This window comes from Haemophilus sp. HN_Hi08 (assembly GCF_049824455.1).
In the GTDB taxonomy this organism is placed as follows: Bacteria; Pseudomonadota; Gammaproteobacteria; order Enterobacterales; family Pasteurellaceae; genus Haemophilus; species Haemophilus influenzae_D.
Map to the genome: position 1 here is coordinate 1,326,445 of NZ_CP187493.1, position 57,671 is coordinate 1,384,115.

Sequence of the window (57,671 nt, forward strand, 5' to 3'; positions counted from 1 at the left end):
GTTTTACTACATTTTCTGATAACATATTATTTTCTCCTATCTATTCCAAAGTTGCGAGTTCACGATCAATAAAGAATAATCCTTTGCCATCTTCGCCAACAAGATTAAATCTATCAATAATTCCACTAAATAATTTTTCTTCTTCATGCTGTTCTGCTACATACCACTGCAAAAAGTTAAAAGCAGAGTAGTCTTTGCTTTCAAAAGTAACTTCAACTAATTCATTGATTTTTGAAGTGACTAATTTTTCATGTTCTAAAGTTATTTCAAAAACTTCTCTTAATGAAGAATAATCATGTTTAGGTGCATCAATTTTTCCTAAAAGAGGCATACCGCTAGTTTCACTTACGTAATTAAACAGTTTTTGCATATGTTCTAATTCTTCATCAGCATGACGAAGTAAGAAGGCAGCAGCACCTTCATAACCGTGTTTTGAACACCATGCACTCATTTGTAAGTAAACATTAGAAGAGTAGAACTCTAAATTAATTTGGTCGTTCAGCTTGTTTATGATTATTTGATTAAGCATAACTAATTCCTTTCCATTTTGATTGATAAAATGCAATAAAGCGTAATTTGCGACAATCATTTTAAATTCACAAATGATAATTGCAAGTTTTTTATCAAAAAAATTTTATATAACTCATTAATTTTAAAAAGAAAAATAAAAAACAATTATTATCATTTACATAATTCTATATAAATTAAATATGACGTTGTCACAATGAAACTAACAAATTTTAAATTAGTATTAGATATGCCTTTATTTTCCTCCTTAGATTTGGATGAAAATTTAGATTATCGAGTAAACATGAAAGAGTTCATACCCATTTTCAGCCTAAGCCCAATAACTATTTGCATATCTGTCACGCAAAGTCCTATTTAGCTTTGGTTTGCAAAATTTATTTCTTATTGCACATACGATCCTGAAACTTTAGGCAAAAATCCAGCAGATTGACACAAAGTAAAAGGCATCATTCATTAAGTTTCGGCTGCGTATAATCATTCTGCTGAGTTTTCACTGTGTCAAATCTGAGTGTAGAAAATGACATTGAAAGGTGATAAAATCAAATTCTTTAACGATAAATAATGGCTGCGGTAAACGCCAAAAACTCTATTACATCCGAATTGCTTGTAACTTTTCAGATGTGGAAACAGGAAAGTAAGGTAATTATTCAGGGCATTTTAAAATTGAAACCGACTGAACAAAACTTACCAACTTTTATTAAACCTAAAGATCCTTATCAATTAATTGACAAATGTAATATCATTCTGCTAGAAAAACACAGTCAAACTTACCTGTACTTTTCTTATAACTACTTTCTTTTGATTATCCATTTAAAATTTTTCATATTGTCATCAAACTGTCACAATTATTTTCTACACTTCGCTACGCAATCTAAATAACACTCAAGGAGAATTTGTTATGTTTATGCATAAAATGAAAAAAAATCTTATTATCGTTTTAACCTTAGGTACGTTACCTTTTGCTCAAGCTAATAGCATCACTGGTGCTGGAGCGTCTTTCCCTTATCCAATTTATGCGAAGTGGGCATCTTTATATGAGAAAGAAACTGGGAATAAAGTTAATTATCAATCCATCGGTTCGGGCGGCGGACAACAGCAAATTATTGCAAAAACGGTTGATTTTGGTGCCTCTGACGATCCAATGAAATCCGAATTATTACAACAACACCAACTAGTCCAATTCCCTGCGGTTATCGGTGGTATAGTGCCTGTTGTTAATTTGCCTGAAATTAAATCTGGTAAATTAAAGTTATCAGGTAAGCTGTTAGCAGAAATCTTCCTTGGTAAGATTAAAAAATGGAACGATCCTGCCTTAGTTGCATTAAATCCAACGCTTCCTTTACCAAATAAAAACATTATTGTGATTCATCGTTCAGACGGCTCAGGAACAACATTTGGCTTCACTAATTATCTATCTAAAATTTCGAACGATTGGAAAAATCAAGTTGGTGAAGGTAAATCAGTGAAGTGGTTAACAGGTCAAGGTGGAAAGGGGAATGAGGGAATTGCTTCTTATGTTCGCCAAATGAAATACTCCATTGGTTATGTAGAGTATGCCTATGCCAAACAAAATCAGCTTGCTTGGATTTCATTACAAAATCAAGCAGGGCAATTTGTACAGCCTTCTAATGAAAGTTTCATGGCAGCTGCAAGTCACGCAAAATGGCACGAAAAGGCGGGAATGGGTGTTATATTAACCAATGAAACGGGGGAAAAATCTTGGCCAATTACGGCAGCGAGTTTTATTTTATTAAATAAATATTCTGACAATCCTGAAACAACTAAAAATGTATTAGCCTTTTTTGATTGGGCATTCTCAAGAGGGCAAGATGCGGCAACTGAATTAGATTATGTGCCAATTCCTGCTGATGTGGTAGCTACCATTAAAAGTCAATGGAAAACAGAGCTAAAACAATAAAATCTCTTTATTTTATACCGCACTTTATACAAAACCTGGCACTTGACATTAATAAAGTGCGGTTATCTTAAATAATTTTGGAAAATACTTATGCTCACAAAAAGTCGGAAATATTTTAATCAAACATGGATTGAATCATTATTCAAACACACTACGGAATTTTTTGCTTTGCTTGTGTTTATTTTGCTTGCTGCTATTTTAATTTCTTTAGTCATAGGAAGTTGGGAGAGTATTAAACGTTTTGGTGGCAGTTTTCTATTAGAAACATATTGGGACCCTGTACAAGAACAATATGGGGCAATTATTCCTATTTTAGGTACGCTTATTACGGCGGGTATCGCATTATTTATCGCAGTACCCATTTCATTTGGTATTGCGATCTTTTTAACGGAGCTAGCTCCCAATTGGCTAAAACGTCCTATAAGCATTGCAATTGAAATGCTAGCTGCAATTCCTTCTATTATTTACGGAATGTGGGGGTTGTTTGTTTTCGTTCCATTATTTCAAGAACATATTCAGCCTGTACTAATTGACAATTTGGGTAATTTACCTGGATTAGAATTATTTTTTTCTGGCGTACCTTTTGGTGTTGGTTTATTTACGGCAGGATTAGTGCTTGCCATAATGATCATTCCTTTTATTGCATCCGTAATGCGGGATGTCTTTAATGTAGTACCACCAATGTTAAAAGAAGGTGCTTATGGATTAGGTGCAACCACTTGGGAAGTGGTTCGACAAGTGATTGTACCACACACTAGAATAGGGCTTGTTGGGAGTGTGATGCTAGGATTGGGAAGAGCATTGGGCGAAACAATGGCTATCACTTTTATTATAGGTAATACGTTTCAATTGCCTAATTCCTTATTTTCACCTTCTACCTCAATCGCATCTGCTATTGCTAACGAATTTAATGAAGCAGGTGGATTACAAAAATCTGCATTGATGGAATTAGGACTACTCCTCTTTGTTATCACAACTATGGTATTGATTTTATCAAGATTAATGATTACAAAAATGCAACAAACAAAAGGGAAATAAGATGAAAACTAATCAAAACTTGCGTTTTTATTGGCGTAAAACACACAATAAATTAATGTTAGGGCTTTCCTATATTTCAGTAATTATCGGCTTATTTTGGTTGTGTTGGATATTATTCACTCTAATTACCAAAGGCATTCCAGCTTTATCAATTGATTTATTCACACAATCTACCCCTGCCCCTAATGAAAAAGGGGGATTGTTAAATGCACTGATTGGTTCGTTTTTTATTGTCGGTGCGGGTACATTGATAGGCACTCCTATGGGGGTATTGGCAGGGACGTATTTAGCAGAATATGGTCGTTATAGCCGTTTCGCACAAATTACCCGTTTTCTTAATGATATTCTTCTTTCTGCCCCTTCTATTATTATTGGTTTGTTTGTTTACAGCTTATATGTATCAAAAATCGAGCATTTTTCAGGGTGGGCTGGAGCATTCGCATTAGCTTTATTGCTTATTCCTATCGTGGTACGCACTACGGACAATATGTTATTACTTGTACCAAATAATTTACGTGAAGCAGCGGCAGCTCTTGGTTGCTCTCAATGGCAAGTTATTATGATGATTTGTTATCGAGCAGCTAAATCAGGGATTTTAACTGGCGTGCTATTGGCAGTTGCCCGAATTTCAGGAGAAACTGCACCGCTATTATTTACCGCACTGTCTAATCAATTTCTATCTTGGAATATGAATGAACCTATCGCAAATTTACCTGTAGTTATTTATCAATATGCAGCAAGTCCTTTTACAGATTGGAATAATCTAGCTTGGGCAGGTGCAGCTCTAGTAACATTATTTGTGCTTTGCTTAAACATTTTCACTCGACTCTTCTTTCAACATAAAAAATAATGAGGCAATATGATTAGTCTACAAGAAACCAAAATAGCTGTGCAAAATCTAAATTTCTACTATGAGGATTTTCATGCATTAAAAAACATTAATTTACGTATCGCTAAGAATAAAGTGACCGCCTTTATTGGTCCTTCAGGTTGCGGTAAATCTACTTTATTGCGGAGTTTTAATCGGATGTTTGAGCTATATCCAAATCAAAAAGCTACTGGTGAAATTAATTTAGACGGTGAAAATTTACTCACAACAAAGATGGATATTTCTCTGATTCGTGCTAAGGTTGGTATGGTTTTCCAAAAACCAACGCCATTTCCAATGTCGATTTATGATAATATTGCATTCGGTGTTCGTTTGTTTGAAAAATTATCAAAAGAAAAGATGAATGAACGAGTAGAATGGGCATTGACTAAGGCCGCTCTTTGGAATGAAGTGAAAGATAAATTACATAAAAGCGGAGATAGTTTATCTGGCGGACAACAGCAACGCTTGTGCATTGCTCGAGGAATTGCTATTAAACCTAGTGTGTTGTTGCTCGATGAACCTTGTTCGGCATTAGATCCTATTTCGACTATGAAAATTGAAGAACTCATTACGGAGTTAAAACAAGATTATACTGTGGTTATGGTAACTCATAATATGCAACAAGCTACACGTTGCTCCGACTATACGGCATTTATGTATTTGGGTGAATTAGTTGAATTTGGTCAAACACAACAAATTTTTGATAGACCTAAGATACAACGTACAGAAGATTATATTCGCGGTAAAATGGGGTAGTTAAAAAGTAAAAGTTTGGTGAGAATGTATTATTTCTCACTTCACTTTTATGCCATAAATCAAATGAAGGAGTATTATGACAAGAAAAATTCTGATAGTTGAAGATGAATGTGCAATCCGTGAAATGATCGCACTGTTTTTATCTCAAAAATACTATGATGTGATTGAAGCGAGCGATTTCAAAACAGCGATAAACAAGATAAAAGAAAATCCTAAACTAATATTATTGGATTGGATGCTACCTGGTCGTTCAGGTATACAATTTATACAGTATATTAAAAAGCAAGAAAGCTATGCTGCGATTCCCATTATTATGCTCACAGCTAAAAGTACAGAAGAAGATTGTATTGCCTGTTTAAATGCAGGGGCTGATGACTACATCACTAAACCCTTTTCACCTCAAATTTTATTAGCTCGCATTGAGGCAGTATGGAGGAGAATTTATGAACAACAAAGTCAATTTATACAAATCGATGAACTTTCCATTGATGAAAATGCTCAGAGAGTGTTTTTCCAACAGCAGGAAATTAATTTAAGTAGTACAGAATTTAAATTGTTACATTTTTTTATGAAGCACCCTGAAAAAGTTTATTCTAGAGAACAATTGTTAAATCGTATTTGGCATAATGATCTAGAAGTTGAATATCGCACTGTTGATAGCTATATTCGCCGTTTACGCCGCAATTTAGCCCCTTTTCAATGTGAACATTACATCCAAACAGTTCGAGGATCTGGTTATCGATTTTCTAGTTATTTACGAGATAAACAATGAAAAAAATATTGAATTTTATTGTTGAAATAAATTTGGCAATCATTATTTCCTTATTTACTTCTGATTTTATTCTTTGGTTTGCAATAATACTTTTATTAATTTTAGCTTGGCATCATATTAATGAATATCGTTTACTCAAATATCTCAATTTAAAGCAAGATAATAAATTCTCTTTATTACAATTAGGAACATTCTCTCAAACTGAAGCCTACCATCGTCATCGAATTTACAAAGAAAAATGTGCAAGTTTACGTTTGTTATCTCAAATAAATAAAAATATTAAGTATTTACCAGATGCAATTATTATCTGTCAGCATAATGGTAATATTTCTTGGTGTAATTCAATTGCGCAACAGATGTTTGATTTTTGTTGGAATAAAAAAGTCCAGAAAAATATTTTTGATGTTATTTTTTATGAACAATTTAAACATTATTTTTTTCAGTCAAAAAAAAGACGACCGTTAGTACTATTAACTTATAATCAACGTTATATTGAGGTGCAGTCGCACGCTTATAATTCTCATATGATTTTAGTTGTCGCTCGAGATATTACAGATATGATTCATTTACTTAATTCACGCCAAAAATTCTTGAGTAACATTAATCACGAGCTACGTACTCCATTAACCGTATTACAAGGTTACTTAGAAATTCTTGCAGATAATAATACTCAGAACCCTCTACAAAAAAAGGCTATTTTTGCAATGCAAGAGCAAAGCCAACGAATGGAACATCTATTACAACAATTTAATTTTTTAGCAAAAATAGAAACAACTTCAGATAAGGATTTTCGTACATTTGATATGTCAGCCATGATAAATTCTTTAAGAAAAGATACAGATATATTAAATACTTATAATCATCACATTGAATTTATTATTCAGCCTAATATCATTATTTTTGGAAATGAATTTCAACTAAGAAGTGCCGTTTCAAATTTAATTTATAATGCTATTAAGCATTCTGGTAAACAGTGTCATATTCAAATTCAATGGGAAACTTGTGAACAGGGTATTAAATTTAACGTGATAGATAATGGTGTTGGCATATCACCACAGCATATTCCACATTTAACAGAACGTTTTTATAGAGTTGATGAATCTCGTAGCCATTTAACTGGTGGAAGTGGTTTAGGACTAGCTATTGTGAAGCATACTTTATTACAATATCATTCTCATTTAAATATTGAAAGTACTGAAACGAAAGGTAGTAGTTTTTCGTTTATCATACCTAAACGCTTTGTCATATCAAAAAATAATAAAGAAATTCAATGATAATACACGTTGCAAGTATTAGCTGACACGGTGGTAAATAACACATCAGAAAATCGAAAATGGTGGGCTAGTGGAGAACTTAGATACATAAAAAACACAGCTTGGTAGTTTTTCACTCATCTAAACTTTTACTATGGAGTTTGATTGCTTGATGGAAAACGTATTTTATTTAATAAGTTAAAAGTTCTAAACAGGAAACTTATATTATTTAGATTATGTAGCAGTGGCTAAATCACCTAAATCTTTATCAATCAAGCATAAATCTTTATCAATCAAACATAAATCTTTATCAATCAAGCATAAATCTTTATCAATCAAACATAAATCTTTATCAATCAAACATAAATCTTTATCAATCAAACATAAATCTTTAAATGCTACAGCACTTTCACACCCATGAATGTAAATAAACGTCATAGTATGGCCCTAAATTAATTTACTCGTTCATCTTATCTGTGATGATTTGATTAAGTATAACTAATTAAGAGAGGAGAAATAATCTCTTCATAACCTATAATTAAAGTTACTTTGCATTTTCATAATTTAACATAATATACATTATGCGAAATTAGTTATAAGGTTAGCGGAAACTACGAACTAAATAAATCACATAGTTATGCACAAGTCACGGATACTAGCAAAACAAGACAAAATAAGGCTAGATAACACGTTGTAACGCGTCATTTTATAGAGTTATTGAATGGATGGATAAAAATGTAAAGGTAATGTAAAGATGAAATAAGTTAAAGATGCTTGATTGCGCTACGTAAAATCTGGAGAATTTCTTGGATAATTATTCCCAGAAAAAACAACAAAAAAAGCACGTTTTTCTTAAAACGTGCTTTTTGACAAAATGTGACAACGTATCGACTAACCTAGTAGTTTTGTACCATATTCATATACTTGTTGTAACAAAGATAGTTTTTCAGGATTATCTGAATGTTCCTCTGCTAAACGTTGTAAACTTGATTCAAAATCTACCGCACTTTTTTCAAGTTTATTCTGTCTATATTTCTGCCATTTAATTTGTTCAGCGCGTGTAAGGGTTTTATAAAAATGGCGAGCTCGATAATGGAACAATAATTCAGGGATACGTTTATCTTCAAAAGCTAAACCATGTTCAGATAATTTTTCTGCAGGTAAACTACGTAAAATAGACATATTATTTTTATCAGCATTGCTGAAAAAGCCATTATATAGCTCAGTTTCTACATTATCATTCGATGCAAATTGACGTTCTTCATTAAAAATATCCGTCACTTTTTCACGAATATCAAAAGATGCTCGTAATTTTGCAAGATTATCCAAGCATAATTGACGATCAATACCCAAGCGATTTGCTGTTTCTGGCAACAAGGTTTTGGCTGGCGCTAAAATAGGGCATTTATTAATATGTACGAGTTTTAATGGAACAGGTGGAACGCTCCTTTCTTCTAATTCTGATTTTTTTGTATATAAATTCGCCCGTAATTCATCCGCACTTTTGGCTAATAAATTATCGATATCGCCAGTTAAATCACAAACAATAAGTGCATTTTGATTTGTCGGATGCCAAGCTAAAGGGGCAACCCAAGTGCAATTTCCACGATAATTCCCTAACATCCCAGAAACATGTACTAAAGGTGCCATTGCTCCTGTATCAACCAATTTTTCGATTTCTTTTTTACCGCGATTTTCAAAGAAATATTGGAATAATTTAGGCTGTTTTTCTTTAATTAATTTCGCCATAGCAATAGTTGCATATACATCCGCCATTGCATCATGAGCATTTTCATGCTCAATACCATTTGCTTTAGTGAGTTTTTCTAAGCGGAAACTTGGCATTCCATCATCGTCATAAGCCCAATTAATCCCTTCTGGACGCAAGGCATAACAAGCTCGCACTAAATCTAACAAATCCCAGCGTGAATTCCCGTTTTTCCAGCTGTATTCGTAAGGATCAATAAAATTACGATAAAACGTATAACGCGTCATTTCATCATCGTAGCGAATATTGTTATAGCCCATGACACAAGTATTGGGTTGGGAAAACTCAGCTAGAATTTTTGCGGCAAATTCAGGCTCTGAAAGCCCCTTTTCATTACATTCTTGTGGCGTAATTCCTGTTACCATTACGGCTTCAGGAGCCGGTAAATAATCGTTGGTTTGTTTACAATAAAACATTATTGGTTTACCAATGATATTAAAATCAGCATCCGTACGAATACCCGCAAATTGCGCAGGACGATCTATTGCAGGATTTACACCAAAACTTTCATAATCGTAAATAAAAAAGCTGAAATCTTTTGCCATGACTACTCTCTTTTACGCGATAATTTTATCTAAATAATATAGGCAGAAAATAGCTGATAAACTAAAAATAATACCTATCCAATTTAGCTTACTGATTTTTTCTTTAAAAACTAATGCGCCAGTTATCGTACCTAAGCAAATTACGCCAATGTTCATTCCCGCGAAAACAAGCGTCGGATTTCCAGCAAAACTTTGATGTGCTTTTATATAGAATAAAATATTAAAGAAATTCAATACACCTAAAACGATGCCGCCAATTACACTTGATGATGTCCATTGGGCTCGTCTTAAGAATAAATAGATAAACATAACGCAAGCTGCAAGCGAAAAAGAAATAAACAATGTTGCAGGAAATGCACCGCCGCTTTTCGCAACTTGCTTGAATAAAATATCAATAATGCCATACCCAAACCACACGCCAATTAATCCTAAAACACCTTTAAAATTCACCGCACTTTTCCCTTGATTTGGCTTAGTTAATAAACAAAATAAACCAATAAAGGCTAATACAACGCCAGTGATTTTAGATTGGCTTAGTGTTTCATGAAAAATTAAAAATGCCGATAAAATAGGGAGAAACAACGAAAGACGTTGTGCAGCATCAGAACGTACAATTCCAGCAAACTCCACCGCTTTTGACATAATAATAAACACGCTAGGTAGCAATAAACCTAGTGCTAAAAAAATGGGTGAGTTTTCGCTTTGTACAATGTAATCAGTAAATTCTAAGCCTTTAAAATCAGGTTTGAGTAAGAAATAACTAAAAGTAATGGCTGTGATGTAGTTGAATGCGATAGCTTGTTCAATAATAATATTTTTTTTACGGGCAATTTTTAGTAAAACTGAAACCGCTACGCTACAAAGAATGGCAAGAATAAGATTGTGCATTTATTAATCCTTAATAGCTTGTTTAATTAAACTCATAATGTATTCAAGATATTGGGTACTTTCAATGGTAATTTCATAATCCCCATTCCCCCAGTGACCTGTATTAGATACATTTTTTGCTAAATTTTTAGGATCATCTAACTCTCCATAAGGAAGATTAATCCAAATTTTTAAATTCTTTTGTTGGATACGAATATCTGCAATATTTCGATCTTTTTTGAATGCAATGTAAAGTTTTCTAGTATTAATTTCGATATCAGGATCTAAATTTAAAATGCCTTGTTTAAAATCTTCGTATAGTTCTTGAATAAAATCTGATTTATCACTTAAGTGATCAGATTCTTGATAAACTTTTATTTCTTTTAATGTAGAAAATTCTTCATTTTTTTCAATAGAAACAGCTTTAATATTCGGTGCTGATTTTGATTTATTAATAATATTGAGCGTAATAATATCATTATCAAAGCGATTAACTTCCCATAATTCAATAGGTAAATCTTTAAAATTTGTGGCTTGAATTTGGAAATCATTAAAAGTAGGTGAAACAAAAATCACCTTAGATTGTGACCAATCCACATCATTTCTTTTAAGTGGGGCTTTTTGCTTTTCATTATATTCCACAATAAAATCAGCTTTATATTCAAGCATCAAATTAAGATAAGAAATCCCTTGATCAACCACACTAGAATTTTGTTGTCTTTTATATTCAATAATGACAAAGGCTTGAGTTTCAGGATCAAAAGCTAAGGTATCAATACGTGAATTTTTAATAGAAAATTCCGAGCGAATAAAAATATAGCCACTTAACAAGGTAAGGTTTTCTTCAAATAAACGCTGAATATCCTTTTCCAGCTTAAATTTTTGCTGCTTCAGCTGTGATAATTGTCCTTTTTTTGACGTAAAGATTTTCATTATTCCTTCCTTAAAGGCTTAAGTGCGGTCAAAAATCTTAAAATTTTAACCGCACTTCCCTTCTATTTTTTATTCTGTCGCACCGAATCCGCGTAAACCAACAACGTGTACATGCTCTTGGTTGCCTGCGATTTTACGCACGAGTTTATAGGTTGTACCTTTTTCTGGGTTAATGTTTTCTGGCGCCGCAATAAGCAACTGCATATCTAAACGTTCGCAAAGTTCGAATAAAGTGGAAATAGATTTACCATCTAAACGAGCAGCTTCATCTAAGAACAACAAGCGACAAGGCACGATATCTTTACCACGAATTCGACGGCTTTCTTCTTCCCAGCTTTGAACAACCATTAAGAGAATTGACATACCTGTACCGATAGCTTCACCAGTCGAAAGTGCGCCACTTTCAGCGCGTAACCAACCATCAGCGCCACGGAATACTTCCACTTCAAGCTCAAGATAATTACGGTAATCTAACAATTCTTCACCAATTGTTTGCGCTGTGCGTTGTCCCATATCAATATGTGGATTGATGCGTTGATAAAGCTTCGCCATAGCTTCAGAGAAAGTAATGCGGTTGTCGTTGAATAAATCTTGATATTCATCTTGCTGACCAGAAAGTGCGTCCAACAACATGGCATGGGTATCACGAATATTCACTACCAAACGAACAGATTTTACTTGACCAAACGAGATGTTTTGCAAACCTTGATTGAGCATACGAATACGATTTTGTTCACGCTGAATCGTTTTACGCATAATATTTGCAACACTTTCAGAACTGATAGCCAATTTTTTCTCACGGCCAGTTAATTCAGCCGTTAAACGAGAAAGCTCAATTTCCATTTGTTCAATGGCATCAATTGGATCATCCGTTTTAATGATGTCTTGACGAATACGTTCACGTAGATGCTGATACACCGCAATAAAGAACCGAACTTTATTTTCAGGTTTACGACTATCTTCAGACATTCTTAGACTATCACGTAGATATTCATTATCTGCCACCGCTGTACGCAACGCACCTAATGCTTTATCCGACATTGAACGTAATTCATCTGCAGATAAATAAGCAAGCTCTCGGCGATTGAGGCGTTTTTCCATATCAGAATTACGTGATAGACGTAAAACTACACACCAACTCACTTTCGCTGCCACCACTAATTCACGTTGAGTCTTATAATCGCGTTCAGTTTTGCGGATTAGACGATTTAAGTTGTCCGCTTCGCTTTCAATTAATGTGAGTTGTTTTTCTACATAAGACCGACGCTGACGGCTCGTTGAAAGTTGTTGATGTAATTCATCACGACGGATACGCGCGCGTTCTTCAGCACCATCATCAGCTCTCACGCCAAGATCGCTAATCTCACCAATCAATTCATTTAAAAGCTGATATTTACTATCGTAAGAACTTTGTAACTGAATTAATATGCGGTTATATTCAGCAAATTGGCTTTGTTTTTGGCGAACTTGCTCACGTTGCATATCTCGCTGTGCCTGCATTTGTTCTAAACGTTGGCGAAGTTTTTCGTTTAGTTCAGAAGTTTCAGCCTGCCCTGCATCTTCATAACCAAAATGCGGTTTACGTTGTACAACATCAGCTAACGCAAATACACGTTGTTGAACTTGTTTTTGACGCTCAATCGCTTGAGTTAATTCATTTTTTAAGCCGTCGTAATTTTCTGGATCACTTTGTAAACTACTTGCAATCGGCTCTAATTGTGACAACGTTACTCCATGCTGACGAATAAAATATTCATCTTGCTCTGCAATATCTAATTGGTCGCGACATTCTTCAATACGATCAATTAAATCTTCATCCGCTAATATATTTAATTGTGGAATCAATTTATTGAGCAACTGCATTTTTTCTTTTGCATGATCTAATTGAATGCGTAATTGTTGTTCGCCGCTATTAAATTGGTTTAATTCACGATCAATTTCATTACGTTCGCGATTAATCTCAGACATTAATGCTTCTGGATTTGGCTGAAACGCCAGTGCCAAATGCAACCCAACAAATTGGCTGAAATGTTCGTGTAAACGTTGGCATTTTTGTACATCAAACGCAATTTGGGCATGTTGTTCTGCTACTTCATCACGTTCAATTTGTAATTCTTCTAAACGTTTTTCACGTGCTGCTCGCCCAAATAATGGAATTTCAGGGAATCTTGAATAGCGTAATTCACGATCTGAAACTTGCACGACAACACCTAGCTCAAGTTCTTGTGCGGATAATACGCTGTCGTCAAATGCGGTAGAATCGCCTTCAATTAAATACAAATCATCAGGACAATCTTCTAATTGCGCAAGTTGTTCACGCACAGCATTGAGATCACGCACAACAATAGCATGACGTGCAGGCCCGTAAAGTGCGGAGAAATAAGGCGCATCTTCAATGGTTACATCATCGTAAAGCTCTGAAAGCAACACCCCACCAAAACGTTCTGTCAGCATATTTAAACGTGGATCTTCTGAACCATCTGGCTGACTTAAACGAGAAATTTGTTCATCTAAATACAAACGTTTTTGTTCAAGTTGATCACGTTGCATCGTGAGTTCACGCTCTTTCAGAAGTTGTGATTGCATAAAATTCATCATATCTTGGCTATGTTCAAACGTCTCGCCACTTTGTTGCTCTAAACGTTCTAATGCAGCTTGAGCTGTCAGCCATGCTGGGGCTTTACGTGCATTTTCATCATAAAGTGCGGTTAAATTTTCACGTTTTTGACGAAGCGTAGAACGGTTTTCCACTTGTTCTGAAAGTCTTGCTGAAATATCTTCAATTAACGCTTCTTGCTCGGCGTGATAATCCTCTAATTCTTCTGCCGTTTGTAAACTTAAATTAGCACGTTGATTAAAATCATTAAGTAATTTGACCGCACTTTGTTGTTGTGCATAACGTTGCTCAAGTTCATGTAATTTTGTGCGAAGTTGTGGCGTTTGTTGTGCCTGCAATTTTTGGCTTGGATATTCACGTAATAATTCTTTGGCACTTTCCCACGCCGCAGAACGAGGCATTTCCCCTGCAATTTTGCATACCAATTGATACGCTTTATCGAACTGAGATTTTGCTGCTTCAGAAATAGACATTTTGTGCTCAAGCTCAAGCACGGTTTCCGTTAAACTTTCAGCGTGAGCTTCAAATTCTGCGTGATAATCTTCTACATTTTTAACACTTAAATCCGCTAAACCACATAATGTTTTCGCTTTTTCAAGAGCAGCAATGGCTTGTTGATATTGAAGTGCACGAGTTTGTTGGGCATCTAATGCTTGTTGATAATCTGCTAATTGCGCTCGTACAGCGTCAATTTCAATTTCAGTTTGCTCAAATTGGGCTTGGCTTTCTTCTAACGCATCATTCGCATCTTCAACCACTATTTTTTGTTCTTCTAAACGCTCGGTGAGTTCTGCAGTATCTTCTTGATAGCGCATGATTTTTTCTTGGTGACGCAAAGCGTTTAACACTAAGTTAAGATGATCAACCGCACTTTGGTGATCAACTTCTAAAGTACGTTCATTTTCTGCCAATTCAGCCGCTTCTCGACTTAAATCAACTAAACGATGTTGAGATAAATTCTGCTTTGCTTTTGCTTTATACCACTCGCGACGAGATTCTAATGCAGCCTCAATATTGCCACGGCGTTCATTCGCATTACGCATATAATCCGAAGCAACATAATTAGTGGTTTCAGTAATTAAATGTTTAAATAAATTGCGATCTGATTGCGTGACCTTAATCGCTTCTAAAGTCATACGGTTCTCACGCAATGCACTTTCCATATCTTGGAAAGCTTTGCGCACACCTAAATTTTCTGGCAATAAATAGTCACGTAAAGAGCGTGTGATTGCACTGGAAATACCACCGTATAAAGATGCTTCGATAAGTTTATAGAATTTGCTTCGATCTGATGCTGAACGTAAACGTTTCGGAATAATACCTAAATCGAACATCATACCGTGATAATCGGTGATGGAATGATATTGTTTAAATTGTGCACCGATATTTTCAATTTTATCTTTAAGTTCATTTAAATTAAGTACGCGTGCTTGACGTTCGCCCACGGTTTCTGTGAAAAGTGCGGTTGGATTTTGAGATAATTCGACGCCTTGAATTGAAAACGTTTTTAAATCAACCTTTTTATCACGACCCGCAATTTGCTGCAGACGCACACCAACAAGAATACGTTGATGACGTGAGTTAATGGTGTCTAATACCGCGTAACAAACACCTGGACGCAATTTACCATGTAAACCTTTATCGCGAGAACCGCCTGTGGAGCCAGCTTCTGTTGTATTACGGAAATGTAAAAGGGTTAAATCTGGAATTAATGCGGTCACAAATCCAGCCATTGTGGTTGATTTACCTGCACCGTTACCACCAGAAAGCGTGGTAACTAATTCATCTAAATCGAAAGTACGCGCAAAAAAACCATTCCAGTTAATTAAGGTTAAAGAACGAAATTTACCACGCTCTACACCATCGTTTGCCGTCATGCTAAAAGGCATTAGGGTTTCAACGATTTCTTCGACGTTTTCATTTTCCATAATGACTTCATCGCTCTCTAATTCGATTTCATTTTCTAATTCAAAAACATCAGACATTATTCTTGTTCTCCGTCAAATTCTTCGTCAATTTCATCCGCACTTTCCGTATAGTTTTCCACTAATTGCGCTTGTTTTTCCAATGCTAAGGATTCTGGTGTTGCAGCTTCCCCATCACGAATAAGTCGAGATTGCGCTTCTAATGGATCATCTCCGCTACGCACTTCCGCACCAAAACGAAATACAGATTCAGAAATCGTAAATTTCCCACTATTTTGTTCGCCAACAGTTTGAATCATACCTAAACGACGTAAACGACCAATTGCCGCCCGAACTTTTTCTGCCAATTTTTGTTTATCTAGGTCAGAACCACTTGAACGCTGATTAACTGATTTTAATAATTTTCCTTCATCGGCAAGATTTAATAATTCATCATACACTTCTTGCGTACTAAAAATGCCCTGTTGAGCTAAACGTTCTGGGCTTAAATAAAGATAACAAAGCACTTTACCAACAAGCATTTCCAACTCAGAAAGCACAGAACGCGCAATTAATGTCGTTGCTTTCGGACGAAGATAGAAGAATCCTTCTGGCGCACGAATAAGTTCCACGTTATAGCGGCGATAAAATCCATCTAATTCATTTTGGAAATCCATTAAAAATGCGTGATTATCTAAATGCTCCGTGCTGATATGGCGACCGGAACGTAACAGGCTATCCACCGCTGGAAATATTGGATTTGCAATCGCCACAGCGAGTTTTGGGGAAATTACATCTTGAAGGTTGTCTGTCATAGGTTATTTCTCTATTAAAACTTTATTCAGTTACTTTCTTTGTTAATCATTATTGCCAAATCTCCCCTAGTCCCTCTTTGCTAAAAAGGGTTTGGGCATATTTAACAGAAGTAATTCCATCGAAATTAGCTTTTAAATTATCTTAAAATTAATACTTATCAATCACATGCGCTTGCACTTCTGCGCCACGTTTATTAATTGCTTGCCAATCTGGGTAAATACCCGATAAATCATCATTTGCCATACCAAGACGTACGGCTTGATCAACAATGATTCGAGCCACATCAAAATGACGAGAAAGTGGATAATTTTCCAGTTGTTCTTTTAACACTAAACTCAAATCAATCGGACGGTTATTTTCACGATAATCAATCAGTAAGCCTTGCATATGCTCTACAATTTGATCGTGTAAATCAGAAAGGGATTCGTATTGCAATTCTTCTGGCAATTCACCTAAAGCATCATCTTCACGCAACACCATTTCTTCATCACGCAGATCGACTAAACGCTCAGCTTGCGCTGTCCATAAGAACCAAGGATGATCAAAATAATGATGAATAGAATTACGTAAACGTTGTGAGAACACGCGATTTTTATCCATATCAATGGCAGTACGAATAAATTTATGTACATGGCGGTCGTAACCAATCCATAAATCAATGGCTTGTTGTCCCCAACTAATAATTCGGTCAAGTTTTGATTGTAAATCGGTAATTAATTGAACAATAAAATACAAATCATCACGCCCGATCACACAATCTTGAATACGCAATAATTGTGCTTGAAGTTTATCCCCCGCGGCATTTAGCGTATCTTGCAATTCACGCAAATTCCCAGATGTTTCATCTAATAAACGTTCACAGCTAGAAATTGCCGCTTGCCAATCTTTAGTAAGAAGCTCTGCAATTTCATCTTTAATACTTTGCTGGTTTTCATCCATAATGCGTTGTGAAAGATCGATGCTATCAAAAATCTCTGCAACGGAATATTTTAATGGCGCAAACACATTACGACGCCAATAATGTTCGTTTTCATTATTCTCCACGCCTTCTTCTGCCGAATCAGAAGCGCATTGAATTTCATCTGCCACAATGGAAAGTTGCACTGAAAGACGCAATGCGGAAAATTCACGCTGACGAATGTAATAATCAGACACGCCAACACCTAATGGCGTTAAACGATAAATCGCCAAACCCTCAGTAAATTCGCTACTAAAACGATTTAACAAACGTTGTTTCACTAATTCATTAATTGCATTATTCGCTCGTGTTGCAATGGCATCGGTGGATTGCTCAAAAGCATTCATCGTGTGGCGGAAAATATCCACAAGATCGGCTTCTAACATTTCGCCGTCTAAACGTTCGTTGTTATAAATTGCAATCGCCAGCAGGAAAACCAAGCGCTCGGTAGGTAAATTCAAAGAAAACTCACGATCTTTTGCCCAAGATACGAGTTCAGGAATAGTTTGGGATGTTTCAATCATTGAATTGCAAAGCGTTAAAATTGAACAAAAAATTGGAAAAATTATACAGGATTTTTTGCGGATCTTAAAAATCTTCTTTTGAATTGACCGCACTTTTCCTCTTTTTCACGTATAATGTGCACCTTTCATGAATAACTAAAGATAACAGAATGAGCGAATTAACCCAGTTAGCCCAACAAGAAAAAAAACAAACCTATAATTTCAATAAATTACAAAAACGTCTTCGCCGCAACGTAGGCAACGCTATTGCAGATTTTGGAATGATCGAAGATGGCGATAAAGTCATGGTGTGTTTATCCGGAGGCAAAGACAGTTATACGCTTCTCGACATTTTGTTGAATTTACAGCAAAGTGCGCCGATTAAATTTGATATTGTTGCGGTAAACCTTGATCAAAAACAACCGGGGTTCCCAGAGCACGTATTGCCTGAATATTTAAAAAGCATTGGCGTAGATTACAAAATCGTACAAGAAAATACTTACGGAATTGTGAAAGAAAAAATTCCAGAAGGAAAAACCACTTGTTCACTCTGCTCTCGCCTACGCCGTGGAATTTTATATCGTACCGCCACAGAACTTGGTGCAACCAAAATCGCTTTAGGACACCACCGAGACGATATGTTAGCGACACTATTTTTAAATATGTTTTATGGCGGCAAAATGAAATCCATGCCACCTAAATTGATTTCTGACGATGGTAAACAAATTGTGATTCGTCCGCTTGCTTATTGCAAAGAAAAAGATATTGAGAAATATGCCATCGCGAAGGAATTTCCGATTATTCCTTGTAACCTATGTGGCTCACAACCAAATCTTCAACGCCAAGTCGTAAAAGAAATGCTTAATACTTGGGATCGTCAATATCCTGGACGCTTAGAAACTATGTTTAGCGCAATGCAAAACATTACATTGTCACATATGTGTGATCCGAAATTATTTGATTTCAAAGGCATCAAACATGGGCAACTAATTGATGGCATTGAAGGCGATACCGCATTTGATGAAGAACGAATCACGCCAATGCAATTTGAGGACGAAGATCAAACCGATTTTTCAAACAAGGAAATGATTAACTTTAAAGAAGTGAATTAATATGTTGAATATCAATGGAATTGAAGTTGAAACTGACAAAGACGGTTATTTGCTCCATAGCCAACAATGGAACGAAGATGTCGCTCAAGCTATTGCGCAGTTAGAAAGTATTGAATTAACTGATGCCCATTGGGAAGTGATTTACTTTGTGCGAGACTTTTATCAAGAATATAACACCTCCCCAGCCATCCGTATGTTGGTAAAAGCCATAGCTGAAAAGCTTGGTGCGGATAAAGGTAATAGCCGTTATCTGCAACGCTTATTTCCTGAAGGCCCAGCAAAACAAGCCACAAAATTAGCAGGCTTGCCGAAACCTGCAAAATGCCTATAAAAGTGCGGTCAATTTTCTGAAAGTTTTAAACTCTGAGTTTATTTACGACTTGTTTTTTGTAAGATAAAATACAGGCTCTTTTAAACCCTAACTAACAAGGAAATGTTATGAAAATTAGTGCTAGAAACCAATTAAAGGGTAAAGTTGTTTCAATCGAAAACGGTTCAGTAAATGCAATCGTTCACATCGATATCGGTGGTGGTAACGTACTTTCTTCTACTGTGTCTTTAGCAGCAGTTAAAGAATTAAACTTAGAAGTTGGTAAAGAAGCATACGCAATCATCAAAGCAACTTCTGTAATGGTTGGCGTAGAATAATTTCTTCCATACAAACAGAATTGAATATAACCGCACTTTTAAAGTGCGGTTTTTTATTTATTTGATACCTATTTTAAGTCGAATTCCCCTTGCATTCATAAATTTTAAAAATAAAATAATAATCATTCTTATTTGCATCTTTATTTTAGGGAACTATACTATGTATCAAAAAAAGCCATTAATGTTATTATTCTGCCCAACATTTGTCAGTCCATTTGTTATGGGGAAAACTATTGAAACAACCAATAAAAATATATTGCCCGAAATCGTTGTTTATGGCGACAATAATAAATCGCTTTCTTCCGTTAAAACTCTTTCTTCTGATGAGATAAGTAAAACACCAACATCAAACGGTAACATCACTGATTATCTTCGTTCCAATCCCCATATTCGTTATGAAAATAGCGACCAAAATGGTTTTCAACGTGGTGAAATCAAGCCTGAAAATATTTCAATTAACGGCGCCGATCCAAATCAAACCGCCTACTTTGTTGATAATGTCAATATAAATAATGATCTTGCTATTGATAGCAGTATTTTTGACGGTGCTATGCAAGTTGTGCCAGGAATTAGTCACACTCAAGCTTATTTTTTTGATGCGACTATGCTTTCTAAAGTGGAAGTACAAGATAGTAATATTTCTGCTAGCTTAGGTGGCTTTATGGGTGGTGCCGTTATCGCTAAAACAAAACAATATAGCGGAACTGATAGCATAAAACTTAAATATCGCACTACGCGTTCATCTTGGGCAAAAATGGAAGCTGGAGACTCAGTACAAAAAATACTGAAGTTGGTACGTCCAGATGATGTCGGAGTGGCAGAGTTACAACCTAAATACAATAAACAAACATTCAATATTTTGGCTGAAAAAAGGCTAAATGATAATTTAGGAATGGTTTTTGGCTATAGCCGTAGAACATCATCTATTGAACAAAATCGTTTAATTGGCTTTGATAAAAATGCCAATAATAAAGCACAGTTAGACAAACAAAATCATCAACGACTTTCCGATAATCTTTTATTAAATTTCAATTGGACACCGCAAGAAAAAGAACGTATTGAATTTGGTTTACGTTATTCAAATTATAAGGAATTGAAATATTTCAAGGAAAATATAAATAACAACGTAAGCGATTATCATCAAGCACTAGGAGCAACGCTTGCTTGGGTACATTCATTCAACTCTGGCGTTTGGACAAATACCTTAGCATACGATCGTTTTCAGGATAAGCGTAAATCATCCTCGAATAGTGTTGAAACAACATCGGTGTCAGATGAAGATTATAATTCACTTTATAATTTCGAAAAAGGTGGATATGGTAATAGCCATTTAACCCAAGATAATTTACATTTTTCTACTGAATATGTAATGGATCCTTTTTATTTAGCTTCTACGGAGCATTCTATTTCTGTTGGTGGAATTTATCAGGCAACTAAATATCAATTCTATCGTCCACAAGATGTTCATTCAAAAATAATATTATCTACTTTAAAAAGTGATGGAAGTATGGAAGAACCTCCAATTTCTACAGAAAGTACAACATCAAAAGGTCGTGTTAAAACCAGTTATCAAAATATCGCTATTTATGCTGAAGATTTAATTAAATGGCGTAAATTTGAATTGCGTCCTGGTATTCGTATTGAACGTGATGATTATTTAAAAAACAATAATATTGCCCCGCGCTTTGTTGCACGTTATCACCCTTGGGACGAGACGGGATTTACACTGGGTTTAAATCGTTATTACGGTCGTTCTTTTGCTTCGTTAAAATTAGCGAATGGTATTTTAAAGCTCAATAATAATTCAACACGTCAGCATCAAAATTTTTCATCCTTAAAAAGCCCTTATGCAGATGAATTAAGTTTAAGTTTTGATCAAAATATGGGTAATTTAGCACTTAAACTCGGTTATATTCATCGTGATAATAAGAATCGTATCATATTGAAACGAGAGTCTATAACGGGTAAAAGAAAAACTAGTTATATCAATGGACGTCCGTTTGGTGTTGATATTTATACTTTCCAACTTAATAATATTGAACCTTGGAAATTAGGTAAAACTTATTGGACTACGTCACTTGGTTTTGATTGGTTAAATACAAAACGAGCCGATGGCGAAGAATTTGATCTAAATAAACTTGTTTCTTTAGATGGTAAATTAATGACTTATCGTGAAATGTTACGACAAGTTAATAGCAGTACAGAAGATTGGATTGCTCGTTTAGGTATTGATATGACGATGCCAGATTACAATATCACTTGGTCTAATAAAGTGTATATGAAAGCACCAATTCGTAGCTATGAGGAACTTGATAGCGATAATAATAATGGCATTTCACGCTTCCGTAGCTATCACTACGGCAGACATACACAATGGGACAGTAGTATCCGTTGGCAACCCACCATTCGCGGTAAACATAGTGTCTATTTGCAAGTTGATATTTTAAATGTGCTCAATAAAACACGTAAAAATAAAGTCACTACTATTTCCACTAGCGATGAATATGGTGTTTATACGCCTGGGCGTGAATTTTGGCTAGAAGTTGGCTATCAATTCTAATTATCTTCAATGTATAGGGCTTGTGGGCTTTTGAAACATCCTCCAACCCTACTCTACGCTTATTTTTACTTAGCGTAGAGTTTTCTTTTTTCTAGGTAAAATAATGAAAAAAACAACCGCACTTTTTTTACTTATCTTTTCACTAATTGCTTGTCAATCATTGGAACTATCGCCCAATAATAATTTACCTTTTGATCCAAATATTCAGCACGGTAAACTATCAAATGGTCTGCAATATTTTGTATTAAAAAATACTGAACCTAAAGAACGCGTTTATATTCGATTAGTGATCAATGCAGGGTCAATGCATGAAGATGACGATCAGAAAGGCATTGCTCATTTAGTTGAACATATGGCATTTAATGGCTCAAAGAAATATCCAGAAAATCAAATTATTAATGCGTTAGAAAAACTTGGAATGAAGTTTGCACGAGATATTAATGCTTTCACCGATTTTGAAAATACAGTCTATACTTTAAATTTAGATAGCAACAATCAGCAAAAATTAGAATTGGCGTTTGATGTCATCAATGAATGGATGAATAATATTACTTTTTTGCCTAAAGATGTGGATGGCGAACGTGGTGTAGTACAAGAAGAATGGCGGAGACGTTTAAGCCCAATGTTACGTATTGGCAATAAGAAAAGTGCTATTGAAATGGCTGGTTCTCGTTATGTGTTGCGTGATCCTATTGGAGATATGGATATTATTAAAACAATTTCAGCTAAACGCGTCGCTGATTTTTACCACAAATGGTATCGACCAGATAATATGTCAGTAATTATTGTAGGCGATATTGATACAAAACAAGTAGTAAAACTATTAAAACAAAACCTATCTCAAGAAAACCCAATTACTAAAACAACATTGGAAAAAATTGATTTTAATATTCCTCTTATCAACAAATGGCGATTAGATTCTATTTCTGAACAAGGCACAACAATTCCGAGTATTGAATTAAGTTTTTTTGAAAATACAATTGAAACCAATACATTAGCGAGTTATAAACAGGAATTAATTCAGCAAATTACCACTCGATTGCTTAACTTACGTTTACAGCAATGGGAAAAGGAAACAGAAAATGGCGTAGATTCTGCAAATTTTTATCGCACTCATTTAGGTAAAGAAACACTACAAAGCATTTTTTCTCTCCAGCTTATAGATACACAATATTCAAAAACGATAGATAAATTATTTGCCTTTATTGCCAGTATAAAACAACAAGATTTTACTCAAAATGAATTAAGCGGCGAGATTAAACGCTTAACTCAACTCAATGAAAAACAATTAAATATTCGTTCTGGTAGCTTAAAAATTGCCGATGATCTCATTACTTCTGTGGCAAATAAGCAAGTGGTATTGAGCGTAAATGATCGTTATGAACTCAATAAACATTTTTTATCTCAAATTACATTAGCTGATTTACAACGCACGTTAAACCAAACCTTAGCATTAAAAGCAAAATTATTATTAATCACTCAACCTTTGCCACAAAAAGCCTTGCCTTTTGATGTAGCAGAAATAGAAACTCGTTGGAACAATGCAATGGAAATGCAACAACACCAATGGGATGAAAAAAAACAAATCGAAAAATTACCGCACTTAACATTTAACACGGGCTCACTTTCTCAAGAAAAATACTGGGATCGCGGCGATATTTATGAATTTCGTTTAAGTAATGGAAGTAAATTGATCTACCACTATAGTGACAAAACTCCAAATCAAGTACATTTTCGTGCTGTTACTCAAGGTGGTTTACGTTCTATCCCAAATAAGGACTATCACTTATTACGTGCTGCCGTCAGTGTAGTTGATGAAACAGGTGTTGGAGAACTTTCTCTTTCTGCGGTTAATCAAATTTTTTCGCGCGATCCATTGGTAATTGCAACTGTGATTGATGATGATAAACAAGGCTTTACTGGTGTATCTAAACCTAAGGATTTGGAAAATTTACTGACATTGTTCCGCTTAAAATTACGTTCTTCTCCTATATCCGATCTTGCCTTAGAAAAATATCGACGTGAAACCCGTGATTATTTCAAACAGATTGATTTAGAAACACAATTTATGCAAGCCGTTTCAAAACTACGTTTTCCAAATATTGAAACCGTCTATACTCAAAAACAAGCACAGCAATTAGCATTTGATAAAAACCAATTAAGTAACGCTTATCAACGTTATATTTTAGATAAAACAGATTTTACCTATTTTATTATTGGCGATATTGAACTTAATCAAGTAAAGAAATTGGCAGAACGTTATTTAGCTTCTGTTGAATCGAAAACTCAGATCCGCCATTTTGTCCCGACTATTATTCATACACCAACTCAATCATTTATTATGAATGGTTTGAAAGAACCGAGAGCTGATGTAGAAATATACCTTACCGCAGATAATACTTGGCGAACAGAACAAAAATATTTATTCAATATTCTTGCGGATATTGTGCAAGAAAAATTACGCTTAATTCTACGTGAAAAAGTTTCTGGTATTTATTCTGTAAATAGTTGGTTTATACAAGATGTTCATGCACCACAAATTGAGGGAAAAATTGAATTTAGTTGCGACCCTAAGCGCGTGGAGGAACTTACGCATCTTACAAATCAGGTACTAGATGACATTATAAAAAATGGCATTGATGAAAACTTATTACGTAAAAAACTAGCGGAACAACATACTCAGATTCGACGTGAATTTGATTCTTTAGTTTCAATTGCTTCAATTATTGAAGAAAGTTACTGGCAACAAGATAATCCAGATGCCATTTATACCTATCAACATTTAGATCAGTTAGCGACAAAAGCCACAATAGATGCGTTGGCGCAAAAAGCCCTAAAAAAATCAGGCAGATTTATCAGCGTATTAAAAGCAGCTGCTTATTAGAAAATAAATGAAATCTCAACAGATCTGAAACAGATAAAAATAACGGTGATCGCTTAAACGATCACCGTTAAATTAAAATCACTGTTGAAACAATAAATTATATTGGTTATTTTCGAAAAGTATTACTCTTCATTCAATAACGTTAATTCACGACTTCTTACTTGATTTTTCAAGATTTCCGCAAATTCTTCCACGGTAAATGTGCCTAAATCAGCACCTTTACGGGTACGTACTGCCACTTTGCCTTCTGCGATTTCTTTATCACCGCAAACAAGCATATAAGGCACACGGCGTAAAGTATGCTCACGAATTTTAAAGCCCACTTTTTCGTTACGTAAATCGGTTTTCACGCGTAAACCTACATCAGAAAGTTGTTTCGCGACTTTTTGTACATAGTCAGCTTGGCTATCAGTGATATTCATTACAACTGCTTGGGTTGGGGCTAACCATGCAGGGAAGAAACCTGCATATTCTTCAGTAATGATACCAATGAAACGCTCAATAGAACCTAAAATCGCACGGTGAATCATGACAGGGGTTTTACGGCTATTATCTTCTGCCACATAAGTTGCATCTAAACGACCTGGTAATGCGAAGTCTAATTGCACTGTACCACATTGCCATTCACGACCTAAACAATCTCGTAGTGCAAACTCAATTTTTGGACCATAGAATGCGCCTTCACCTTCTTGAATTTCATATTCAAGACCGTTGTGCGCTAATGCTGCTGCAAGACCTGCTTCCGCACGATCCCACATTTCATCTGAACCGATACGATTTTCAGGGCGAGTAGAAAGTTTTACTGCGATATTAGTGAAGCCAAAGGTGCTATAAATGTCGTATACCATTTTGATACAGCTAGTTACTTCACTCTCAATTTGATCTTCAGTACAGAAAATGTGAGCATCATCTTGAGTAAAACCACGAACACGCATTAAACCGTGCAAAGAACCTGATGGTTCATTACGATGGCAAGAACCAAATTCCGCCATACGGATTGGTAAATCACGGTAAGATTTTAAACCTTGATTAAAAATTTGAACGTGGCCTGGGCAGTTCATCGGTTTAATTGCGTATTCACGGTTTTCAGATTGAGTTGTGAACATTAAATCTGCGTAATTTTGCCAGTGACCTGTTTTTTCCCATAATACGCGATCCATCATAAAAGGACCTTTCACTTCTTGATAATCGTATTGTTTTAATTTAGTACGCACGAACGTTTCAAGCTCACGGAAAATTGTCCAGCCATCATTGTGCCAGAACACCATACCTGGTGCTTCTTCTTGCATATGATATAAATCTAATGCTTTACCAATTTTACGGTGGTCACGTTTTGCCGCTTCTTCTAAGCGTGTTAAGTATTCAGCAAGTTGTTTTTTATCCGCCCAAGCTGTACCATAGATACGTTGTAACATTTTGTTTTTGCTGTCGCCACGCCAGTACGCACCAGCGACTTTTTGTAATTTGAAATGCTGACAGAAACGCATATTTGGCACGTGTGGTCCACGGCACATATCAATATATTCTAAGTGATGATATAACGCAGGCGTTGCAGTACGTTCAATGTTTTCATCTAAAATTGCCATTTTGTATGGCTCGCCGCGTTTTTCAAAGGTATCACGCGCTTCTTGCCAAGTAACACGTTTTTTCACGACGTCATAATTTGTTTTTGCCAATTCCAACATACGTTTTTCGATTGCATCAATATCTTCTTGGGTTAAAGAGCGATCTAAATCTACATCATAATAGAAGCCGTTTTCAATAGTTGGACCAATTGCCATTTTTACATCTGGGAATAATTGTTTAATAGCGTGTCCGAGCAAGTGAGCACAAGAATGGCGGATAATCTCTAAACCATCTTCATCTTTTGCAGTAATGATTTCAAGTGTTGCATCTTGCTCGATAACATCGCACGCATCGCGACGTTCTCCGTTTACACGGCCTGCGATAGTGGCTTTAGCAAGACCCGCACCAATATCTTGTGCGACTTCAAGAACAGAAACAGGACGATCGAATTGACGTTGGGAACCGTCAGGTAAAGTAATAATTGGCATTGTTTTTTCCTTATACAGTGGTCACCCATACGAAAGGTGACGTGTTCGTTTAAAATTCTATCAAAATTAACCGCACTTTTGCCCTACTTGGCTTCATTCCTACCATTGAACGAGCGAAATTAGGCAAAAAATGCGTGGCGAATTCTATCACTTTCTTGAAGTATTGTTAAATAAATGCCCATATTTTACAAAAAGGAAATAATGTTTTTCTGACTAAAGGCTTTATATCCTAAAAATAAAGGCTAGAATAACCGCACTTTTAAATACCCAGTTAAGGAATAAAAATGAGCAACGTATTAGTATTAAAATCTAGCATTTCAGGAAATAACTCTCAGACTAATCAATTAGTTGATTATGCTGTCGAAAAATTACAAGGTAATAACATTATCATACGCGATTTATCTCAACAACCGCTTCCATATTTTGATACCGCAGCTGCAATTGCTGTGCGTGGTGAACCTAAAAATGATGAAGAAACACAACTTTTGGCGTTGTCTGATGAATTAATCGAAGAATTAAAAAACGCACAGACATTAATAATTGGTGCGCCAATGTATAATTTAAACATTCCAACACAATTAAAAAGCTATTTTGATTTTATCGCACGTCCGAGCGTTACTTTCCAATATACAGCAAACGGCTCTGAGGGTTTATTAAAAGGCAAAAAAGCCATTGTGTTATGTGCATTTGGTGGATTGTATGATGAAGAAAATCTAGTGACACAATATATGAAATCAATTTTAGGTTTTATCGGTATCACAGATGTGCAATTTGTTTATGCACAAGGCATTGGATTCGGGCCAGAGGCGATTGAAAAAGCCCAAGCGTCCGCAAAAAATAAAATTAATGCAATTGTAGCAGCCCTTTAATCCTCAGATAATCTACAAAACATAATAAAATTTATTACAAACAAAAAGTGCGGTAATTTACCGCACTTTTTTTCTTATTTCTTTCGTTCAACCCATTTTCCATTGGTGAAATCAACAATCCATTTCGTCGCTTTTCCCTCTTTTTCAGAAGTCACATATTGTTTCTTCTCTTTACGACTAAAACGAACAATCGCTTCATTCTCTTCTGGGTCTTTTTGTGGAGCATCGGCTAAATAAGCTAATTTTTCAGGTAAACGCTCGCGATATTGCACTAGTTCAGCGATTTTAACTGGGCGTGTTTCGCGTGATTTAGGGAAGTTATGGGCTGACATAAATACACCACTCGCACCATCACGCAATACAAAATATGCATCAGATTTTTCGCATTTTAACTCAGGGAAATGTACTGGCTCTTCTTTCGGTGGTGCGACTTCGCCATTTTTCAAAATTTTGCGCGTGTTATCACAATTTGTACATCCCATATACTTGCCAAAACGACCAAGTTTTAAATGCATATCCGCGCCGCATTTATCACACTCAACAACAGGGCCATCATAACCTTTAATTTTGAATGAGCCTTCTTCAATTAAATATCCATCACAATTTGGATTATTACCGCAAATATGGATCTTACGATGGGAATCGATTACATAGCTGTCCATTGCCGTACCACATTTTGTACAACGTTTACGATCCATTAATGCTTTGGTTTCTGAAGATTCATCTAAAACATTCAATAACTCCGCTTCAGGAATTAAATTAATCGTCGTTTTACACCGATCTTTTGGCGGCAATGCATAACCTGTACATCCTAAAAACACCCCCGTACTTGCCGTGCGAATAGCCATATTTCTGCCACAAGTTGGGCATTTAATATCGGTTTCCACGAGATTATTCGGGCGCATACCACCTTCAAGTTCATCTAATTCAGCTTTAGAAAGCTGGCTAGAAAAATCCTTAAAGAATTGATTCAATTCAGTTTTCCAATTTACTGAACCAGAGGCAATTTTATCTAAAGTATCTTCCATATTCGCGGTGAAATCGTAATTCATTAATTCACCAAAAGACTCATTGAGGCGATCAGTCACAATTTCGCCCATCTTTTCTGCATAGAAACGACGATTTTCAGTACGAACATAACCTCGTTCTTGAATGGTGGAAATAATTGCCGCATAAGTGGAAGGTCTGCCAATACCACGTTTTTCCAATTCTTTTACTAAAGCCGCTTCAGTAAAACGAGCAGGTGGTTTGGTAAAGTGTTGTGTTGGTTGCACTTCTTTTAAAGCAAGTTTTTCTGACACAGTAACTGAAGGCAATTCTTGATCTTCAGGATTTTTACCTATCTGTGGCAATACTTTTGTCCAACCATCAAAACGTAAAATTCTTCCCTTTGCTTTCAAGGTATAATCGCCAGCGGTAACGGTCAGCGTGCTACTATCATATTGTGCAGGTGGCATTTGACATGCTAAGAATTGACGCCAAATTAAATCATAAAGGCGTACCGCATCTTTTTCCATTCCCTCTAAAGATTCAGGCAATGCTCGAATATCCGATGGACGAATAGCCTCATGCGCCTCTTGCGCATTTTCTTTACTAGAATAGAAATTTGGTTTTTCTGGTAAATATTGTGCACCAAAATGATTTTCAATATAGCTACGCGCCATATTAAGCGCATCTTGACTCAAATTGGTTGAATCCGTACGCATATAAGTAATGTAACCCGCTTCATATAAACGTTGAGCTAACATCATTGTCTTCTTAACGCCAAATCCCAAGCGAGTACTTGCAGTTTGTTGAAGCGTTGATGTAATAAATGGTGCTCGAGGGCGAGAACTTGTTGGCTTAGTTTCTAAATCTGTGACAACGTAATCTGAAACATTCAGAAAATCTACCGCACTTTGTGCTTCTTTTTGATTTTTTGGATCAAATTTCTTGCCTTTATAATCCGTAACATCCAAGCGTATAGCTTGTTTATTTTGATTATTTGTAAGGACGGCAACTTCCCAATATTCTTCAGGCTGGAACGCTTTAATTTCACGCTCGCGTTCGACTAATAATTTAACCGCAACCGATTGAACTCGACCAGCAGAAAGCCCGCGTGCCACTTTTTTCCAAAGTAATGGCGACACCATAAAGCCCACTACTCTATCTAAAAAACGACGAGTTTGTTGAGCATTAACACGATCCATATTTAATTGTTCAGGCTTTTCAAAAGCCTGTTTAATGGCATTTTTAGTTATTTCGTTAAACACCACGCGACTAAAACGATCATCGTTACCACCAATCACTTCACGTAAATGCCACGCAATCGCTTCCCCTTCTCTATCCAAGTCGGTTGCGAGATAAATGTGATCTGCTTTTTTAGCAAGCGACTTTAATTCGGAAACCACTTTTTCTTTACCAGGCAGAATCTGATAATTTGCTTTCCAATCGTGATAAGGATCAATCCCCATACGTTTAACTAAGGCGTTACGTTCCTTTTCTGCCTTAATTTTTGCTTTTTCTTCGGCATCCATACCTTTGGTTGAAATTGGTTTAGCTTTTTCACCTGTACTAGAACCAACCGTCGGCAAATCACGAATATGTCCCACGCTCGATTTCACGACATATTGGCTACCTAAATACTTATTAATAGTTTTTGCTTTTGCTGGCGACTCCACAATCACCAAGGATTTACTCATTTGATTACCTAATATTACTAGAATTTTGTAAAATTGGCGGTATAGTGCAAAGTTATGTTGGCAAAATCAAGCATTTTTTCAAAAAAGGTCTATAAATGGATAAACTCAACGCGATTTCTATTTTCTGCAAAGTCATTGAAACCCAAAGTTTTACTTTGGCAGCAAAGCAACAAAATATTTCTGTGGCGATGGCAAGCAAATTAGTTTCACAATTAGAAGAACATTTAAAAACACGATTGTTACAACGTACCACCAGAAAAATTATGCCTACTGAAGCTGGAATGATGTATTATCAACGTTGCCAAGGAATTTTGCTTGATTTAGATGAAGCAGATTCCAGCATCACCCACCTTACCAGTTCATTACAAGGAAATTTACTGATTTCCGTTCCTCGTGATTTTGGTTTACTTTTTATTGCACCAAATTTACCCACTTTTATGGCTAAGCATCCTCATTTGCATATTGAAGTTGAATTTAATGATAAGAAAATCGATTTATTATCCGAAGGCTATGATCTTGCTCTTCGTATTGGTTATATGGAAGATAGCTCGTTGGTTTCACGTAAAATAGGAACTACTACTGTTCATTTTGCAGCGTCGCCTAATTATCTTGAAACGAATGGTATTCCACAAACGCCTGATGATTTAGAACATCACAATGGCTTACTTTATAAAAATGCAATGAATCAGGTAAATTGGGTTGGTTCACGTATAAATCAAACCCAACGTTTCAAAATCCAATCCAAAGTGGTAAGCAATAGCGGTTTTGCCTTATTAAATATGGCAAAAGCGGGACTAGGTATTGCTAATTTACCAAAATTTATTTTAGGTAGAGCCTTTGAAAAAGGCGAGCTTATTGAAATATTGCCAGAATATAAACAACAAAAATTAGAAATTCATGTGGTCTATCCAAACAGAAGACATTTACCAATAAAAGTGCGGGCATTTATTGAATTTTTATCTGGATTGGGCTTGTGTTCAGAAATTTTGGAAAATCATGAAGATAATATTTAAATGCTATAAATAAAAATACCGCACTTAAGCAACCCAAAGTGCGGTTATTTTTATGCGTGTTTTTTATAATGCTTTTAAGATATCTTCAACGCGATCTTTTGCATCACCAAAGAGCATTTGCGTATTCTCTTTGAAGAATAATGGGTTTTGTACGCCAGCGTAACCCACTGCCATTGAACGTTTGAACACAATCACATTTTGTGCTTTCCATACTTCTAACACAGGCATTCCCGCGATTGGGCTATTTGGATCTTCCATCGCCGCTGGGTTTACCGTATCGTTCGCACCTATAACCAATACCACATCGGTATCAGCGAAATCATCATTGATTTCATCCATTTCAAGTACAACATCGTAAGGTACTTTCGCTTCAGCTAAAAGCACGTTCATGTGGCCCGGTAAACGTCCTGCAACAGGGTGAATACCAAAACGAACGTTCACACCACGTTCACGCAATTTTGCCGTAATATCAGCGACTGGATATTGTGCTTGTGCAACAGCCATACCATATCCCGGCGTGATAATCACAGAACTTGCATTTTTCAACAATTCAGCCACTTCTTCCGCTGTAGTTTCACGGTGTTCGCCTTGTTCTTCGCTTGAAGAAACTTGAACATCGTTACCAAAACCACCTGCAATTACACTCACAAATGAACGGTTCATCGCTTTACACATAATGTAAGAAAGAATTGCACCAGAAGAACCAACAAGCGCACCTGTAACGATGAGCAAATCATTATTCAACATAAAACCTGCCGCAGCTGCTGCCCAACCTGAATAAGAGTTAAGCATTGATACCACAACTGGCATATCTGCCCCACCGATTGATGCCACTAAGTGCCATCCAAATGCAAGCGCAATCGCTGTCATTAATAACACAGGGAAAATGCTTTCTGGATTATTCAAGAATGCAACCATCAATAATGCAGATACCACAAGTGCGGCTAAATTTAATTTATGGCGATGCGGTAACATTAATGCTTTTGAATTAATTTTTCCGCTCAATTTACCAAATGCGACAACAGAACCAGTGAAAGTTACTGCACCGATAAAAATACCTAAAAATACTTCGACATTATGAATATTCGTTAATACCGCTTGTTCAGCTACAAATGCGGCTTGTGCTGCTGCATCTAATCCTTCAGGCATTAATGCCTCATGGTGTAAACCATAGCTATTAAAGCCTACGAGTACAGCCGCTAAACCGACGAAACTGTGAAGAATCGCCACAAGTTCTGGCATTTCAGTCATTTCTACTTTTAATGCACGTTGAACACCGATTGCTCCACCAATGATCATTGCAATAATGATCCAAAATGTTCCTTCAGAATGAGGTCCAAAAATGGTTGCGATAAGGGCAATTGTCATACCAACAATACCGAACCAACAACCCGCTTTAGCAGTTTCATGTTTAGAAAGTCCTGCCAAGCTCATAATGAAAAGTAATGCTGCTAAAATATATGCAGCCTGTACTAAACCTTCAGACATTGTGCGCTCCTTAACCTTTTCTAAACATTGCTAACATACGTTGTGTGACACGGAAACCACCAAAAATATTGATGCTTGCCACCAAAATCGCCACAAAAGCTAACGCATCGATAAATAGATTGCCTGTTGGCTGACGAATTTGTAATAACGCACCTACAATAATAATGCCTGAAATTGCATTTGTTACTGCCATTAATGGTGTGTGAAGTGCATGGCTAACATTCCAAACCACGTAATAACCCACCACGCAAGCTAAAACAAATACAGTGAAATGTGATAAAAATGCCGCTGGTGCAACAGAAGCTAACCAAAGGAATAACACACCAACACCTGCCATCACACCGTATTTCACACGAGGATCTGTTGGTTTAGATTCTTTTTTCTCTGCCACTGGTGTAGCTTTGGTCTCTTGTTTTGGTTGTACAGACACTTGAATTTGTGCTGGTGGAATTTCTTCCCCATCACGAACAACGGTCACACCACGAAGAACCACATCTTCAAAATCAATATTGATATTGCCATCTTTCTCTTTGCACAAAAGTTTTAATAAATTGACTAAGTTTGTGCCATAAAGTTGAGAAGATTGCGTTGGTAAACGGCTTGGGAAATCTGTATAACCAATCACTTTCACTTGGTTTTCAGTTGTAACAACTTTCCCTGCTTGCGTATATTCACAGTTACCACCAGTTGCAGCGGCTAAATCCACAATTACCGAACCTGGTTTCATTGAATCCACCATTTCTTTGGTAATCAAACGAGGTGCTGGTTTACCTGGAATGGCTGCCGTAGTAATAATAATATCGACTTCTTTAGCTTGTTCTGCGTAAAGCTCCATCGCACGACGGTTAAATTCTTCCGACATCACTTTCGCATAACCATCACCACTGCCGCCTTCTTCTTTGAAATCAATTTCTAAGAAGCTCGCACCCATACTCTGAACTTGCTCTTTCACTTCAGGACGAGAGTCAAAAGCACGAACAATCGCCCCAAGGCTATTTGCCGCACCAATTGCCGCCAAACCAGCTACACCAGCACCAATTACCAACACTTTTGCTGGTGGAACTTTACCAGCAGCAGTAATTTGTCCAGTAAAGAAACTACCAAATTCATGCGCAGCTTCAATGACAGCACGATAACCAGAAATATTCGCCATAGAAGAAAGTGCATCCAATGCTTGCGCACGAGAAATACGAGGCACTGCATCCATGGCTAACACATTAATTTTCTTCGCTGTGAGTTTTTCCATTAACTCAGGATTTTGCATACGCCAAATAAAGCTCACAAGCGTTGCGCCTTCCTTCATTTGAGCGATTTCTTCATCTGTCGGTGCATTTACTTTGAAGATAATATCCGATTGCCAAATTTCAGCCGACGAACCGATCTTCGCGCCTGCCTCTAAAAATGCTTGATCTTCAAAACTAGCTTTAAAACCTGCATCGTGTTCCACGATCACGTCAAAGCCCAATTTCAATATTTGTTGAACCGTTTTCGGCGTTGCCGCCACACGGTTCTCATTCTCAAGCAGCTCTCTAGGTACACCAATTAACATACTGTTTCCCTCTGATTGATGATTGGGTTGATGAGATTAATGAACAAACTTTCGTCTATTCATCGTTAAAATGACAAAAAGTCAAACAGATACAACTGTATCATTGATTGAATGAAAATAGGTAACGTTTTTAAGTGGTTTTACAAGATATTGTGATAGGGATCACGAAAAATCTCTATTTATAATTTTCTATAAAAAATCAAAAAATAATAGATCTATATATCCTAAGTAATAATATTAGACACTGTAGTGGATTAACATCAATACCAAGCCACAAAAAAGAAAATGACACATTATAAATAAAAAATGCTTGAAAAATCTTATTAAATTTTTATTGCCAAAGTTAGCTCAAGAACTACTGCAGATTTGCTTAATATTCAACCTAATACATACAGCAATTCTGTTTTATCCAAATTAGCTTTTTATTGAGTGCTATTTAGTACTTGAAGCTCACGGACTTGACAGCATTAAGATTAATGAAAATTACCTAAAGGAAAAAAGACATATAAACAACATAGGAAATTTTTAGAATTAAGGTAAAGCTTGTACTCTCAAAAATATAATGGAATTGATCTAAAATACTTTTCTTTATTCTTAAAGGATATGGATTTAAGCTTAATTTGGGTATATGGAAGGGCAATTAAAAATACTGAAAAATGATGCAAGATTTAGAACCGATCTACTATAGTCCAAAAATAAATTTATCCAAATTAATCTTGTACCTTGCCATTCTTGCTATTCTTTTTTATCCTATGCTCCAATTTTGGAGGCTATTATGAAATTTAAAAATATTCTCGTTGTACTTAATCCCAGTAATGAAAAACAGTACGCCCTAGCTCGTGCAGTGCGTTTAGTTGAAGAACAAAAAAATGAAACTAAGGTAAAAATCACCGCACTTTTATCAGTCTATGATTTATCTTATGAAATGTCAGCTTTACTTTCTTCTGAAGAACGTTCAGAAATGCATCAACAAGTAATAGAAAAACACCGTCACGCTGTTCAATATTACTTAGATAAATATGCAAATCCAGAAATTGAATTACAATCTCATATTGTGTGGAATAGCAATGAAGCTGATGCAATTAACGAAGAAGTAGAAAATAATAATTACGATCTAGTCGTAAAATATACCAAAGACGAAGAAAAACTTACGTCTCTAATCTTTACTCCCATTGATTGGCAACTTCTTCGTAAATGCCCTATTCCTGTCTTAATGGTTCGTGATGGCGATTGGAAACATCAACGCCGTATTCTTGTGGCTGTTAATGTATCTGGAGAGCAAGAATATCAAGATGAATTTAATCAAGAGCTGGTAGAAACTGGTATTTCACTCGCGGAAAATCTAAATCGTGGTAATGTCCATTTGGTGGCAGCCTACCCTTCCGCGCCAATCAATATGGCGATTGATTTGCCTGAATTTAATACTTCAGGCTATGAAAATGGTATTCGAGGTCAGCATCTCATTAATATGAAAGCGTTACGTCAGAAGTTTGGGATTGATGAAGATCATACTCACGTACGCGAAGGTTTCCCAGAGGAAGTTATTCCTGAAGTGGCGAAAGAAATTGAAGCTGAATTAGTGATTTTAGGCACAGTGGGACGCACAGGTTTATCTGCCGCATTATTAGGCAATACTGCAGAACATGTAATTAGTAAATTAAGTTGTAATTTATTAGGCATTAAACCATCGAAAAAAGACGATTAAAACATTTTCCTCAATTTATAAGACGCCCTAAATATTTTGTATTTAGGGCATTTTTATACTATTTCTTATGGTATTTTTCATTTTGTGATCTCGATCACAAATCTTAAAGTTTTATTTAAATAGCTATTTAAATGATAGCTATTTTCATTTAGTATTTTGCACTCATTTTTTAACTCCCCCATTCTTATTAAGGAAATATATGAAAAAGACATTAATTACAAGCTTATTGGTTTTATCTGGCATAGCACAAGCTCACGAAGTTTGGGTTCAAGCACCGACGAAATTAGCATCAGGTTCTGTATTAAAAGCAGAATTAGCTTATGGAGATTACCCTTATTGTAGAAAAAATTCCTGAAGCACGCTTAAAAATTTTTGCGCCAATGGAAATTATTCATCAAAATGGAGAAAAACAAACCTTAATCCAAAAAGGCGAAAACTATCAATATCAATCAGAGAAAGCACTGTCTGATGGTTCTTATTGGGTAACAGCCACTTATAAACCAACATTTTGGTCACAAAATGCTGAAGGTTGGAAAATGGATAATTTGAAAGGATTAGAAAACCCAACTTATTGCGAACAAACTCAAATGTTTGGCAAAAGTCTCGTTACCGTTGGTAAAAAACCATTAAATACAGAAATGGCAATGACAAGAGTTGGTTTACCGCTAGAAATTGTTCCTTTGCGTGATCCAAGCAAAGCGAAATCAGGCGAACCGTTCCCTGTTCAAATTTTCTACCAAGATCAGCCATTAGCAGGCGAAACTGTCATCGCAACCGCTGATACTATTATCGTGAAAGATCTTGAAGCAAGTACAGGTCATCGTGAACCACAAGGTTTTTCAGGTAAAACAGATAGTCAAGGACGTGTGAATATCATTCCATTAATTGATGGAATTTGGAAAATTAAAGTTATTCATAAAACACCATTTGCAGATCAACAAACTTGTCAGCAATCTGCAAGCTATAGCACATTAATTTTACCTGTTGGTAAAGGATTAGCTAAATTACCACCAAAACCAGAACACCATCATCATTAACCTTGAAAGTGCGGTGGAATTTCACCGCACTTTTGCATCCTAATTAAATAAAAAATACAGAAATAGTCTGCCTAAATCCTAAGTTATTCATCTGCATATCCAGATTTTGGCAAGGGTTTCCCATCTAAATATGCCAAATTATCTTTAAGTCTTAACCGCCCTTCGGTAAACCATTTAATCACAAGCGGATAAATTTGATATTCTTGCTCACGGGTTCTAGCTTCCACTTCTTCTATGCTATCTTCGGGGAAGATTGGCACTTTTGCTTGTAAGACAATCGCACCACCATCTACTTCTTCATTGACAAAATGAACGGTTGTGCCGTGTTCATTGTCGCCTGCTTCAATCGCACGTTGATAGGTGTTTAATCCTGCGTATTTAGGAAGAAGAGAAGGATGGATATTTAAAATTTTCCCTGCAAAACGTTGAGTAAATTTTGGGGTAAGAATTTTCATATAACCAGCAAGGACGATCAAATCTACTGCTAGGCTTTGCAAATAATCGCCAATGGCATCGTCCATTTCGAGGTTATTGGCAAAATTTTTGCGAAGAAAGACCGCTTGCGGAATCTGTGCTTGTTTGGCTCGAACTAATCCGTAAGCATCAGCTTTGTTACTTACCACACAAGCAATTTTGGCGGGAATATCGCCTGAATGGCAGGCATCAATAATAGTTTGTAAATTCGTTCCTTGACCAGAAATAAGGACGGCAATTTTTTTCATTTTCTTCCTTATAGAAATCAGCCCAAAAGGGCTGAATTGAAATTTAAGATTTTATTATTGAATCTCAACCTGTGCTTCGCCTTCACCAAGAGGTGCAATTTTGCCGATAACCCACGCTTTTTCGCCCGCTTGTTCAAGCAATGCGAGAGCGGTTTCAACCTCTTTTTCTGGTAATGCAATTACCATACCTACGCCACAGTTAAAAGTGCGGTACATTTCATAACGACTAATATTGCCTTTTTCTTGTAACCAGTTGAAGATCTCAGGCCATTGCCAGCTTGATTCATCAATCACTGCTTTGGTGTTGTCAGGCAATACACGCGGGATATTTTCCCAGAAACCGCCACCTGTTAAGTGAGCAATGGCGTGAACTTCGGTCTGCTTGATCAGCTGTAAAATCGATTTTACATAGATTTTGGTTGGTGCTAAAAGGTGTTCGCTAAGCGGTTTACCTTCTAATAAATCCGCTGGATTTGCACCGCTCACTTCAAGCACTTTGCGAATAAGTGAATAGCCGTTTGAGTGAGCACCACTTGAGCCGAGTGCGATAAGCGTGTCGCCCGTTTTTACTGCCGTGCCGTCAATAATCTCTGATTTTTCTACTACACCGACGCAGAAACCCGCTAAGTCGTAGTCGCCTTCGTGGTACATTCCAGGCATTTCAGCGGTTTCGCCACCGACTAACGCACAGCCAGACATTTCGCAACCGTCTGCAATACCTTTGATCACGCTTGCTGCCACATCAACGTCTAATTTTCCTGTTGCATAGTAATCTAAGAAGAAAAGCGGTTCTGCACCTTGCACGATTAAATCGTTTACACACATTGCTACTAAATCTTGACCAATGGTATCGTGTTTGTTTAAGTCAATCGCAAGACGTAATTTTGTGCCAACACCATCGGTGCCAGAAACTAAAATTGGCTCTTTATATTTGGTTGGTAAAGCACATAATGCACCGAAACCACCCAATCCGCCCATGACTTCAGAGCGGCGAGTGCGTTTTACATCGCCTTTGATACGTTCGACTAATTCATTCCCAACGTGAATATCGACGCCAGCATCTTTGTAGCTAAGTTGTGTATTGCTCACGATTAACCTCGATCAATTGAAATAAAAATTGGACAGATTATATCATTAAGCAAACGTTTGCGGTATTGTTAAATTAATTCATTTAATGACATTTTTAAAATTAAAAGGAAATTGCTTGCAATCAAAATTTATTTGTACTACTTTAATAGTACAAATAAGCTCAAGCTCTAGGAGAAAAAATGAAAACCACAACCGCATTAGTCACAGGTGCAACCGCAGGCTTTGGCTTGGCAATCTGTAAAAAATTGATCGAAGCAGGCTATAAAGTGATTGGCACGGGCAGACGTGCAGATCGATTAGCAGAAATTCATTCACAATTAGGCAACAATTTTCTACCGCTTGCCTTTGACATTCGTGATGAACAAGCCACAATTAACGCTCTAAGCACCCTTCCTGAAGGTTGGCAAGCGGTCGATTTATTAGTGAATAATGCAGGTTTAGCCTTGGGATTAGAGCCAGCACATAAAGCGGATTTACAAGATTGGTATCAGATGATCGATACCAACATCAAAGGATTGGTTACTATCACTCGCCTTGTGTTGCCAAATATGGTGGCCCGTAATCACGGGCAGATTGTCAATTTCAGTTCAATTGCAGGTACTTATCCTTATGCTGGCAGTAATGTATATGGTGGAACTAAAGCTTTTGTCACACAATTTAGCTTAAATTTACGAGCTGATCTGGCAGGCACAAAAATTCGAATAAGCAATGTTGAACCGGGTTTATGTGGCGGTACGGAGTTCTCTAATGTGCGTTTTCACGGCGATGATGAAAGAGCGGCAAAAGTGTATGAAAACGTACAATCGGTTCAGCCTGAAGATATTGCGAACATTGTATTATGGCTTCATCAACAACCTGAACACGTGAACATTAATCGCATTGAAGTAATGCCAACCGCTCAATCTTTTGCAGGAATGAGTGTTTCAAAAGAAAAATAATAGGAAAAAATATGTCAGACACACTTCTTAACCCTTATTTTGGCAAATTTGGCGGAATGTATGTACCCGAAATTTTAGTGCCTGTTTTAAAGCAATTAGAACAAGCCTTTGTGGAGGCTCAGAATGATCCTACATTCCAAGCAGAATTTGCTGATTTACTCAAAAATTATGCAGGCAGACCGACCGCACTTACCCTTTGCCGTAATTTAACCAAAGGCACAAAAACTAAACTTTATCTTAAACGTGAAGATTTATTACATGGGGGTGCCCATAAAACTAACCAAGTATTAGGGCAAATTTTGCTTGCTAAACGCATGGGCAAAACGCGTATTATTGCTGAAACTGGTGCAGGTCAGCACGGTGTTGCGACCGCCCTAGCTTGTGCCATGTTAGATATGCCGTGCCGTGTTTATATGGGCGCAAAAGATGTTGAACGCCAATCGCCAAATGTGTTCCGTATGCGTTTAATGGGTGCGGAAGTGGTTCCTGTACAAAAAGGCTCTTGCTCTTTAAAAGACGCCTGTTGTGAAGCGATGCGAGACTGGTCAGCAAACTATGAGAACACCCATTATTTACTTGGAACGGCGGCAGGCCCTCACCCCTTTCCGACGATTGTGAGAGAATTTCAAAAAATGATTGGGATTGAGACGAAACGTCAAATTCTCGAACGAGAAGGTCGTTTACCTGATGCAGTGATTGCTGCCGTCGGTGGCGGCTCGAATGCAATTGGTATGTTTGCGGATTTCATTGAAGAAACCGCTGTGAAACTCATCGGCGTAGAACCTGCGGGTAAAGGTATTGACACGGGCGAACACGGTGCACCGCTCAAACACGGCACAACAGGTATCTATTTCGGAATGAAATCGCCAATTATGCAAGATAAAGATGGACAAATTGAAGAATCTTATTCTATTTCTGCAGGATTAGACTTCCCTTCCGTCGGGCCACAACATGCTTATTTAAATGCGATTGGTCGTGCTGATTATGTATCGATTACCGATGAAGAAGCCCTCAACGCATTCCAAGAATTAGCAAAACACGAAGGTATTATTCCTGCATTAGAAAGCTCACACGCCTTGGCTTATGCCTTGAAATTGATTAAACAAAATCCTGAAAAAGAACAACTTTTAGTGGTTAATCTTTCAGGACGAGGCGATAAAGATATTTTTACCGTTGATAAAATTTTAAATGGAGGCACAAACTAATGAGCCGTTTTGAAACGCAATTTGCGACACTTAACGTAAAAAATGAAGGTGCTTTCGTGCCGTTCGTTACCCTTTGCGACCCTACTTTCGACCGCTCTTTTGAGATCATTTGCACACTTGTCGATAACGGTGCGGATGCTTTAGAGCTCGGCTTTCCTTTTTCCGATCCGCTACTTGATGGCCCAGTTATTCAAGCAGCGAATAATCGAGCTTTAACTGCGGGCCATAGCAGTGAAGATAGCTTTAAGTTATTAGAAAAAGTGCGATCAAAATATCCAGAGATTCCGATTAGCTTATTACTTTGTGCCAATTTAATTTTTGCCAAAGGACTAGATGCTTTTTATCAACGTTGCGCAGAAGTGGGAGTTGATGCTGTGCTTGTAGCAGATATTCCGTTACTGGCAAAAGAAGATTATGTACAAGCGGCTAAAAAACACGGCATTCAACCCGTCTTTATTTGCCCACCAAATGCGGACGAGAAAACGATCCAAGGTGTAGCGGAAAATAGCGAAGGCTATACTTATTTAGTTTCTCGTGCAGGCGTAACCAGTGCTGAAAATCAAGCTCACGCAGCAAATTTGGACACCCTTGTAGAACAACTTAAAGCCCACAATGCCCCACCAATTTTACAAGGCTTCGGCATTGCACAGCCTGAACAAGTGAAAGAAGCCTTAGCTTTGGGGGCAGCTGGTGCAATTTCAGGTTCGGCAACAGTAAAAATTATTGAGCGAAATTTAGATAATCACGAGCAATGTTTAGTTGAATTAGCTGAATTTGTTCAAGCAATGAAAGCAGCAACAAAATAAGCAAAAAAGAACCCGCACTTGTGGCGGGTTTCTTTTATCGAGAAAATTAAAAATTTAATACTTTGTCGGCTTCCATCGTCCAGTCTGCCAACTCTGCTAACGTGCCGATTTCCACACCGTCCGCCAACGGCAGTTCAGTGATACCACGAGCATTTGTACAGGTTTTACAAAGTTTAATTGTCGCCCTTTGCGCTGTTAAAATTTCCAACATTTGTTGTAAATGATACCCTTCTGCTGGATTTTGTTTTGCTAAACCGCCAGTTACCGCATCAGACATTAAAAATACTTTTAAATTAACCGCACTTTTATGTTGCTCTTGCAACTGTAACGCCAAACGTAATGCACTAAAAAATGTTCGTCACCATAAGGGGATGAATGGATAATAAATAGAATATTTTGCATACTATTCTCCTTAATTTCATTAATAACCTTGCTGATAAATTCCTTCCAATAATTTCACTGAAAGCAAGGCGAGATTAAAGCGTTGTTCATCTGCCACAGACCAAAATTCTACGCCATTTTCTACCGCACTTATTTGACTTAAATGAAGTTTTACTGATTCTTCGCTATTTTCTTGTTCTCCATTAAGCACAGGCGTAATTAAGGTTTCTTCTAAAGCGATAAGCTCGCTATTTTGAGGCTGATAGTCGAAATCATAATCTGAAAGTGCGGTGACTTTTTGTGCCAATCCATAAAATACAGGCACTTGGATTGCGTGGAATGTAGCACGCTCTAATTGCGGAAAAATTCGTTGTAATTGATTAGATAAACTAGGTGTTTGATGTGGATAAACATCAAACGCTAAGCGCGTATCTTCTTCGTCCAATGGAATGCCATTTAATAAACGGGCTGTTTGTCCCGCAAGTTTAGTCACGGTTTCCGCATCTGTATAAGAAGCCGGCAATAAAGAGGTGGCAAACACTTGATTAAGATTCGTTTCTTGTAAAATCGGTGCAAGGGTTAAAGCAAGTTGGCTTACTTGTGGGTCAGGCAAACTAACAATGTTACGTTGTCTCAGTTCAAATAATTGTGATTCATTTACCGTTGGGACAACAACTGGCACATCTGAAAGCGCACTACAAACACCTAACATATCAATGAGAATACAGCCCTGCTCTGCTGCTTGCGCAATATGGGAAACTTGCTCAAGTTTTCCTGCAAAAAAGACATAATTAAAATCAGCCCATTCAACTTCATTTGGGGAAAGTTGTTCAACGCCTTTATTGCGAAAACGAATATTTTGTTCTTCTTCAAAAGGTGTTATTTCAACAATAGAAACGCTGCTAATTTCAAGCGCACTTTGTTCTAAACGCTCTACAATTTTTTCACTTAATTCAAATTCTGCTGCTATCGCAATATTTAAGGTTGCGTCCATTTTTCTCTCCGCTGTAAAATAATCGGCATTATTTTACACCAAAATCAAGAACGAAATAATGACACCTGCAATTGATTTACTTAAAAAACAAAAAATTCCTTTTACCTTGCACACTTATGATCATGATCCGAACAATCAACATTTTGGTGATGAGGCGGCCGAAAAATTAGGCATTGATCCTAACCGCTCTTTTAAAACGTTACTTGTGGCGGAAAATGGCGATCAGAAAAAACTTGCTTGTTTTGTGCTTGCAACGGCCAATATGCTGAATTTAAAGAAAGCGGCAAAATCTATCGGTGTGAAAAAAGTAGAAATGGCAGATAAAGATGCAGCACAAAAAAGTACAGGTTATCTTGTAGGGGGAATTAGCCCGCTGGGTCAAAAGAAACGCGTGAAAACTGTGATAAATTTAACCGCACTTGAGTTTGAAACGATTTATGTTTCAGGCGGAAAACGGGGGCTAAGTGTAGAAATTTCACCACAAGATTTAGCAAAAGTATTAGGTGCAGAATTTACTGATATCGTTGATGAATAAGTGGTTAATTTAGAAATTTAAAGGCGGATTTATTCCGCCTTTTTACTAATTTAAATCTTCCAATAATTTCCCCAATCCGCTCTGGCGTCTCACTGTTTGGCGAATTGCTGTTTTCCATATTTTTTCATCGGCAAATACAGTAAGTTCTTTTTTCGCACGAGTGACACCCGTGAAAACTAATTCTCGCGACAATACTGGATTTACTTCTGTAGGAAGCACCATGACGGTATGTTCAAATTCAGAACCTTGAGATTTATGAATCGTCATCATAAAAGCAGGTTCATGTGCTGGAATTCGGCTTGTCAGCACTTCTCGATTGCCAAACCATACTTTACCATTTGCCAAGCAAAGTCCAATATCGCCGTTATAAAGGCGAACATTATGATCGTTTTCAGTAATCATAATTGGCTTGCCGATATACCAATCTTGTTCATTACGGAACCAGAGCAATTTTTCCTCTCGCAACGCTAATGCGATTTCTTTATTGAGATTTTCAACTCCTAAATTGTTATTACGAAGTGCGGTTAAAAATCTCACAGAATTAAATTGCGCTTGAATAGCCTCGGCATAGGAAATGCCTTGTTCATTTTTAACGTTAGGATCAATTTTTTGTTTACGTAAATCATCCAACATTTTTAAGAAAGTGCGGTAATTTTCCACCGCACTTTTTACCACTTGATTAACCGCATCGCTTTCATCATTTAAGGCATTAAAGTGCAATTCTTGCGGATAATGTTCAAATAACCCAAGGCTATCGTCTGCTTTGCCTTTTTGAATGAATTCAGCTAACTTGCCAATACCTGAATCTTTATCAAAACGGCGACTTTCTGTTAGATGGCATAAGCAATCACGTATTGGATTTGAACAATCAGAACCTTCCACTTTATAGCCTGTTGTCACTTGTAAATACGCAGCTTGTTCATGACTATAAGGTTGATTAATAAATTGTGCCAATTCCCCCAATACTGCCCCCGCCTCAACAGAGGCTAATTGCGCCTGATCGCCTAATAAAATTAATCGAGTTTCGGGCTTTAACGCATTGATAAGTTTTACCATCATCGGCAAATCAATCATTGATGTTTCATCAACAACTAATACATCCAACTGCAAAGGGTTATGACTGTTATAGCGTGTGTAATCATTAAAGGCATTCACGCCCAGTAAACTATGCAAGGTACTGGCTTTTTGTGGAATCGCATTGAAAAGTGAATCGGATAAATTCATTTTTTCTTGCATAAAACCTAACGCATTTTTAATCGACTCTTCCAAACGAGAGGCAGCCTTGCCAGTCGGCGCAACCAATTTGATATGTAATTTACAATCAAATAATTCTTGTAGAACGAGCAGTAAACGCGTAACTGTGGTTGTTTTTCCTGTTCCTGGGCCGCCTGTAATAATCGAAAATGGATTTTTAATCGCCGTTGCCACTGCCACTTTTTGCCAATCTGTTTTTTCCTGTTTTTCAGGGAAATATTTATCTAATTTTTGACGAATTTCATCATAAGAAAAGGCTAAAGTGCGGTTATTTTTTAAGGTGTTTTTTATATATTGTGCGATGCGATATTCATCTTGCCAAGCTCGATAGAAATACAACGCGCCAAATTGAAATGCCATTGGCACAATTTGATTGACGGGATCTTGCGTAAATGCCATATGCCCGCACAACGCATTTTGCCAATCTTCCACAGCTAAATAACCAATCTTTTCAAGGATTTCTGCTAAATAGTTTTCTTCTGTGGTGCGATAAACCAAACCAAATAAATTATGTTCTAAATAGCGATCTAATTGGCTGCAAGTATTTCCCTGCGTATAACGCCAGCTACAAAGTGCGGCTAATAATATGGCTAAATTTTTGACTGGTTCCGCATAATCCGTATGACATTGTTTATCAGCTATCAACTTAGCAAAATAATAATCACCTTGAGAAAGAATGCCCTGCTCTTTAAGTTTTTGTAATACGGATAACATTAAAACACCCCGTCTAATTCTGTGATTAATTCAACGCTTGGACGATCATAAAATACGCCAGATTGTGGCTCACCGTTCATTCCACGTAAGAAAAGATAAAATACCCCGCCGAAATCTCGCGCATAATCGTAATGAGGCACAACGCTTTGTAAATAACGGTTCAATGTCAGCGTATAAATTAAATATTGCCAATCATAGTGACTATGTAACATTTCTTTTTTCAATGCCTCTTGATTGTAATCAGCAAGAGTTGAACCTAAGAAATTAGATTTATAATCAACAAGATAATATTTCCCATTATGGCGGAAAACTAAGTCAATTGAACCTCTCACCATGCCTTGAATTTGTTCAAATTGAAGTGGCTCGCTTGGCAAATGATGATGGGTTTTCAAAGCACGATTAAATGCTTCAACATCAAAATGTTCCCGAATAGCCAGATAAAATGGCATTTCTTTAATACAATCTTTATTTGCCAAATCAGCTAATGCTATTCCTATTTCATTAGAAAGTGGCGTATGTGAAATCTGTTGTAGCCAATTTTGTAGCGGCTCCGTAAAGGTTTCATCTAACTGTAAGGATTGTCTTAATTTGTCAATTTCTTCTGTATTTGCTAAATCAGAAAAATAGCAATTTTCAAAATGGCGATGCAATGCCGTCCCGACTTGTTTACCTCGTGGCAAATCTAAAATGCTTGATTCATTTTCGTTTAAAAGTGCGGTCGAAATTTCAATAGCATTTTGGTTATCGTAATCTTTTGCGTCATCAAAAACAGCGTGTTTTTTACCCGCACTTTCAGTGAAATAATTTTGTCGGCGATGTGCTTGTTCAATTGAAGTAAAACTGGTTATTCGCCAATCTTGTTCAATATTGCCCGTAAATTCTGCGGCTTTAAGATCATCATTTTTTATATTGATTGATAAAGCCGTAAAATCCTCTAGATTTGGCTTAGTACAGATTTCCACATTATCTCGCATTTTTTCTTTAAAGGCTTGCAACAACGTCTCGGTATTTTTAGAATCTGACAAATTTATTTCTTTGCCTATTTCGCCTTGGCTTAATACATAATGTAAGGCATTCCATTTTTTATCAAATTGACTAGGCAAAGCGAACGCCATTTGATATTTGGCACGGGTTAAAGCCACATAAAGTAAACGTAACTCCTCCGCAAACGTTTCTTCATAAAGTGCGTTTAAATTACGATTTTCCATATCCCATAAGGTTTCATCTCGTTCTTTAGAATAATAAATATTGATGTCTTTTTTACTTGGATCTTTGCTCGGCACAGCTAAAAATGGTAGCCAAACTAAATCGTATTCTAAGCCTTTAGATTTATGGATTGTCACTATTTTTACCAACTGGCGTTCACTTTCTAAACGAATTTGAGCCTCTTGACGACCTTCGCCTTGAATTTGCTTTTCAAACCAACTGAGCAATGCCGCTTCACTTTCGTGTAGCGTGGCAGCTTGTTGTAAAATTTCTGCCAAATGTAGGAAATCCGTTAAATCTCGCTCGCCTGTTGCTTGGCTTAATAATCGCGCTGAAATGCCTTGCTCCAATAAAATTTGATGTAACATTGCCAATATTCCTTGGCGTTGCCAAGTTTGTTGGTATTGAGCAAAGCTATCTGCCCAACGTTGCCAGTCTGCCTCATTTTGCTGAATTTGATGAATATCCGCTGCATTTAAGCCAAAAAGTACGGTCGCAATTGCGTTCAAAATTGGACGTTCTGCCACATTCAAACAGGCTTTTAGCACCCAAGCTAATTCTTTCGCAACATTGCTATCAAATACGCTATTTTGATCAGAAAGATAAACCGACGCGATCCCTAATTTTTGCAATTCATTTTTTACTAAAGCCGCTTCATTTTTATCACGCACCAATACGGCAATATTCGCCGCTTGCAAGGTTTTACAGGTATCTTCATTTTGAAAAACTGCCTGATTTTCTGCCGCACTTTTTAGCCAATGTTGAATAGAAATAGCACATATTTTTGCCATTTCAGCTTTATTCACTTTGTCACTTTCAGTTAGATAAAAACGATAAGCAGGTTCGGCTTTACCGTTTAAATAAAATCGCAGATGATCATCACGAGAATCAACAGCAGTAAAGTTAATATTTTGATAAATAAATGGCGATTGAGGAAAATCAAATAAAGCATTCACACCATCAACCAAATGCTTCTCTGACCGATAATTTTTAGTGAGTTCAAAGCGAGATTGAGCTTCGTCTGAGGCTTTTAGATAAGTAAAAATATCTGCACCACGGAAACGATAAATCGCCTGCTTCGGATCGCCAATCATAATGAAACCAGTATTTTTTTCGGGATTATCACGATAAATTTTTGAAAAAATAGCGTACTGTTGTGAATCCGTATCCTGAAATTCATCAATCATCGCAAAAGGATATTGGAAACGAATCATTTCCGCTAATTCATCTCCTTGCGCACCTTGCAAGGCTTCACAAAGCAAACGCAATAAATCATCAAAAGATTTTTCTTGATGATTAAGTTTATAGTCTAAAAGTTTTTGTTGTAGGCCTTGGCGATAATGATAAAGAGTGAGTTTGCTTAGTAAATCTGGTGTCATTAAGGCATTAACGCGCTTTTCAAGCTCTGCAAAAATCGGGGAATAAAAAGGCGTTGCGGGTTTTTTATCTTTATTTTTATCCGTTGATTCTTCGCAATTTTTCTCAATAGATGATTGTAGGAAATAGTCTTTCAATGTGGTATTAATTTGATAATCTCTAGGGTTATTTGACCATTGATTGATTTTATTGATCCAATCCCCTAAACGCTTTACTTGGTACTTTTTACGATTTAACGATTTCAACTGATCTTTTGGATAATCTTTCTTCAGTTCATTGGTAATAATCGCTGAAATTTCATCCGCACTTTCTAACCAAAATGCCTTTAATTCATTCAACGCCTTTTGATAACCCCCCAGATATTGCTGTAAAAAGATTTGTATTGGTACAGATAACGCCTGTTTATTTTCAATCTCCACCTGCAAATCTTTACCTAAATCCGCTTTCAACAAAGACAACACATTTGCTGGTGATACTAATTCTGTCGCGATAAAATTCGCAGATTCAAAATCCAACGGATAAAAATGCTCTCGCCAAAATTCATTAGCAAAACGAACCAACAAATCAGATTGATCTTTTATTAATTCTAAATTGAAGTGAATGCCAGAATGGAAAGCATATTGCATCAACATACGGCGACAAAAACCGTGAATGGTATAAATCGCCGCTAAATCCATATTTTGCTCGGCTAATTTCAAGCGATGAATTGCCTCAAAAATATCTAAATCCTGAGAAAGTGCGGTAAGAAATTCATCATTTTTAAATGAGGATTTATCTTTGGTTTCTGCAAAGGCTGTGAGTTTATCAATCGCATCTGTTATACGCTCACGAATTTTTTTCTTGAGTTCTTCTGTCGCCATTTCCGTAAAGGTTACCACCAAAATTTCTTCCACATTTAACGGACGAGAAAAGTTATTTTCTCCAGCCTTTAATAAAAGTCGGAGATATAAAGATCCAATAGTGTAGGTTTTCCCCGTACCAGCGGATGCTTCGATTAAGCTAATTTGATTTAAAGGCAACGTGATGGGATTCAGTGGGATTGTTTCGGCCATAGATTTTAACAGATGAGAATTAATGGCATTATTTTACAAAATTTGAAGCCATAAATGCAAAAAAGGACGCTTTTCAGCGTCCTAATTCTTTATCTAAACTTTAAAAAATTAAAGTGCAGATTTTGCTTTTTCAACTAATGCAGCGAACGCTACTTTGTCGAATACAGCGATATCAGCAAGAATCTTACGGTCGATTTCAACAGATGCTTTTTTCAAGCCGTTGATGAATTTGCTGTAAGATAAACCGTTTTGACGCGCTGCAGCGTTGATACGTGCAATCCATAATTGACGGAATTGACGTTTACGTTGACGACGGTCACGATATGCGTATTGACCAGCTTTGATCACCGCTTGGAAAGCAACGCGATACACGCGTGAACGTGCACCATAATAACCTTTAGCAGCCTTAAGAACTTTCTTATGGCGTGCTCTTGCAATAACACCACGTTTTACACGAGCCATTATTTAATCTCCTATGTAATATTTTTCTAAAATGAACTAATCGTACGTTTTGCTTAAATAACGGCTTATGCGTATGGTAAGCAAGCTACTACTAAAACTTGGTCTGCTTTCGCAACCATTGATTTATGACGTAAATGACGTTTACGTTTAGTTGTTTTTTTAGTCAAAATATGACGTAAGTGAGATTGTTTACGCTTGAAACCACCAGAAGCAGTTTTTTTGAAGCGCTTTGCTGCGCCGCGTACTGTTTTGATTTTAGGCATTGTTAAAATAACTCCGCATTTTTCGTTTAAAACAACATAATCAGGCGAACTTAAAAAGTTACTTGGAAGCACTGATCATTTCCATCATAAGGCAAATTAAATTGCCTTTTCAAAAGCAGTTAGGCTGCGTAGTGTGCCCAACATGCAGTTGTCTTTTCATTTAAGTCAAACTTAAACAAAAAGATTTGCTAAGAAATCTCAGCAAAATTCTTATTTTTTCTTAGGTGCTAACACCATTACAGCCTGACGGCCTTCTAATTTACCTGGTGCAGATTCAACCACAGAAATTTCAGCTAAATCATTTTTTACGCGCTCTAGGACATCAAAGCCAATGTCTTGGTGAGCCATTTCACGACCGCGGAAACGCACGGTAATTTTTGCTTTGTCACCGTCTTCTAAGAAACGGATTAAGCTACGTAATTTAACTTGATAGTCACCTTCGTCTGTGCCTGGGCGGAATTTAATTTCCTTAACTTGCACAACTTTTTGTTTTTTCTTTTGTTCTTTAGCGGTTTTACTTTTTTCGTAAAGGAATTTACCGTAATTCATAATACGGCAAACAGGCGGTTCAGCATTTGGGCTAATTTCAACAAGATCAAGTTCTGCTTGCTCTGCCATTTCTAGGGCTTGTTGAATAGAAACAATCCCTGCTTGTTCACCATCTTGGTCAATTAAACGAACTTCTTTTACACGAATCTCTTCATTGATACGGTTTGGGCGATTTACTGCCGGCGCTTTTTTTACGGTTTTAATAATCGTATTCCTTCTATTGGTTAATAGTAAAAATCTTTTCGCTAAAAATAAAAGATTTCAAATTTGTTGCCCGTAAGGAACGAGCAAAATCTTGCGAATTCTATAGTATTCACACCACTTATGCAACAAAATTTAGCCTCTAAGGGAAATTTCTACGCTTAAACTTTCGCCAAATTTAAGCAAGTGATGAATGCGAGCAGTTTCTAAGCACAACATCGTTTGATAGCCAGTTTCACTCATTCCACTCGTCTTTTTATGCCAAGGATTCCAAAGGACAAATTGGCTTGCATTATGATGATGCAGTGCAATCGTACGATTGAAACTTTTATCTACGATTTGATTCTGCATTTTTTCTGCAGAATAAATGCAATCAACATTTTCAGAAATGTGACGCGGTGACGGAACGTTTTCTTGTTGTTGGTTTAAGCTATTAAAACAAGTTTCAGGTAAACCTTGTACTTCCACTCGATTAATATCCCCAATATTGAAATAAGTATGCAATGCGGCTTGTGCAAGTTCTTCGCCATAATGTGTAAAAGTTAAATGACATTTGTCTGTGAACATCATTACAATTTTAGCTTCGATAATATTTAAATCAGAAAACAACTCAAATTCTAACCGCACTTTATGCACTGAAATATAGTAATGACTCAACTGCCATAAACGAATACGAGCTGTACCGTGCGCAGGTTGTTTTACGCCACCAAACCAAGGATAACAAATCGGTACACCACCACGAATAGCATTGCCATTTTTGAATGGCTCTACTTCACTTAGCCATAATACATCTTGCTTCGCATTTTGCGGTTTCCAACTGATAAGCTGTGCCCCTTGCAGGGAAATTTTTGCTGTTCCAACAGCATGTTTTAAGTGAAGAACTGGAATGTCGTTATGTTGAACAAGATTAAGCTCTGGTGTCAGTGTTTTTAGTAATGTTGTTTTCATGTTTATTCCTGTGGTTTTAAAAGATAAATAAGGTACAGAGATAACAAAAGGCGTATCAGATACGCCCTTAATCTACGACTTTAATTAAATTTCGTCAATAATTCGATAAACCCAATTTTCCAGTGGGTCATTCAGACGTTTCATCTCAGCACGCATTTCTTCTAACATCTCTTTTTTGATACTGTTATATTGTGAATCATAGAATAAATTATGCATTTCTTCTGGATCGTTACGTATATCATAAAGTTCACACACATCGGTCGCATTAAATACGAGTTTGTAATCTTTGCGACGCCACATACGTTGTTCAAAATACACAAAATGCCCAGCGAGCTGACCAAGCACACCTTTTCGTTGATTATCTTGGTGCTGGCGCATAATCGGGAGAATACTCTGCCCTTCAAAACTTTCTGGCACTTTTTGATTGGCTAAATCGAACACCGTTGAAGTTAAATCGTGAAGATAAACAAGGTTATCATCTTCTTGATTTACACGATTAGAGTTTGGATCTTTGATAATCATCGGAATGTTGTAGGTGGTATCAAACATAAACTCCCCTTTTTCAATCATTCGATGTGCGCCCATTGCATCGCCGTGATCTGCCGTAGCCACCAAGAAAGTGCGGTCATAAATTCCGCGTTTTTGAAGATAATCGAATAATTCACCGATCGCATCATCAATTAAGGTAATATAACCCCAGAATTTTGTGATGACTTCTTTCCAATGATCTTCGCTCGCCTCCCACATTCCCCACATTTTTGAAATTGTGCGGAAATGCCCTGGTTTCCCCTCTAATGGTTTAAAGAAACTTTTATCCAGTACCACATCTTCTTTTCGATACATTGAATAATAAGGTTCTGGCACGATACAAGGCGTGTGTGGCCCCCAGAAGTTTATCCATGCAAAAAATGGTTTGCCTTCATCTAATGATTCTTGAATATATTTTTTCGCTTCATCAATGATGAAATAAGGGATAGTTTGATTTTTTGTACCTGAGAGTAAACCGCAAAGTTCTTGTACTCGTAAATGCGGGTTATCACCAAAGTAGGCACGACTTACTTCTGGGATGTCATACCCCTTTTCTTCTAACCATTTTTTATAACGATTGGAATGTGTTGGCGGTTGGTTGAAGACTAAATTTTTATATACGCCACTACCAGGATAGCCATAACCATCAAAGTTATGCCCTTTAATCCCATAATCTTCAGGTACAGATTTCGTACCTACGTGCCACTTTCCTACAACATAAGTATTATAGCCAGCCAATTTACCGATATTCGGTTTTTCTTGGCTAATTTCGCCTATACCGCCCTTTTCCCCATTTTTAATAATGCCGTGAGAAGACGGCATTAATCCAGTAAAAAGTGAAGTGCGAGCAGGACCACAAACAGAAGCTGGCGTGAAAGCATTATTAAAGCGAACGCCCTCTTTTGCCAATCGATCTAAATTCTGGGTTTTCACAATTTGGTGACCATAAGCCCCCAACATATCTTTACGAATTTGGTCTAATAAAATGTAAATAATGTTCATTATTTCGCCTCTTTATTTCGTACAACAAATAACAGGATAATTTGTAACACCGCCCATACGCCAAGCACCATTGATGGATTACCATTTTCTGATGCCATACCAAGTGGTGAAAGGAATGTGTAAAGTGCGATTAAGCCTAAAATCAAGGATACGCTAGTCACTTTTAAATATTTCCAGTTGGTTAAATCTACGTTGCCTAAGTTTTCTTTGTTTTCAATGTAAGGTTCGCGGCGTAAGAATTGTCCTAAGATGAGCATTAATACAACATCAAATACGAATAATCCGCCCATAACATACACAAAGTTGATTTTGACATTAAACACCCAAACAATGCTGAAATACAAGATAACGTGAGCAAGTAAAGCAATACGTGCCGCTTTGCCAGATACGGTTTTGTTAAACATACCTACGGCAAATAAAGCAACGATTGGAATATTCACAAATCCTGCAAAACGTTTAGTGATTAAGAAGATGCCATCTGTACCAAACATGAGTAATGGCGCGAAAATCATAGTGACAATTGCCATAATGGTAGACACTTTTTTCGCGTAAGAAATTAATTCTGCTTCTGACCGCACTTTTTTACTGATAGATGGCAATAAATCTTTGCAGTAAATGGTTGCTGCTGAATTTAAGAATGAGTTAAAGGTACTTAAAATTGCGCCAAATAATGCAGCAATAAAGAAACCTTGTAACCAAGTTGGCAATACTTTGTTTATGAGTAATGGATAAGACGCATCAATTGGATTGATACCTTCGCCTAAAATATGGAAACTCAATAAACCTGGAAGATTTAAAATAATCGGTAAAGTTAATAAGAATAATGCCGCAATCAAAATCCCTTTTTGACCAGATTTTAAGTCTTTCGCACCTAAGCAACGTTGTACGATAGCTTGGTTTGTTGTCCAATAGAAAAAGTGAACAACCATAATACCGGTGAAAATCGTTGGCCAAGGTGTGGCATCGGTTTCACTACCAATCGCATTCCATTTTTCAATGTGCGTTGTTGTGATTGTGTATAAACCTTCAGAGAAACTACCATCACCTAAATACATCAAAGCAAAGAATGGGACAAGCAATGCGCCAATGACTAAAATAATCGCGTTAATAGTGTCAGATACTGCCACCGCTTTTAAACCACCCAAAATTGCATAAATCGCCCCAACAACGCCAATGGCAACAACTGTGTAAGTTATTGCAGCGCCATAACTTAAACCAAATGCAGTCTCTAAGTTGAAGATTTTATTGAAAGCGATTGCACCTGTGTAAAGTGCGGTTGGAATTACGATGAAAAGATAAAACACTAAGAAAAGCGTGGACATAATCAAGCGAGTTTGACGGTCGAAACGGCTTTCAAAAAACTCCGGCACAGTGGTGTAACCGTTACGCAAATATTTCGGCAGCATATAAAGAGCCAAGAAACAAAGCGGAATAACCGTTGGAACTGTCCAAGCAATCACGGAAAAATTACCTTTATAGGACACCGCATTGACACCGATAAGTTGTTCAGTTGAAAGCGATGTCAGCACCATTGAGCAGCCAATTACTAAACCGCTTAACCCACGCCCTGCCAAAAAATACCCTTTTGAAGATTTTAAATCATCCCCTTTTGTTTTTAACCAAGAAACATACGCAACCACAGTGGTTACAATGAGGAAGCTGAGTATCGTCATAAGCATATATTATTCTCCCATATCGACTAACACAGCATAAAGATAATATAACGCTCTCTAAAGGGTTATGATAATTGTCATATTAAGATTGTGAGGTGGATCACAGAAATAATAATTGAAGATAAATTCAATGGTTTTTATTTCCTGGCAGTTGAAAAAACAATAAAAAATGCTGGAAAATTCCAGCATTATACTTTTTAAATCCGTCTGACTTGCCAGAAGGCTTTCGACCAATAAGGGTTATTCATTGAAGAATAGACGACTCCCCCTCTGGTGGAAGCATGAAGGAATTTATCTTCTTTTACATAAATCCCCACATGATAACCATTAGGGCCTCGGCCAGTTTTAAAGAAAATTAAATCGCCAGTTTGAATATCTTCTTTGCGTACATGTTTACCATAATTAGCTTGTTCAACAGTGCTTCTAGGCAAACGAAGATTAAAACGATCGAAGAAAGTTTTCTGCACAAAACCAGAACAATCTACCCCACGGCGTGAAACACCGCCGAGCACATAAGGTGTACCTGCCCATTCATGTTGTTGTTCGCTCAACATGGCTATGGCCATAATAGGATCGCCGATTTGACCTTTATAGTTCATCGCATAATCATCGTTTTGAAAACTGGAACAAGCGAATAAAAACAGCGAGGCAGTAGCGATTAAAAATAATTTATATACTTTCATACCTTTTCATATGAAAAGTGCGGTAGAAATTCACCGCACTTTTTGTTGCTTACTATTTAGTTTTTTCTACACGGGCACGTAACTTTTGCCCAGGTTTAAATGTGACAACTCGGCGAGCAGAAACTGGCACAACATCACCTGTTTTTGGGTTACGCCCTGGGCGCGATGACTTATCACGTAGTTCAAAATTACCAAATCCTGATAATTTCACATCTTGACCAGATTCTAGCGATAAACGGATCTCTTCCAAAAAGTTCTCCACTACATTTTTCGTATCTTGTTTAGATAAGTGATATTTATCGCTTAAATATTCAATAATATCAAGTTTAGTTATCGTAGCCATATTAATCCCTTAATTCAGCATTAAAGCGTTGTTTTACCTCCGCTAATACTGCTGAAATCACTGCATTAATTTCTTCATCTTCAAGTGTTTTTTCATTATCTTGGACTGTTAAGCTAATCGCTAAACTCTTATAGCCTTCAGCGACGCCCACACCTTGATATACATCGAACAAGTTCACTTGCACCAATTTTTCGCCACCTGCTTGTTTACATGCTGCGATTAATTCCCCTGCTGGTACGCTATCCGCGACGACTAAAGCTAAATCACGACGGTTTGCTGGGAATTTAGAAATTTCTTTTGCTTGCACCACATTACGTGCCGCAATTGCATTCCAAAGAATTTCAAATACAAAAGTTTTGCCATTTAAGCCAAGTTTTTGGCTAATAGATGGATGAATTGCACCAATAAAACCAATTTCTTGACCATCTAATTCAATAGCAGCAGATTGGCCAGGATGTAATGCATCAAATTGTTTTGCAACAAAACGAACTCTATTACCGCCTTCTGTTAAAGAAAGTACTGATTCTAAATCGCCTTTAAGATCAAAGAAATCTACAGATTCTGCTTTACCTGCCCAATGTTCAGATTTTGCCGTTCCAGTAATTACCGCACTTAAAACAAATTCTTGACGCACGCCAAATTCAGCATTGGCATCTGGCACAAAACGCAATCCAGTTTCAAATAAACGAACGCGAGATTGTTGGCGATTTTGGTTATAAAGCACTGCACCTAATAAACCACTCATTAAAGACACTCGCATTGCGGACATTTCCACAGAAATAGGATTTGGCAATACAAGTGCTTCTTGATGTGGATGTAATAAACTTTGAATTTTTGGATCCACAAAGCTATAAGTAATGGCTTCTTGATAATCTGCATCTACAAGTGCGGTCTTAATTCGAGCTAAATCTAAATCAGATTCTTTGTGCTCACGCATGCGGAGATGCGCTAATGGCGCATTGTTTGGAATGCAGTTATAACCATAAATACGCGCTACTTCCTCAATTAAATCTTCTTCGATTTCAATATCAAAACGCCAGCTTGCAGAAGTTACCGTCCAAATATCATTTGCATAAGTAACATCGAAACCAAGACGGTG

Annotated in this window: 45 protein-coding genes and 3 pseudogenes (2 of these 48 only partly in view); 20 read left to right on the forward strand and 28 right to left on the reverse strand. The window is 36.8% G+C overall.

Features of this window, described 5'->3' with window-relative positions; all coding sequences use genetic code 11:
* Together ftnA (ACPT8O_RS06515) and ftnA (ACPT8O_RS06520) are read right to left on the reverse strand one after the other, a co-directional pair.
* Positions 1-25, reverse strand: partial view of a non-heme ferritin gene (gene ftnA, locus ACPT8O_RS06515; protein ID WP_021035197.1) — the 5' portion only. 473 nt of this gene lie to the left of the window's left edge; 25 of the gene's 498 nt are visible here — the first part of the coding sequence; its start codon is at positions 23-25; its stop codon lies beyond the left edge, outside the window.
* Between the two features lie 15 nt (positions 26-40).
* Positions 41-529: a non-heme ferritin gene (gene ftnA, locus ACPT8O_RS06520; protein WP_041175333.1), complete on the reverse strand. Its 489-nt coding sequence runs from the start codon at positions 527-529 to the stop codon at positions 41-43.
* 562 nt (positions 530-1,091) lie between these two features.
* On the opposite strand from ftnA (ACPT8O_RS06520), the pseudogene ACPT8O_RS06525 reads away from it, so the two are divergent.
* From ACPT8O_RS06525 to phoR, 7 genes and pseudogenes are all read left to right on the forward strand, one after another.
* Positions 1,092-1,163 (forward strand): annotated as a pseudogene (locus ACPT8O_RS06525) (YcgN family cysteine cluster protein); the annotation flags it as partial.
* A 278-nt stretch (positions 1,164-1,441) separates the two neighbouring features.
* Complete coding sequence (gene pstS / locus ACPT8O_RS06530; protein ID WP_076773452.1) at positions 1,442-2,446, forward strand: phosphate ABC transporter substrate-binding protein PstS; 1,005 nt, start codon at positions 1,442-1,444, stop codon at positions 2,444-2,446.
* A 90-nt stretch (positions 2,447-2,536) separates the two neighbouring features.
* The gene (gene pstC / locus ACPT8O_RS06535; protein ID WP_021035194.1) at positions 2,537-3,484 is read left to right on the forward strand and encodes a phosphate ABC transporter permease subunit PstC; all 948 of its coding nucleotides are present in this window, start codon (positions 2,537-2,539) and stop codon (positions 3,482-3,484) included.
* A gap of 1 nt (position 3,485) precedes the next feature.
* On the forward strand, positions 3,486-4,334 hold the full coding sequence (pstA, locus tag ACPT8O_RS06540; RefSeq protein ID WP_021035193.1) for a phosphate ABC transporter permease PstA: 849 nt from the start codon (positions 3,486-3,488) through the stop codon (positions 4,332-4,334).
* Between the two features lie 9 nt (positions 4,335-4,343).
* Positions 4,344-5,111 (forward strand): phosphate ABC transporter ATP-binding protein PstB, encoded by a 768-nt coding sequence (gene pstB / locus ACPT8O_RS06545; protein ID WP_021035192.1) that lies wholly within the window; start codon positions 4,344-4,346, stop codon positions 5,109-5,111.
* Between the two features lie 76 nt (positions 5,112-5,187).
* Positions 5,188-5,883 (forward strand): phosphate regulon transcriptional regulator PhoB, encoded by a 696-nt coding sequence (phoB, locus tag ACPT8O_RS06550; protein ID WP_021035191.1) that lies wholly within the window; start codon positions 5,188-5,190, stop codon positions 5,881-5,883.
* A complete protein-coding gene (phoR, locus tag ACPT8O_RS06555; RefSeq protein WP_021035190.1) occupies positions 5,880-7,157 on the forward strand; it encodes a phosphate regulon sensor histidine kinase PhoR in 1,278 nt (425 codons plus the stop codon). The genes phoB and phoR overlap by 4 nt, the downstream gene beginning before the upstream one ends.
* A 213-nt stretch (positions 7,158-7,370) precedes the next feature.
* On the opposite strand, the gene ACPT8O_RS06560 is transcribed toward phoR, so the two are convergent.
* The 7 genes from ACPT8O_RS06560 to mukF form a co-directional block, all read right to left on the reverse strand.
* On the reverse strand, positions 7,371-7,574 hold the full coding sequence (locus ACPT8O_RS06560) for a hypothetical protein (RefSeq protein WP_146379026.1): 204 nt from the start codon (positions 7,572-7,574) through the stop codon (positions 7,371-7,373).
* A gap of 453 nt (positions 7,575-8,027) precedes the next feature.
* Positions 8,028-9,449, reverse strand: a complete 1,422-nt coding sequence (sbcB, locus tag ACPT8O_RS06565) for an exodeoxyribonuclease I (RefSeq protein WP_021035189.1) — start codon at positions 9,447-9,449, stop codon at positions 8,028-8,030.
* A gap of 12 nt (positions 9,450-9,461) precedes the next feature.
* Positions 9,462-10,337, reverse strand: a complete 876-nt coding sequence (locus ACPT8O_RS06570; RefSeq protein ID WP_021035188.1) for a cell division protein MukB — start codon at positions 10,335-10,337, stop codon at positions 9,462-9,464.
* Between the two features lie 3 nt (positions 10,338-10,340).
* Complete coding sequence (locus ACPT8O_RS06575) at positions 10,341-11,249, reverse strand: DUF5655 domain-containing protein (RefSeq protein WP_021035187.1); 909 nt, start codon at positions 11,247-11,249, stop codon at positions 10,341-10,343.
* A gap of 69 nt (positions 11,250-11,318) precedes the next feature.
* Positions 11,319-15,851, reverse strand: coding sequence for a chromosome partition protein MukB (mukB, locus tag ACPT8O_RS06580; RefSeq protein ID WP_021035186.1), 4,533 nt, complete (start codon positions 15,849-15,851; stop codon positions 11,319-11,321).
* Positions 15,851-16,585 (reverse strand): chromosome partition protein MukE, encoded by a 735-nt coding sequence (mukE, locus tag ACPT8O_RS06585; protein ID WP_021035185.1) that lies wholly within the window; start codon positions 16,583-16,585, stop codon positions 15,851-15,853. The genes mukB and mukE overlap by 1 nt, the downstream gene beginning before the upstream one ends.
* 148 nt (positions 16,586-16,733) lie before the next feature.
* Entirely contained in the window at positions 16,734-18,068 is a 1,335-nt protein-coding gene (gene mukF, locus ACPT8O_RS06590) for a chromosome partition protein MukF (protein ID WP_021035184.1), read from the reverse strand.
* Between the two features lie 149 nt (positions 18,069-18,217).
* Between mukF and ttcA the strand changes: the two genes are divergently transcribed.
* The 5 genes from ttcA (at position 18,218) to ACPT8O_RS06615 (ending at position 25,251) form a co-directional block, all read left to right on the forward strand.
* Positions 18,218-19,159, forward strand: a complete 942-nt coding sequence (gene ttcA / locus ACPT8O_RS06595) for a tRNA 2-thiocytidine(32) synthetase TtcA (protein WP_021035183.1) — start codon at positions 18,218-18,220, stop codon at positions 19,157-19,159.
* A gap of 1 nt (position 19,160) precedes the next feature.
* Positions 19,161-19,490 (forward strand): TusE/DsrC/DsvC family sulfur relay protein, encoded by a 330-nt coding sequence (locus ACPT8O_RS06600; RefSeq protein ID WP_021035182.1) that lies wholly within the window; start codon positions 19,161-19,163, stop codon positions 19,488-19,490.
* Between the two features lie 107 nt (positions 19,491-19,597).
* Positions 19,598-19,807: a TOBE domain-containing protein gene (locus ACPT8O_RS06605; RefSeq protein ID WP_005631673.1), complete on the forward strand. Its 210-nt coding sequence runs from the start codon at positions 19,598-19,600 to the stop codon at positions 19,805-19,807.
* 160 nt (positions 19,808-19,967) lie between these two features.
* Positions 19,968-22,367 (forward strand): TonB-dependent receptor plug domain-containing protein, encoded by a 2,400-nt coding sequence (locus ACPT8O_RS06610; protein ID WP_021035181.1) that lies wholly within the window; start codon positions 19,968-19,970, stop codon positions 22,365-22,367.
* 103 nt (positions 22,368-22,470) lie between these two features.
* The gene (locus ACPT8O_RS06615) at positions 22,471-25,251 is read left to right on the forward strand and encodes a M16 family metallopeptidase (RefSeq protein ID WP_021035180.1); all 2,781 of its coding nucleotides are present in this window, start codon (positions 22,471-22,473) and stop codon (positions 25,249-25,251) included.
* A 122-nt stretch (positions 25,252-25,373) separates the two neighbouring features.
* On the opposite strand, the gene thrS is transcribed toward ACPT8O_RS06615, so the two are convergent.
* The gene (gene thrS / locus ACPT8O_RS06620; RefSeq protein ID WP_005662218.1) at positions 25,374-27,305 is read right to left on the reverse strand and encodes a threonine--tRNA ligase; all 1,932 of its coding nucleotides are present in this window, start codon (positions 27,303-27,305) and stop codon (positions 25,374-25,376) included.
* A gap of 284 nt (positions 27,306-27,589) precedes the next feature.
* Between thrS and ACPT8O_RS06625 the strand changes: the two genes are divergently transcribed.
* On the forward strand, positions 27,590-28,174 hold the full coding sequence (locus ACPT8O_RS06625; RefSeq protein WP_425613294.1) for an FMN-dependent NADH-azoreductase: 585 nt from the start codon (positions 27,590-27,592) through the stop codon (positions 28,172-28,174).
* Between the two features lie 74 nt (positions 28,175-28,248).
* Here ACPT8O_RS06625 and topA read toward each other — a convergent pair whose 3' ends face one another.
* On the reverse strand, positions 28,249-30,855 hold the full coding sequence (gene topA / locus ACPT8O_RS06630) for a type I DNA topoisomerase (RefSeq protein ID WP_112072586.1): 2,607 nt from the start codon (positions 30,853-30,855) through the stop codon (positions 28,249-28,251).
* Between the two features lie 95 nt (positions 30,856-30,950).
* Between topA and ACPT8O_RS06635 the strand changes: the two genes are divergently transcribed.
* Positions 30,951-31,868, forward strand: coding sequence for a LysR family transcriptional regulator (locus ACPT8O_RS06635; RefSeq protein WP_042594642.1), 918 nt, complete (start codon positions 30,951-30,953; stop codon positions 31,866-31,868).
* 63 nt (positions 31,869-31,931) lie between these two features.
* On the opposite strand, the gene pntB is transcribed toward ACPT8O_RS06635, so the two are convergent.
* Together pntB and pntA are read right to left on the reverse strand one after the other, a co-directional pair.
* Entirely contained in the window at positions 31,932-33,356 is a 1,425-nt protein-coding gene (pntB, locus tag ACPT8O_RS06640) for a Re/Si-specific NAD(P)(+) transhydrogenase subunit beta (protein WP_005637794.1), read from the reverse strand.
* 10 nt (positions 33,357-33,366) lie between these two features.
* Entirely contained in the window at positions 33,367-34,905 is a 1,539-nt protein-coding gene (gene pntA / locus ACPT8O_RS06645) for a Re/Si-specific NAD(P)(+) transhydrogenase subunit alpha (protein ID WP_021035178.1), read from the reverse strand.
* Between the two features lie 775 nt (positions 34,906-35,680).
* Here pntA and uspE point away from each other — a divergent pair.
* A complete protein-coding gene (gene uspE, locus ACPT8O_RS06650) occupies positions 35,681-36,610 on the forward strand; it encodes a universal stress protein UspE (RefSeq protein ID WP_005656626.1) in 930 nt (309 codons plus the stop codon).
* Positions 36,611-36,809: 199 nt separating this feature from the next.
* Positions 36,810-37,647 (forward strand): annotated as a pseudogene (locus tag ACPT8O_RS06655) (DUF4198 domain-containing protein).
* Positions 37,648-37,730: 83 nt separating this feature from the next.
* Here ACPT8O_RS06655 and purN read toward each other — a convergent pair.
* Positions 37,731-38,369 (reverse strand): phosphoribosylglycinamide formyltransferase, encoded by a 639-nt coding sequence (purN, locus tag ACPT8O_RS06660; RefSeq protein WP_021035177.1) that lies wholly within the window; start codon positions 38,367-38,369, stop codon positions 37,731-37,733.
* A gap of 54 nt (positions 38,370-38,423) precedes the next feature.
* On the reverse strand, positions 38,424-39,458 hold the full coding sequence (purM, locus tag ACPT8O_RS06665) for a phosphoribosylformylglycinamidine cyclo-ligase (protein ID WP_021035176.1): 1,035 nt from the start codon (positions 39,456-39,458) through the stop codon (positions 38,424-38,426).
* Positions 39,459-39,637: 179 nt separating this feature from the next.
* Here purM and ACPT8O_RS06670 point away from each other — a divergent pair, with 179 nt between their 5' ends.
* From ACPT8O_RS06670 to trpA, 3 genes are read left to right on the forward strand one after another with little or no spacing between them, the layout of a single operon-like run.
* Positions 39,638-40,396: an SDR family oxidoreductase gene (locus tag ACPT8O_RS06670; protein ID WP_021035175.1), complete on the forward strand. Its 759-nt coding sequence runs from the start codon at positions 39,638-39,640 to the stop codon at positions 40,394-40,396.
* An 11-nt stretch (positions 40,397-40,407) separates the two neighbouring features.
* The gene (gene trpB / locus ACPT8O_RS06675) at positions 40,408-41,601 is read left to right on the forward strand and encodes a tryptophan synthase subunit beta (RefSeq protein ID WP_021035174.1); all 1,194 of its coding nucleotides are present in this window, start codon (positions 40,408-40,410) and stop codon (positions 41,599-41,601) included.
* Complete coding sequence (gene trpA / locus ACPT8O_RS06680; protein WP_021035173.1) at positions 41,601-42,407, forward strand: tryptophan synthase subunit alpha; 807 nt, start codon at positions 41,601-41,603, stop codon at positions 42,405-42,407. The genes trpB and trpA overlap by 1 nt, the downstream gene beginning before the upstream one ends.
* Positions 42,408-42,453: 46 nt before the next feature.
* Here the strand turns inward: trpA and ACPT8O_RS06685 are convergent.
* Positions 42,454-42,809: pseudogene (locus ACPT8O_RS06685) on the reverse strand (DsrE/DsrF/TusD sulfur relay family protein).
* A gap of 19 nt (positions 42,810-42,828) precedes the next feature.
* Positions 42,829-43,782: an oxidoreductase gene (locus ACPT8O_RS06690; RefSeq protein ID WP_425623315.1), complete on the reverse strand. Its 954-nt coding sequence runs from the start codon at positions 43,780-43,782 to the stop codon at positions 42,829-42,831.
* 58 nt (positions 43,783-43,840) lie between these two features.
* On the opposite strand from ACPT8O_RS06690, the gene ybaK reads away from it, so the two are divergent.
* The gene (gene ybaK / locus ACPT8O_RS06695) at positions 43,841-44,317 is read left to right on the forward strand and encodes a Cys-tRNA(Pro) deacylase (RefSeq protein ID WP_021035170.1); all 477 of its coding nucleotides are present in this window, start codon (positions 43,841-43,843) and stop codon (positions 44,315-44,317) included.
* 45 nt (positions 44,318-44,362) lie between these two features.
* On the opposite strand, the gene recD is transcribed toward ybaK, so the two are convergent.
* The 11 genes from recD to pheT all read right to left on the reverse strand — a co-directional run.
* Positions 44,363-46,285 (reverse strand): exodeoxyribonuclease V subunit alpha, encoded by a 1,923-nt coding sequence (recD, locus tag ACPT8O_RS06700; RefSeq protein WP_021035169.1) that lies wholly within the window; start codon positions 46,283-46,285, stop codon positions 44,363-44,365.
* Positions 46,285-49,920, reverse strand: a complete 3,636-nt coding sequence (gene recB, locus ACPT8O_RS06705) for an exodeoxyribonuclease V subunit beta (RefSeq protein WP_425623316.1) — start codon at positions 49,918-49,920, stop codon at positions 46,285-46,287. The genes recD and recB overlap by 1 nt, the downstream gene beginning before the upstream one ends.
* Positions 49,921-50,028: 108 nt before the next feature.
* Positions 50,029-50,382 (reverse strand): 50S ribosomal protein L20, encoded by a 354-nt coding sequence (rplT, locus tag ACPT8O_RS06710; protein ID WP_005596075.1) that lies wholly within the window; start codon positions 50,380-50,382, stop codon positions 50,029-50,031.
* A gap of 65 nt (positions 50,383-50,447) precedes the next feature.
* The gene (gene rpmI / locus ACPT8O_RS06715) at positions 50,448-50,645 is read right to left on the reverse strand and encodes a 50S ribosomal protein L35 (protein WP_005596065.1); all 198 of its coding nucleotides are present in this window, start codon (positions 50,643-50,645) and stop codon (positions 50,448-50,450) included.
* A gap of 210 nt (positions 50,646-50,855) precedes the next feature.
* Positions 50,856-51,401 (reverse strand): translation initiation factor IF-3, encoded by a 546-nt coding sequence (infC, locus tag ACPT8O_RS06720; protein ID WP_425613348.1) that lies wholly within the window; start codon positions 51,399-51,401, stop codon positions 50,856-50,858.
* Positions 51,402-51,530: 129 nt separating this feature from the next.
* A complete protein-coding gene (locus ACPT8O_RS06725) occupies positions 51,531-52,343 on the reverse strand; it encodes a D-hexose-6-phosphate mutarotase (RefSeq protein ID WP_021035167.1) in 813 nt (270 codons plus the stop codon).
* An 84-nt stretch (positions 52,344-52,427) separates the two neighbouring features.
* Positions 52,428-53,873, reverse strand: coding sequence for a sulfatase-like hydrolase/transferase (locus tag ACPT8O_RS06730; protein ID WP_021035166.1), 1,446 nt, complete (start codon positions 53,871-53,873; stop codon positions 52,428-52,430).
* Positions 53,873-55,552: a solute:sodium symporter family transporter gene (locus ACPT8O_RS06735; protein ID WP_021035165.1), complete on the reverse strand. Its 1,680-nt coding sequence runs from the start codon at positions 55,550-55,552 to the stop codon at positions 53,873-53,875. Before ACPT8O_RS06735 ends, ACPT8O_RS06730 begins: the two co-directional genes overlap by 1 nt.
* A 191-nt stretch (positions 55,553-55,743) precedes the next feature.
* Complete coding sequence (locus ACPT8O_RS06740) at positions 55,744-56,229, reverse strand: NlpC/P60 family protein (protein ID WP_005688175.1); 486 nt, start codon at positions 56,227-56,229, stop codon at positions 55,744-55,746.
* A 52-nt stretch (positions 56,230-56,281) separates the two neighbouring features.
* Complete coding sequence (locus tag ACPT8O_RS06745) at positions 56,282-56,572, reverse strand: integration host factor subunit alpha (RefSeq protein ID WP_005652847.1); 291 nt, start codon at positions 56,570-56,572, stop codon at positions 56,282-56,284.
* A gap of 1 nt (position 56,573) precedes the next feature.
* A protein-coding gene (gene pheT / locus ACPT8O_RS06750) for a phenylalanine--tRNA ligase subunit beta (RefSeq protein ID WP_021035164.1) crosses the window boundary here: on the reverse strand, positions 56,574-57,671 show its 3' portion. 1,290 nt of this gene lie beyond the right edge of the window; the window shows 1,098 of its 2,388 coding nt (coding positions 1,291-2,388); its start codon lies off the right edge, out of view; the stop codon is at positions 56,574-56,576.

Bases quoted from the DNA above. Each gene is read 5' to 3' on its own strand.
- ftnA (WP_041175333.1), bottom strand. From the start codon at position 529: ATGCTTAATCAAATAATCATAAACAAGCTGAACGACCAAATTAATTTA.
- pstS (WP_076773452.1), top strand. From the start codon at position 1,442: ATGAAAAAAAATCTTATTATCGTTTTAACCTTAGGTACGTTACCTTTT.
- pstC (WP_021035194.1), top strand. From the start codon at position 2,537: ATGCTCACAAAAAGTCGGAAATATTTTAATCAAACATGGATTGAATCA.
- pstA (WP_021035193.1), top strand. From the start codon at position 3,486: ATGAAAACTAATCAAAACTTGCGTTTTTATTGGCGTAAAACACACAAT.
- pstB (WP_021035192.1), top strand. From the start codon at position 4,344: ATGATTAGTCTACAAGAAACCAAAATAGCTGTGCAAAATCTAAATTTC.
- phoB (WP_021035191.1), top strand. From the start codon at position 5,188: ATGACAAGAAAAATTCTGATAGTTGAAGATGAATGTGCAATCCGTGAA.
- phoR (WP_021035190.1), top strand. From the start codon at position 5,880: ATGAAAAAAATATTGAATTTTATTGTTGAAATAAATTTGGCAATCATT.
- ACPT8O_RS06560 (WP_146379026.1), bottom strand. From the start codon at position 7,574: ATGACGTTTATTTACATTCATGGGTGTGAAAGTGCTGTAGCATTTAAA.
- sbcB (WP_021035189.1), bottom strand. From the start codon at position 9,449: ATGGCAAAAGATTTCAGCTTTTTTATTTACGATTATGAAAGTTTTGGT.
- ACPT8O_RS06570 (WP_021035188.1), bottom strand. From the start codon at position 10,337: ATGCACAATCTTATTCTTGCCATTCTTTGTAGCGTAGCGGTTTCAGTT.
- ACPT8O_RS06575 (WP_021035187.1), bottom strand. From the start codon at position 11,249: ATGAAAATCTTTACGTCAAAAAAAGGACAATTATCACAGCTGAAGCAG.
- mukB (WP_021035186.1), bottom strand. From the start codon at position 15,851: ATGTCTGATGTTTTTGAATTAGAAAATGAAATCGAATTAGAGAGCGAT.
- mukE (WP_021035185.1), bottom strand. From the start codon at position 16,585: ATGACAGACAACCTTCAAGATGTAATTTCCCCAAAACTCGCTGTGGCG.
- mukF (WP_021035184.1), bottom strand. From the start codon at position 18,068: ATGATTGAAACATCCCAAACTATTCCTGAACTCGTATCTTGGGCAAAA.
- ttcA (WP_021035183.1), top strand. From the start codon at position 18,218: ATGAGCGAATTAACCCAGTTAGCCCAACAAGAAAAAAAACAAACCTAT.
- ACPT8O_RS06600 (WP_021035182.1), top strand. From the start codon at position 19,161: ATGTTGAATATCAATGGAATTGAAGTTGAAACTGACAAAGACGGTTAT.
- ACPT8O_RS06605 (WP_005631673.1), top strand. From the start codon at position 19,598: ATGAAAATTAGTGCTAGAAACCAATTAAAGGGTAAAGTTGTTTCAATC.
- ACPT8O_RS06610 (WP_021035181.1), top strand. From the start codon at position 19,968: ATGTATCAAAAAAAGCCATTAATGTTATTATTCTGCCCAACATTTGTC.
- ACPT8O_RS06615 (WP_021035180.1), top strand. From the start codon at position 22,471: ATGAAAAAAACAACCGCACTTTTTTTACTTATCTTTTCACTAATTGCT.
- thrS (WP_005662218.1), bottom strand. From the start codon at position 27,305: ATGCCAATTATTACTTTACCTGACGGTTCCCAACGTCAATTCGATCGT.
- ACPT8O_RS06625 (WP_425613294.1), top strand. From the start codon at position 27,590: ATGAGCAACGTATTAGTATTAAAATCTAGCATTTCAGGAAATAACTCT.
- topA (WP_112072586.1), bottom strand. From the start codon at position 30,855: ATGAGTAAATCCTTGGTGATTGTGGAGTCGCCAGCAAAAGCAAAAACT.
- ACPT8O_RS06635 (WP_042594642.1), top strand. From the start codon at position 30,951: ATGGATAAACTCAACGCGATTTCTATTTTCTGCAAAGTCATTGAAACC.
- pntB (WP_005637794.1), bottom strand. From the start codon at position 33,356: ATGTCTGAAGGTTTAGTACAGGCTGCATATATTTTAGCAGCATTACTT.
- pntA (WP_021035178.1), bottom strand. From the start codon at position 34,905: ATGTTAATTGGTGTACCTAGAGAGCTGCTTGAGAATGAGAACCGTGTG.
- uspE (WP_005656626.1), top strand. From the start codon at position 35,681: ATGAAATTTAAAAATATTCTCGTTGTACTTAATCCCAGTAATGAAAAA.
- purN (WP_021035177.1), bottom strand. From the start codon at position 38,369: ATGAAAAAAATTGCCGTCCTTATTTCTGGTCAAGGAACGAATTTACAA.
- ACPT8O_RS06670 (WP_021035175.1), top strand. From the start codon at position 39,638: ATGAAAACCACAACCGCATTAGTCACAGGTGCAACCGCAGGCTTTGGC.
- trpB (WP_021035174.1), top strand. From the start codon at position 40,408: ATGTCAGACACACTTCTTAACCCTTATTTTGGCAAATTTGGCGGAATG.
- trpA (WP_021035173.1), top strand. From the start codon at position 41,601: ATGAGCCGTTTTGAAACGCAATTTGCGACACTTAACGTAAAAAATGAA.
- ACPT8O_RS06690 (WP_425623315.1), bottom strand. From the start codon at position 43,782: ATGGACGCAACCTTAAATATTGCGATAGCAGCAGAATTTGAATTAAGT.
- ybaK (WP_021035170.1), top strand. From the start codon at position 43,841: ATGACACCTGCAATTGATTTACTTAAAAAACAAAAAATTCCTTTTACC.
- recD (WP_021035169.1), bottom strand. From the start codon at position 46,285: ATGTTATCCGTATTACAAAAACTTAAAGAGCAGGGCATTCTTTCTCAA.
- recB (WP_425623316.1), bottom strand. From the start codon at position 49,920: ATGGCCGAAACAATCCCACTGAATCCCATCACGTTGCCTTTAAATCAA.
- rplT (WP_005596075.1), bottom strand. From the start codon at position 50,382: ATGGCTCGTGTAAAACGTGGTGTTATTGCAAGAGCACGCCATAAGAAA.
- rpmI (WP_005596065.1), bottom strand. From the start codon at position 50,645: ATGCCTAAAATCAAAACAGTACGCGGCGCAGCAAAGCGCTTCAAAAAA.
- ACPT8O_RS06725 (WP_021035167.1), bottom strand. From the start codon at position 52,343: ATGAAAACAACATTACTAAAAACACTGACACCAGAGCTTAATCTTGTT.
- ACPT8O_RS06730 (WP_021035166.1), bottom strand. From the start codon at position 53,873: ATGAACATTATTTACATTTTATTAGACCAAATTCGTAAAGATATGTTG.
- ACPT8O_RS06735 (WP_021035165.1), bottom strand. From the start codon at position 55,552: ATGCTTATGACGATACTCAGCTTCCTCATTGTAACCACTGTGGTTGCG.
- ACPT8O_RS06740 (WP_005688175.1), bottom strand. From the start codon at position 56,229: ATGAAAGTATATAAATTATTTTTAATCGCTACTGCCTCGCTGTTTTTA.
- ACPT8O_RS06745 (WP_005652847.1), bottom strand. From the start codon at position 56,572: ATGGCTACGATAACTAAACTTGATATTATTGAATATTTAAGCGATAAA.